The sequence below is a fragment of the Vreelandella salicampi genome (genome assembly GCF_013415105.1).
GTDB classification, from domain to species: Bacteria; Pseudomonadota; Gammaproteobacteria; order Pseudomonadales; family Halomonadaceae; genus Vreelandella; species Vreelandella salicampi.
This window is the reverse complement of record NZ_JACCDF010000005.1, coordinates 57082-114134: the sequence shown is the minus strand read 5'-3', so window position 1 is coordinate 114134 and position 57053 is coordinate 57082. Positions and strand designations below refer to the sequence as shown.

Sequence of the window (57053 nt, the reverse complement as noted above, 5' to 3'; positions counted from 1 at the left end):
AGACTCCAAGGCCGATATCGGGTGGGGCAGCCAAATTCGCTCATACGTATTGGACGACCAACGCATTAAAGATTTGCGCACCGGCGTGCAGTCAAGCAACTGCGAGAAAGTGCTCGACGGCGATTTGGAACAGTTTATCGTCGCCAGTCTTAAGCAGGGCCTGTAAACAGCGCCTGTCGTGCTAACGGTTATTTTAAGGGTTTTATCATTAATTAAGGTGCCACATGGCTAACCAAGACGCCTCTTCTGAGAACGAGAACCACCTGATCGCCGAGCGCCGTGCCAAGTTAGCGGCGCGTCGTGAGCGTGCTGCCGAGCAGGGCAAAAGTGCCTTTCCCAATGATTTTCGCCGCGACAGTCTGACCGTCGAGCTGCAAAATACCTTCGGTGATAAAGAAAAAGCCGAGCTGGAAGCGTTGGATCATCACGCCTCGGTGGCCGGTCGCGTGATGCGTAAGCGTGGCCCCTTTATTGTGATTCAGGATGTGGCCGGCCAAATTCAGCTCTACGTAGATAAAAAAGGCTTGCCCGCCGATGTGCTCGACGATGTCAAAGGCTGGGATATCGGCGATATCGTCGCCGCCCACGGCCCGGTGCATAAATCGGGTAAGGGCGATTTGTACGTGATGATGAAGGAGGCGCAGCTGTTGACCAAAAGCCTGCGCCCGCTGCCGGATAAATTCCACGGCTTGACCGACCAAGAGGCGCGCTACCGCCAACGCTATGTGGACCTGATCATGAATCCGCAATCGCGCAAGGTCTTCGAGACCCGCGCGGCGGTGATCAGCGCTATGCGACGTTTCTTTGAAGCGCGCGGTTTTATGGAAGTGGAAACGCCGATGCTGCAGCCGATTCCTGGCGGCGCGGCGGCGCGGCCGTTTATCACCCACCACAATGCGCTGGATATCGATATGTACCTGCGCATTGCGCCGGAACTTTATCTTAAGCGCCTGGTGGTGGGCGGCTTCGAAAAAGTCTTTGAGATTAACCGCAATTTCCGTAACGAAGGCCTTTCAACGCGCCACAACCCGGAATTCACCATGGTCGAGTTTTACTGGGCCTACGCGGATTACAACGACCTGCTGGATCTGACCGAAGCGATGGTGCGCACCACCGCCGAAGAGGTGCTGGGGACGACAACCATTACGTATCAGGGCGCCGATTACGACTTCGGCAAGCTGTTTGCTCGGTTGACGCTGCGTCAGGCGATTCTGGATCACGGCGATGGCATTACCGATGCGGATATCGATAGCCTCGACGCCGCACGAGCGCTGGCGAAAAAGCTCGGCATGCAGGTTAAAGAAAGCTGGGGTTTGGGCAAGCTGCAAACGGAAATCTTCGAGGAAGTGGCCGAATCGAAGCTCGACCAGCCGACCTTTATTACCGAGTACCCGGCGGAAGTCAGTCCGCTGGCGCGGCGCAACGACGCCAATCCGTTTGTGACTGACCGCTTTGAATTCTTCGTTGGCGGGCGCGAAATCGCCAATGGCTTCTCGGAGCTTAATGACGCCGAAGATCAGGCCGAGCGTTTTCGCGAGCAGGCCGAGGAAAAAGACGCCGGCGATTTGGAAGCCATGTACTTTGACGCCGACTACGTGCGTGCGTTGGAGTACGGCCTGCCGCCCACCGCGGGTGAGGGGATTGGCATTGACCGCTTGGTGATGCTGTTCACCGATAGCCCCTCGATTCGTGACGTGTTGCTGTTCCCAGCGATGCGCCCGGAAGCAAGCGAATAAGGCATCGGCAGTGCTGGCAAGTGGGCGCGTAAGCGCCCATAATAGTCGCGTTTCGACGGCGAGGAGAGACCTATGAAACTGCTAAACCGCTCCGCTCTAAGTGTTAGGCCGACCCAAGCCTTTGTGGATTGGATCAATGCGCTCGAACCCACCATGGGAGACGACGACCTAACCCTGGACGACGTTGAACGTGAAAGCACGATTTACCTAATTCCTGAGATGGACGCGCCCGAGGCGCTGCATGCCTTTGTGCATGAACGCTATGCCGAAATTCTCGAAACCGAGTTGCGCGCCTGGGAAGAAGACGAGCGTCAGTGGCCCGAGACGTTGGATTGGTCACTGTTCCAGACATTTCTGCGCTTCGAGCACAGTTATCTTGCCATCGATTTAGATGACGATACGGCGCTTGAAATCTCGGAAGTGGATGACGCGCTGCTGCTGGATAACGACGAAGCCTAGTGTCTGATCGAAGCCTTCGACCGACGACAAAAGCGTATTGATGAAACCGGCCCAGGCCGGTTTTTTTCGCAACCGATTTTGCTGGGAACGCCGCATGCGACTGTTTGAAACTCGCCCAGGAGACGACGGCCTGCCTGGCCGCGAGCGTTTGCTCGCCGTGCTGGCGCTGATCACGGGGACACTGATGGCGGTGGTCGATACCACCATGATTAATCTGGCGTTGCCCACGATTGCCGCCGATTTGGACATACCCGGCTCGCGAGCGGTGTGGATCACCAATCTTTTTCAAGTGGTGTGTGCGGCGTTTTTGCTGGTCTTCGCCGGGCTGAGCGAACTGGTCACTCGGCGGCGGCTGTATCTTGTTGGTTTAAGCACCTTTGTGCTGGCGGCTCTAGGTGCGGCCCTTTCGCGAAACCTTGAGACGTTGCTGGTGTTTCGCGCCTTGCAAGGGCTCGGTGCCGCGGCGACGCTCTCCATCGGTCCCTCGATCTACCGCGCGATTTTTCCTTCTCGGCTTCTTGGCAGCGCGCTCGGCCTTTCTGCGCTCGTGGTGGCGGGCGGCTACGCGGCGGGGCCGACGCTCAGTGGCGTGATTCTGTCTTTTGCCGATTGGCCGTGGTTGTTTGCCCTTAACGTGCCGCTCGGCGTGATCTCGCTTTGGCTGGCCAAGCGGGCGCTTCCGCGCGAAAGCCCACGCCAAGGCAGTTTCGATATCCTGGGTGCGCTGTTATCGATGCTGATGCTGGCGAGCTTTTTCTTAGCCATGGACGCCGTGGGCCACGCCGCACCGTTGTGGCAAAGCGGCGGTTGGTTGGTGACGGCCATTATGTCCTGCGCGGGCTTTATCCGTCGTCAGCGCCGCGCACCTTACCCTCTGCTTCCGCTGTCTGTGTTTGCCGAAAAGCGGTTTACGCTAGCGGTGTCGGCCTCGGGGTTGGCGTTTATCGGCCAAGGCTTAAGCTTTGTGGCGCTGTCGTTTTTCTACCAAGAGCAGATGGGCTTTTCACCGCTTGAGACCGCGTGGCTGTTCACGCCTTGGCCGCTTGCCATCATGGTGGTCGGCCCGTTGGCTGGGCGCTTGGCGGATCGCATCAACCCAAGTGTGCTTTCAAGCACGGGGCTTTTACTGCTGATGATCGGCCTGATATCGCTAGGGCTTGTGGATGAGAACACTGGTGTGGCGGGCAGTCTTTGGCGAACGGCGCTATGCGGGATTGGCTTTGGGCTGTTTCAACCGCCCAATAACCGCGAAATGATGGCGAGCTTGCCACCGGAGCGAAGCGCCAATGTCTCCGGCGTGATGAGCACCACGCGTACCGTGGGGCAATCGCTCGGGGTGGCGCTAGTGGGTGCGGCGCTGGCGCTGGGCTTGGCGGTACAGCTCACACTGTGGCTTGGCGCGCTGACCACGTTGTTGTCATTGGCGGCTAGCCTTGCGCGTGTGCCGCTGGCGCGCGAGGCGAACCGTGCCCGTCGGGCATCGTCTCAGCCAAGCTGAGCGCGTACAATAGGGCGTATTTACAGCGAGGAGTGAGGGATGACGCTGCAGACCCAAATCGAACAGAAGCTCGCAGCACTTGAACCCGAGGTGGTGCAAGTGGAAAACGAAAGCCACATGCACAACGTGCCGGCTAACTCAGAAACCCACTTTAAGGTCACGCTGGTAAGCGATGGCTTTGAGGGCTTAATGCCAGTGAAGCGCCACCAGAAAATCTATGCGCTACTGGCCGATGAGCTCTCAGGACCAGTTCACGCCTTGGCGCTGCATTTGTATACGCCGCAGGAGTGGCAAGCACGCGGCGGAGAGCGGCCCGATTCACCCAACTGCCGTGGCGGCGGGAAGTGAACACAGAGGTCGTTCGTCGGCAATACCTGGATGCCATGGGCATTACCGCCTGGGCATCCCGTTACCGGCTGCCCAATGCACTGGAAACACCCGCCTGCGAGTGGGAAGACACGGCTCCGAAGCCAGTGTCACCAAGCCAGCGGCTTCATACGCTGCTGGATGACGCTCAGCAGGCAGAGCAGGCCCGCAAGAAAGCGCCTTCACCTGCGCAGTCGTCACCCGCCTCGGTGAGAGCGTTACTTGACGATGCGCCAGCCAAAACGCCACCAGATACACCGCCTTCGCCAGCACAAGCTACCGCTGAAAGCTTGGCACCCTCCCACGAGCCGGTGACGTTCACGCTGTCGTGCTTTTGTTTATCCGGGCGCTGGCTAAGCCTGCACGCCGGGCAGCTAAGTACTCAAGAGCAAACGCTTCTAGCCAACCTTTATCGCGCAGCGGGTGTGTCGCTTTCGCACCCGTTGCAGCAAATGACGTTTACCTGGCCGCCGGTGGCAGGCGGCCCCGCCCCTGAGGAGCCGTTAGAAGAAGCGCGTGAAGGCGTTAATGCGTTTATTAGCGGTGCTGCCGGGCGCAACGGATGGGCGCTTGAGCGCGTGCTTTGGTGGAATGATGCCAATACTTCACCGTTTAGCGAGGTGCTGGATATCGCCGAAGACAGGAGCTATACGCTTGAGCTCCCCGTTTGGCAGGGGCCGACGCTTGCGTCGCTTTTAGAAAGCGCTGACGCTAAGCGCGCGTTGTTACCCTCGCTTATCGCGCTTGGCCAGCAGTGGTAGCGGCGATGAACTTGATACGATGAACGTGTCAATTAGAACACTGGGAAGTGGCGATGCCGACGCACTATTGTGGGTGGAGGCGCAAGCGCAAAGCGGGATGCCGCCCACCCAGATGAGAGAGGCGCTAGCGGATACCGAAACGGCCGTACTAGGGAGTTTTCGGGAAGAAACGCTGCTGGGTTACGCGCTGGTGGCAAAGCAGCCGTTTGATGCTGAGCTTCACGCGATTGGCGTTGTGCCCGGAGAGCGCGGTCGTGGGATGGGGCGCGCGCTAATGCTGGCGGTTCTGACTGCCGCGCGCCAATGGCAACGTGAGCGCTTACTGTTAGAAGTGCGGGCGGGCAACCAAGCGGCGATTGCGCTCTACCAGCGTATGGGCTTTAAGGAAGATGGGCGGCGTAAAGGCTACTATCCGCCTGTTCAAAAAGATCATCCACGGCTGCAAAACGGCCACCCGGCAGCGCAGGGGGCTGCCGGGCGAGAAGATGCGCTGCTGATGTCGCGAGTATTAACGTAAGGTTAAGGCGCGCTGCTGGTGTCAACGTCGTCAAACTTGCTGAGTAGGCCGTTCAAGCGGCGCTCCCACTCATCACGCTCTTCCTTCAAGTGGCTGTTCTCCTCGCGCAACTCTTCGTTTTCGAGCTTCATCATCTCTAGCGCTTCGACGGCGGCGGTTATTTTTTGCTCAAGCTGATTAAATAATTCCTGGCTCATTTATGACTCCTTAAAAGGGATGATGTAGCGGTTTCGTATGGCTCGGGCGAGCCTAACGCTACGCGGAATCAGCGGCAAGCGCTGATGTGGCGTTTTGGCGTTGGTAGAGCCGGGCGGTGCTCTCGCCCGCAGTGGTTTCGCGGTGGAGCGCCCAGTTAGCGGGTACGTTCAAAGTAAGCGCCGTTTCGGTCTCGACATAGATCATGGCGCCTGGCAATAGCCAGCCGTTTTCCTCCAGCGCCTTGCAGCAGGGCGTGGCAAGCTCATGGTGAAAGGGTGGGTCAAGAAACACGAGATCAAACGGCGCCTCGGGTTTTGCAAGAAACGCTAAGGCGTCTTGTGTGCTGACCGTGGCATTTGTCGCCTTGAGGGTTTCCAGGTTTGTGCGAATCTGCTCGGCCACCCCGCGATCTTGCTCAACAAAATGCACGCTTGCCGCCTCGCGGGAGAGCGCTTCGATGCCGAGTGCGCCGGTGCCGGCGAATAAATCCAGCACGCGCTGGCGGTAAAGCGCCTGGCCGAGCCAGTTGAATAAGGTTTCTCTTACCCGGTCTGGCGTTGGACGTAGCCCCGGGTGTTCGAGCACGGGCAACTGGCGGCGGCGAAAATCACCGCCGATAATACGCAGTTTGCCGCCGGCCAAGCGACGCGACGCGTTTTGTGTAGGCTTACGTTTTCGTTTCATGGCGGCGATTGTAGCGGCCTGTGTATCCAAAGTCTTGAGGTGCAGTGGTAGGATGGCATTAATGTTTCCCCGATTGGTTGGATGACACCCATGTTTGGTTTGTTTAAGCGTAAAACGAAGCAAGAAGCTCAGAAAGATACAACACAGCAGGAAGAAGCTCAGCCCGATGAGGGGGCCAGCAGCGACGCGGCCACGGAGGAAGGCGAGCGACAGGCCGACCACGCATCGTTTCAAGCGCAGGAGCAGGAGGCGCCCGACATTGAGACCATTGAGCCGGTCGCTGAGCCCGAACCCGAGCCGGCTCCCACACCAGAACCTGAGCCAGAATCGGCGCCTGAGCCTGAACCCGCGCCTAAGCCCGCGCTGCAGGAAAAGCCTAAAGCGACTGATAAGGGTAGTGAGAAGAAGGGCTGGTTCTCCCGCATCAAAGCCGGCCTGGGGAAAACCCGTGCCAATTTAACCGATGGTATTGCGGATCTGTTTTTGGGCAAAAAGCAGATCGACGACGAGCTGCTGGAAGATCTAGAAACACAGCTGCTCATGGCCGATGTGGGCATTGAAGCCACCAGCGATATTATCGAGCGATTGGAAGTGCGCGTTTCGCGTAAAGAACTCAAAGACCCCGAAGCGCTCTACCATGGCCTGCAAGAAGAGCTCGCGGCGATGCTAGCGCCGGTGGCTAAGCCCCTTACGCTTGAAAAAGAGGGTGATGGCCCCTTCGTGATTTTGGTCGTGGGGGTCAATGGGGTGGGTAAAACCACGACCATCGGCAAGCTTACCCAACGCTTTCAGCGTGAAGGCAAAAGCGTCATGCTCGCTGCTGGTGATACGTTCCGCGCAGCGGCCGTCGAGCAGCTCAAAGTGTGGGGCGAGCGCAATAGTGTGCCGGTGATTGCCCAGCACACCGGCGCCGATAGCGCCTCGGTCATCTACGATGCCGTTGCCGCTGCAAAATCCCGCGGCGTTGATGTGCTGATCGCCGATACTGCCGGGCGTTTGCATAATAAAGGCCACCTAATGGAAGAGCTGAAAAAGGTCCACCGGGTGATGCAGAAGCTGGATGCCACCGCTCCCCACGAAGTCATGCTGGTGCTCGATGCCGGTACCGGACAGAACGCGATTTCTCAGGCGAGTACCTTCAACGAGGCCGTGCCGGTCAGCGGCATTACGCTGACGAAACTCGACGGCACCGCGAAAGGCGGCATTATTTTTGCGCTGGCCAAGCAGCTGGAAACCCCGATCCGTTTTATCGGCGTGGGCGAGAGTCTGGATGATTTACGCCCATTCGAGGCGGATGATTTTGTCGGTGCGCTGTTTGATCGCCAGGGCCAGGGCGACGATACGCGCGCATGATCGCTTTCGAGCATGTGGGTAAACGCTACGGCGGGCGCTTTGAAGCGCTCGCCCACCTGAGTTTTCGCGTGGCGCGCGGGGAAATGGTCTTTCTTACCGGTCACTCGGGCGCGGGGAAAAGCTCACTATTACGTTTGGTGATGCGCCTAGAGCGCCCGACACGCGGGCGGATTGTGGTGGCAGGGCATGATATTGCCACGCTGCACTCGAGCCAGGTGCCGTTTTACCGCCGCCAGATTGGCGTGGTGTTTCAGGATCACCAGCTGCTGTTTGATCGCTCAATATTCCACAATATCGCTCTGCCGCTGGAAATTCAGGGGATGGAGCCACGTGAATCCGCACGCCGCGTGCGCGCGGCACTCGATAAAGTTGGGCTTTTGCACCGCGAAAAGGCGCTACCTATTGAGCTTTCCGGTGGTGAGCAGCAGCGGGTCGGCATTGCGCGCGCGGTAGTGAATAAACCCGCGCTACTCCTCGCCGATGAGCCCACTGGTAACCTCGACCCGCAGCTTTCTGCCGATATTATGGCGCTATTTGAAGACTTTAACCGCATCGGTACGACGGTGATGATCGCCAGCCACGATCTGGCGTTGATTGCCCGCCTGCGTCATCGTATTTTGCGCCTGCGTGATGGGCGCCTGGTGGGCGACGAGGGGGCACGATGAGCGCATCACGAACGCCACAGCAGCCACCCCGCGGCGCACGCTCGCAACGGGCACGTTTGGGTAGTCGTTTGCGGGCTTGGGGCCGTCATCATCGCGCGATGGCGCTGGATAGCCTGAACCGTTTGGTGCGCTACCCACTCGGGAATGTGTTGACGATGTTGGCCATCGCCATTGCCCTGGTGCTACCGGCCGCGCTCTGGTTAACACTGGATAGCGCTCGTCTGTTGGATGCGGAGCTCACCGAAAGCGCGACCCTGACCGTGTATTTGGCCAATGATGTCAATGCGGCGCAAGCGGGGCGTATCCATGAAGCCGTGTCGGCACAGCCGGCAGTGGATCAGACGCGGTTTGTTAGCGCCGAAGAAGGGATGGCGGAGTTTCAGCAGTCACTTGGCCTGGATGACACCCTCGCGGGGCTTGACGCCAATCCTTTGCCCGCGAGTATTGTTATTCAGCCCAACGACGTTGACCCGGCAGCCATGCAGACGCTAGCCGAGCGGTTAGGCGAGATGGCCGGTGTCGATGAAGTGCGACTGGATCTTGCTTGGATTGAACGGCTGCGCCATCTGGCGGATCTCGGTCGGCGTTTGGCCCTGGCGCTGGGCGTGTTGTTTGGGCTTGGGGTGCTGTTAGTGGTGGGCAATACCGTGCGTCTTTCGGTTGAGAGCCGGCGGCGAGAAATTGAAGTGGTTATGCTGATTGGGGCGACGCATGCCTTTGTACGTCGGCCCTTTTTATACAGCGGTGCCTGGTACGGTCTCGGCGGCGGTTTTTTAGCTCTTGCGCTGTTGAGCCTTGGTGGCCAGTGGTTAGCGCTGCCGGTGGCGGCGCTGGCCGAAAGTTACGGCGCGGCATTTTCGCTACCGTCACTTGACGTGACAGGCTCTACAATTTTGCTATCTTGCAGTACACTACTTGGCTGGCTGGGCGCGTGGCTTGCGGTCACGCGACATTTGGCCAGCATCAAGCCGGGGTAAGTAACAACGCGGATGTCGATGTCAAAACACGTTTTTACTGATTCGCCCGGTCAATGCAATGTGGTGTGTTTGGGAAAGGTGATAATAGCCCGCGTTGGTGAACTTTTCCCGGCAGTCAGTGTCTATTTATCGAGTCAACCACAATGGGGTTACTAAGGGAGACCACCTGCACATGAGCAACAGTCTTCTACCGGTGGGACAGCTTTCACCAGGTCATGACCTGGGAGGCTATATTCATGCGGTTAATAGCATTCCGGTGCTTAGCGCTCAAGAAGAGCGTGATCTGGCCTATCGTCTGTACGATGAAGGCGACTTAGAAGCAGCCCGTCGGCTCGTGCTTTCACACCTGCGTTTTGTGGTGCACATTGCTCGCAGCTACTCAGGCTATGGCCTGCAGCAGGCTGATTTGATTCAAGAAGGTAACGTGGGGCTAATGAAGGCCGTAAAGCGTTTTGACCCGAATCAAGGGGTTCGGCTGGTGTCGTTTGCGGTGCACTGGATCAAAGCGGAAATTCATGAGTTTGTGTTGCGCAACTGGCGAATTGTTAAAATTGCCACGACGAAAGCCCAGCGCAAACTGTTTTTTAACTTGCGCAGCGCGAAAAAGCGTCTGGCTTGGCTGAATAACGACGAAGTCAACGCCATTGCCAAGGATCTTGATGTGAAGCCCGAGGTCGTGCGCGATATGGAAGGGCGGCTATCATCGTTCGATGCGGGCTTTGATGCTTCGCCAAGTGATGATGAAGATAGCGTCTACCAAGCGCCAGTGCACTATCTTGACGATGCGGCTTCCGACCCGGCAACGCAGCTTGAAGATAGCGATTTTGAGCAGGATTCCACGCGCCGTTTGCAGTCGGCCTTGGAAAGCCTGGATGAGCGCTCACAGGATATTCTTAAGCGTCGCTGGCTTGGCGAATATAAATCAACGCTGCACGATCTGGCGGATGTTTATGGCGTAAGCGCGGAGCGTATTCGTCAGCTGGAAAAAAATGCGATGAAAAAGCTGCGTCAGAAGATTGGTGAGGATGCCTTCGCGGCATAATCGTCTTCTTGCGATGGTAGTGACAAAAAACCGGCTCATCGAGCCGGTTTTTTTACGTATCAGGCAGGCTGTGGAATGTCTCGCAGGAGAGGTTCAGAGAGAACTGCCCACTGATCTTCCCAGTGTTCGGTCGGCAGGCGCTTGAAATCGCTGCGAACGTACTGCGCAATTCGCCCTTCGGCCTGCGCGATGAGTAGATTTGCTGCGGCGGAAGCGGTAATCGTGGGGCGTCGACCTTCTTTGATTTCTGCCTCGCGCAGCACCTGTTTTAACTGCATCTCCAAACGCTCAAAAAGTTGATGCACGCGTTGTCGGAGTCGCGCGGTTTCGCCGGTGAGAACGTCGCCGTGCATTACTCGAGCAAGGCCTGGGTTTTTTTCCGCGAAGCCTAATACCAACGTCAGAATAGTGCCGCAACGGCCGATGGCATCGGGCACGTCTTCGAGAATCCGCGTGATACGGGCAAAAAGGCTCTCTTCGATAAAATCAATCAAGCCCTCAAACATGCGCGCTTTGCTCGGAAAGTGGCGATACAGCGCCGCTTCCGATACGCCCACCTGGCGTGCAAGCGCGGCGGTGGTGATGCGTTTGCCGCTATCCTCTTCCAGCATCAACGCGAGCGCTTGCAGAATTTGCTCACGACGATGCGGTTTTTTTGAATCGCTCATGGCCACCTCCCTTAGCTATTAACCCGCATCGGTGATCAGAGTGCCTACCCCGGCATTGGTGAAGATCTCTAACAACACCGCGTGAGGGACGCGTCCATCAATAATATGCGCGCTGTTGACGCCGCCTTTGACGGCATCCAAAGCGCAGTGAATCTTCGGTAGCATACCGCCATGAATCGTACCGTCGGCGATCAGGCTGTCGACTTGTGCCGTGGTGAGCCCGGTTAGCACTTCGCCTTCTGTGTTCATTAGGCCGGCCACGTTGGTCAACAGCATCAACTTTTCGGCGTTGAGGGCTTCGGCTATTTTGCCTGCCACCAGGTCGGCATTGATGTTAAAGCTGCGGCCTTGTTCATCGACGCCGATGGGGGCGATGACGGGAATAAAGTCGCGGGCGGCGAGCATCTCGATCAAATCGGTGGAAATGGACTCGACTTCGCCGACATGGCCAATATCGATAATCTCCGGTGCGGTCATTTCGGGGCTTTGGTGCTCTACTTTGAGCTGGCGTGCTCGAATTTGTCCGCCGTCTTTGCCCGTCAGGCCAATCGCCTTGCCGCCGCTTTGGTTGATCAGGTTAACAATACTTTTGTTAACCAACCCCCCCAGCACCATTTCCACGACGTCCATGGTTTCGGCGTCGGTGACGCGCATGCCGTTAACAAAACGCGACTCGATGTTGAGCTTGTTCAAAAGCTCGCCGATTTGCGGCCCACCGCCGTGCACAACTACCGGGTTAATACCGACTTCCTTCATCAGCACGATATTGCGCGCGAAGGAGTCGATTAGGGTGTTTTCGGTCATGGCGTTGCCGCCATACTTCACCACCACGGTTTTTCCGGAGAACTGCTGGATGTACGGGAGGGCTTCGGAAAGCACCTCCACAACGACCTGCGGGTCGCGACTGGCTGAACTCATTGTGTTTCCCTTGCTTGATAATGCGTCTTGGACGCTTATTTTAGAACTTATGTTTGCGGTAGCGTTAGAGCGGGGTCTACCTGGGCAAGCGCCTCGGCAAAGCGTGCCTGAATACGTGCCAGCGCCTTGGCGTCTTTGCCTTCAAAGCGCAAAACCAGCATTGGTGTTGTGTTGGATGCACGGCATAGCCCCCAGCCATCCGGGTAATCAACGCGAATACCGTCTATGGTAGTTTTGATACCTTCGCCGAAGTCGCCCTCGCGAGCAAGCTTATCGACCAGTGAGAACTTGTTGTCGTCGGTTACGCTAATGTTGATTTCCGGTGTGCCCACATCCAGCGGGAAGCTTTGGAAGTAAGCATCGGCATCGCCTTCCTGCTTGGCCAGAATCTCAACCAAGCGAGCGGCGGCGTAAATGCCGTCGTCGAAGCCGTACCAGCGCTCCTTGAAGAAAATATGTCCGCTCATCTCGCCGGCAAGCTGCGCGCCGGTCTCTATCATGCGCGCTTTGATCAGCGAGTGTCCGGTGCGCCACATTTCCGGCTCACCGCCAGCTTGTTCGATCACTGGGGTGAGGTTGCCGGTGCATTTGACATCGAAGATCACCTTGGCTCCGGGGTTGCGCGAGAGCATGTCGGTGGCAAATGCCATCAAGAGATGATCTGGGTAGATTAGCTTGCCGCTGGGGGTAATCACCCCTAGCCGGTCACCGTCGCCGTCAAACGCAAGGCCGATATCGGCGCCGCTTTCCTTTACTAAGGCGATCAGGTCTTTGAGGTTTTCCGGCTTGCCGGGGTCCGGGTGGTGATTGGGGAAGGTGCCGTCGATTTCGGCAAAAAGCGGAATCGTTTCCACCCCTAAACGCTCGATCAGCTTGGGGCCGAGCTCGCCAGCGACGCCGTTGCCGCAGTCGACTACGGCTTTTAACGGGCGGCTAACATCAATGTCGCCGGTAATACGATCAAGGTAGGCATCGCGCACGTCTTCCTCGCTCACCGTGCCTTCGCCGCTTGTGAGGTCGTTATCCTGAATGCGCTGGTAAAGTGCGGTAATCGCCTCACCAGAGAGTGTTTCGCCACCGAGCACGATTTTGAAGCCGTTGTAATCGGGCGGGTTGTGACTACCGGTGACCATCACGCCTGAGGCAGTGCCGTCGAGCACGTGGGTGGCAAAATATAGCACCGGCGTTGGCACCATGCCGACATTGATGACGTTTTGCCCAGCCGCGGTGAGCCCGCGAGTCAGCGCTGCCTGTAAGCGCTCGCCGGAGAGGCGGCCATCTCGCGCTACCACCACGGTGGTTTCCCCGCGTGCGGCGGCTTCACTGCCAATGGCACGGCCAATCTGCTCGACACCGGTTTCGGTCAAGGTGTCATCGACGATGCCGCGAATGTCGTAGGCGCGAAAAATTGAGGCCGGGAGTGTTGTCGTAACCATGTGATTCCCTATCGGTTGGTGGTGAATCGGTACGTGAATCAACGTGCGTCGCGAAAGCAGGTGTGTTGGCCGGAAATAAGCTTACGCTGCGCCGGTGCTGCCAAAACCACCGCTGCCGCGAGTGCTATCGGTAAATTGTTCAACCACGTCAAGTTCGGCCTGCACTACAGGCACCAGTACGTACTGCGCCAAGCGTTCAAACGGCTCGATGGTGAACGCACGCTGACCGCGGTTCCACGTTGAAATCAAAAGCTCTCCCTGGTAGTCGGAATCAATGAGACCGACAAGATTTCCCAGCACAATACCGTGTTTATGCCCGAGGCCCGAGCGGGGCAGAATCATCCCCGCCAGCGCCGGGTCTTGGATATGAATGGCAAGCCCGGTGCGTACCAGTTCGCAGTCACCGGGTGCGAGTGTTAATGGCGCATCGAGCAGTGCACGCAGGTCCATGCCGGCCGAGCCTTCGGTGGCGTAAGTAGGCAGGCAGTCGCGTAGACGCTCGTCGAGAATTTTGCATTGGAGCGTGGGGCGCGGACGGGCTGTCATGATGGCGTTCCTTAAACAATAGACGTTAAGACGGTAAAAGTGAAAGCGCGCGTTGGATGATGGCGGCGGCTAGTTGGGTTTTGGCTTGCCGGGGCTGATACTCACCGTCTGTACCGGCGGGTGTGCGCCACAAAAGCCACGCGGCGTTGTCGTCGCTGCCAAAGCCGAGCCCCGCGGTGGAAACGTCGTTGGCGATGATCATATCCAGCCCCTTGCGCGTCAGTTTCTCGCGTGCGTAATGCTCGATGTCCTGTGTCTCGGCGGCAAACCCCACCACGACTGGGCGCTGATCGGTGGGTAGAGTGGCGATACCGGCGATAATATCGGGGTTTTTAACCAGCGTAAGGGTGAGCGTATCGCTATCGTCGCGTTTTTTGATCTTGTGCTCGGCAGCAGATTCGGCGCGGTAATCGGCCACCGCCGCGCAGCCAATAAATAGTGCAGCAGTCGGCGCGAGGCGCTGGGCTTCAGCGTTCATCTCGGCAGCGGATTCCACGTCGAGACGCGCGACCCCTTTCGGCGTGGGTAGGCTCACCGGGCCGCTGATCAGCGTGACGTTGGCGCCGCGGGCCGCGGCCGCTGCGGCGAGCGCGTAGCCCATTTTTCCCGAGCTGTGGTTGGAAAGATAGCGCACGGGGTCGAGCGGTTCGCGCGTGGGGCCGGCGGTGATCACCACATGTAGCGCATCGTTTGCCATGGGAGGCGGGATAAAACGCGCGAATACGGCGTCAACGATGGCGTCGGGCTCGCTCATACGGCCGGGGCCGACATCGCCGCAGGCCTGATCACCCGCATCAGGGCCAATCTGCTGCCAGCCGTCTTGATCAAGCATAGCGATATTGCGTTGGGTCGCGGGGTGGCGCCACATGGCTTGGTTCATGGCCGGGGCGATGAGCTTGGGCGCCTCACAGGCCAAACACAGCGTGGTGAGCAAATCGTCCGCTAAGCCGTGCGCTATACGCGCGATGAGGTCAGCCGTTGCCGGCGCAATCAATACCAGATCGGCCCAGCGGGCGAGCTCGATATGCCCCATGCCTGCTTCGGCTTCAGGGTCCAAAAGCGAGGTGCGCACCGGCTCGCCAGACAGCGCCTGTAGCGTCATCGGGGTAATAAACGCCTGGGCGCCATCGGTCATAACGACGCGCACTTCGCACCCTGCTTGTTTGAGCAGGCGGATAATCAGCGCGCTTTTATAAGCCGCAATGCCAGCGCTAACACCAAGTAGTACGCGCTTTCCTGTCAATAACACCATGTCGGATGAACCACGCTTATCGGTTGTCGGTTAAAGACAATGACTGAAAGGGGTACCATACCACTGGCGTGCATACCTTGGCAGGCCTAAGCTAGATCAGCAGTGGTCGTCATCAAAGGATCGATACAACAGCAAGGAGAGCCAATGGGCATCAATCACTGGCCTGAGGGTGAAAGGCCGCGGGAGAAACTGCTCACGATGGGCGCGTCGACGCTATCGGATGCCGAGTTATTAGCGATTTTCTTACGCGTGGGGGTGCAGGGGCGTTCAGCGGTGGATTTGGCGCGGGACTTGCTCGCGAGTTTCGGCGGATTGCGGCCGCTGTTAGAGGCGGATCAAGACGCATTTTGCGCCGCCAAGGGCTTGGGCAGCGCCAAGTTTGCCCAACTGCAAGCCACACTTGAGCTTTCGCGTCGCCATCTTGCCAGCCAGCTAGCGCGCGGCAACGCGCTGACATCACCGGCACTGGTGCGTCACTATTTGACCTCGCAGATGCGCCATCTAGGGCACGAAGAATTTGCCGCCCTGTTTCTGGATACGCAGCATCGCATCATTCGGTATGAATCGTTGTTTCGCGGCACTTTGGATAGCGCCTCGGTTTACCCGCGTGAAGTCGCCAAACGGGCGCTGGAGCTCGGGGCAGGGGCGATGATTTTGGCACATAATCACCCCTCAGGCGTTGCCGAACCAAGCGATGCCGACCGGCGCATCACCGAGCGCTTAAAAGAGGCGCTAGGGCTTTTTGATATTCGCGTGCTGGACCACTTCGTGGTTGGCGACGGTGATGTGGTGTCCTTTGCCGAACGCGGCTGGATATAGTGACCAAGTTATGTGATCATAATGGGCTGTCAGTGGCGTCAGTGAAGCGCGACTGCTCCCGTATTTTTCAGGCCTTAGCCTCTGGATGCTGCGAAAAAAGAAGCAAATAGGCGTATTTTTGCTCTTTTGAGGCGGTTTGACTTGCCGCCTGTCAGGTCCTCTGGTATAAAGTGCCCCCTTTAACTTGGGTTGAATATCGGGCTTGGGAAACGTCAGGCGGTTCATCGCGCCAACTGCCTCCCTGCTCCGGTTTGCCCGACAGTTTTGAACAACTCGCCAAGCGGTTGGAGGCTCTCATGTCCAAAGTATGTCAGGTTACCGGCAAGCGCCCGGTATCCGGTAATAATGTATCTCACTCCCAGCGTAAGACGCGTCGTCGCTTCTTGCCGAACCTGCACACTCATCGCTTTTGGGTAGAAGAAGAAAGCCGCTTCGTCAAACTGCGTGTTTCCACTAAAGGGATGCGCATCATCGACAAGAAAGGCATCGAAACGGTTCTAGCTGACATCCGCAAACGCGGCGAAGCTATCTAATAACGCAAGGCAGTAAAACTGGGAGAGTTAAACCATGCGCGATAAGATCAAGCTGGTGTCTAGCGCCGGTACCGGCCACTTCTACACCACTGATAAAAACAAGCGTAATACGCCGGATAAGTTCGAATTTAAGAAGTTTGATCCGGTGGTTCGCAAGCACGTGATCTATAAGGAAGCTAAGATCAAATAAGCGTTTTGCGCTGATCGGCTTTCACCGCAGGCGAGTGCGCCTGTCGAAAAACCCGGCTACGGCCGGGTTTTTGCATTGCGAGCGACTGAGACGCTATAGCTGCACTACTACCTAGACGGTCCCACTATTCGTGAATTGCTATGCCCGAATTGCCGGAAGTTGAAACCACACGGCGCGGTATTGCGCCCTATGTGGAAGGTCAGGAAGTGACCGAGGTAATCGTGCGTCAGCCGAGCCTGCGGGTGCCTGTCCCCAAGGATTTGCCCGAGCGTTTGGTCGGCGCCCGCATTGGCATGCTGCGCCGGCGTGCTAAATACCTGCTCCTGCCCGTAGAAGGCGCAGATCAGCCACAAACGCTTATGTGGCACCTTGGCATGTCGGGGAGTTTGCGCATCGCTCGTGTGGGCGATCTGCCTAAAAAGCACGACCATATTGATCTTGTGCTCGCAAGCTCGCATATTTTGCGTTATCACGACCCACGCCGCTTTGGCTTTGTTGATTGGCTGCAAGATGATGAGCAGCGCGACCCACGTTTGGCGCATTTAGGCCCGGAGCCGCTTTCCGAAGCGTTTACGGGGGCGCACCTTTACCGCCTTTCACGCAGCAAGCGCATAGCGGTAAAATCGTTTTTGATGGATAACCAGGTAGTCGTGGGCGTGGGTAATATCTACGCGGCAGAGGCGCTTTTTATGGCGGGCATTGACCCGCGCCGCGCCGCCGGGCGTATTTCGCTTGCGCGCTATGAGCGTCTGGCCGCGGCGGCGCGCAATGTGCTGTCGGCGGCCATTACTCAGGGCGGCACCACGTTGCGCGATTTTGTTAGCGGCCAAGGTGAGCCGGGCTACTTTGCCCAACGTCTTAATGTTTATGGTCGCCATGGCCAGCCGTGCCGGCGCTGTGGTGGCGAGTTAAAACGCATTACGCTCGGGCAGCGAGCCAGCGTTTACTGCCCTCGGTGTCAGCGTTAGAGCGCTGACCCGACACTACCGTTTTTTGGAGAAAACCGTGACCCAACGCCTGCGACTGAATAAAAACGCCGACCGCCGTTTGAAAGCCGGTCATCTATGGATCTACTCCAACGAGGTGGATACCAAAGAGACCCCGCTGAAAACCTTCACCGGCGGTGAAACGGCCATTATCGAAGCATCTAACGGCAAGGCGCTGGGTGTGGCCTATGTTAACCCGCATTCGCTGATTTGCGCGCGGGTGATGTCTCGCGACCCATCCATGCGCTTAGACCGGTCGCTGTTTGTGCACCGCTTTAACCAGGCGTTGGCGCTGCGTGAGCGGCTGTTCGATAAGCCGTTTTATCGTTTGATTCACGGCGAGGGCGACCTGTTGCCGGGGCTTGTTATCGACCGCTTTGGCGATGTTCTCGTGGTGCAGCTCAATACCGCCGGTATGCAGGCGCTCAGTGAAGAGATCGTCGATGCACTGGAAAAAGTGCTCAAGCCGGACGTCATTGTCTTTCGCAACGACACGGGCGGACGTCGTCAAGAAGGCTTGGAAGCAAATGTGGAAGTGGCCAAAGGTACGCTGCCTGAGGAAGTGTTGATCGAAGAGAACGGCGTACGCTTTGTCGTGCCGGTACTCGACGGACAAAAGACCGGCTGGTTCTTCGACCACCGCACAAACCGCGAATGGTTGAACCGTCAGGTGGCGGGTAAGCGCGTACTCGATGTGTTCAGCTATGTGGGTGGCTGGGGCGTACAGGCAGCCGCCAGCGGCGCCTCAAGTGTGCTGTGTGTCGACAGCTCCGGCCCGGCGCTTGAGCAAGTGGCGCGTAATGCCGAGCTTAACGGCCTCCATGAGCAGGTTGCCATTGGTGAGGGGGATGCCTTTGAAGCCCTGACAGCGCTGAAAGCCGATGGTGAAGAGTTCGACGTGGTGATCCTTGATCCACCAGCGTTTATCAAAAAGCGCAAAGATATTCCCAATGGAGAGCGCGCCTATGCACGCCTTAATCGCGAAGCGATGCGCCTGCTGGGTCGTGATGGGTTGTTGCTTTCCGCATCGTGCTCAATGCATTTGGCGCCGGAACGGTTGATGGAGGTCGTGCGCAGTTCGGTGCGCCATCAAGATCGCCATGGTCAGGTAATTTTTCAAGGCCACCAAGCAGGCGATCACCCGGTGCATCCGGCGATTCCCGAAACGTCGTACCTTAAAGCGCTGGGGGTGCGCGTCTTTCGCGATTAATGCCGCACGTCGCGAGTGCGGAGGTGATTTTTTCGTGCTTGCGGCGTCTTTATACGTTTTTTCTCCTAAAAAACGCCTTCACCGGCGTTTTTTTTGTTTTATTGGTAGGGGGATGGGTTGTGCGCTTAGCTGTGCTGTAATGACGTTGAAAACGTACTTCACGCTTATTGATACACACCTATTGATACGAGGAATTTGCCCATGCGCGTCGCCGTCCCCAAAGAGATCAAAAACCACGAGTATCGCGTCGCACTCACGCCTACCGGTGCGCGGGAGCTGGCCGCTCGTGGTCATGACGTGAGTGTGCAAGCCAGCGCTGGGGAAGGCGCGGGCTTTAGCGATGCCGACTATGAAGCCGCCGGTGCGCGTATTGAAGCTGATGTGGAAGCCCTGTGGCAAGGCGCCGAGCTAGTGTTGAAAGTCAAAGAGCCGCAGCCCGGCGAGGTGGCTCGTTTGACGCCGCAGCATACGCTTTTCACTTACCTGCATCTGGCCGCCGAAGAGACGTTAACGCGCGGCTTGATGAAAAGCGGTGCGACCTGTATCGCCTATGAAACCCTCACCGATGCCCGGGGTGGTTTGCCATTGTTGGCGCCGATGAGCACCGTTGCCGGGCGCATGGCCGTTCAAGCCGGCGCGCATAGCTTGGAAAAAGCCCAAGGCGGCGCCGGTGTGCTGCTACCTGGGGTACCCGGTGTGGCGCCGGCCAACGTGACCGTGATCGGGGGTGGTGTTGTGGGTGAAAACGCCGCCCGCATGGCATTGGGATTAGGCGCTGACGTGACCATCCTGGATAAATCGCTGGAGCGGCTGGAAGTGCTCGATGACCGATATCAAGGCCGCATCAAAACGGTTTACTCCACCGCCGATGCGCTCGATAGCGCGGCGCGCGAATCCGACATGGTGATTGGCGCAGTGCTGATTCCGGGTGCCGCCGCGCCGAAGTTGATCACACGTGAGATGCTAGGTCATATGAAGCCGGGAAGCGTGTTGGTGGACGTGGCGATCGACCAGGGCGGCTGCTTTGAAACCAGTAAGCCCACGACCCACGCCGAGCCCACGTATATCGTTGATGGCATCGTGCATTACTGTGTTGCCAACATGCCGGGTGCCGTGGCGCGGACTTCCACCCAGGGGCTTACCAACGCCACCTTGCCGTTTGTATTGGCGCTGGCCGACAAAGGTTGGAAACAAGCGCTTAGCGATGACGCCCACTTTTTGCCAGGACTCAACGTTCACGCCGGGCAAGTAACCTATCAAGCGGTTGCTGACGCCTTCGGTTTGGATAGCGTCGACCCGGCGAGTGTGGTCCGCTAAGTAGATTGAGTTATTGTGATTCAATAGTGCGGCGGCACGTCGTCTTCGGGGCGGGGTGTCGCCGTGCTGTCGCTGTTAGATAGACTTTGATGCTGGTCGCGCAGACGCTCTCGCATCAAGGCGCTTATGTGTTCGAGCTTTTCCAAACGGCGCTCTTGCTGGGCAACTGCATGGTCTAACGTATCCAGCCAGTGCTCTTGGTAAGCGAGGCGAGTTTCTAACGTTTCAAGACGTTGGTATAGCTCGGCGGACGATAATGCTTGAGTCATGGTAACATTGCATCCTTGTAAGTGTGTGAACGGTATACACATGTAAAGTAGGGCCGCTGCGTATTGGCAGCGGACGGTAGGACGACGTATTGTCCTGTTTCTGTTACCCATACAACAAGAGAGCTTTTTGTATCCATGAACCCGAAAGTTGTAGTTCGTTGCATCTTAATCAGTCTTTTACTTGCCGCCCCCGCGCCGTTGCTTTTGGCGGGAATCGTTCATCTATTCAACGCACCACTAGTAGAGCTTTTAATGACGGAGCTTGCCATCAGCGGTATCGCCGGCACTTATTTTGCCGCGGCGTTTGGTGGTTTTATTCTTCTTTGTGTCGGCACATTGGCAGCGGCGGGGCTTGCGCCACCTGTGGTGGTAACGCCTGAAGTCGCACGCACGAAGCAAGCGCCGCGCCAGCCAGCGGCCTCAGCCCCAGAGGAACACGACTGGGATGAGGAAGAAGATATCATCGACCCCAACGATGGCCGCGAAGAGGGCGAAGTGAAGTGGTTTAATACCAATAAAGGCTACGGCTTTATTACCCGTGATAACGGCGAAGATGTGTTTGTACACTTCCGCGCCATCCGTGGCCGTGGGCCGCGTATGTTAACGGAAGGGCAGATCGTACGTTACTACGTGATCAAAAATGAGCGTGGTTTACAGGCGGATGATGTCAGCATTATCGTCGAGTAGACGCGCGAATAGTACAACCCGCTAGTGCATTTCACTCAACCCCGCCTATGTGGGGTTGAGTGCGTTTGGACGTTACAAAAGTGAGGATTACTGCCCTGAATCGGGCCAGTTGATAGCACGTTCTTCACCGCCGGGTAATACTTGCCAAAAGCGGTCAGGGTCGTCGCCTGGGCTCCAGCCGCCAAGTGAGCAGCGAACCTCGGTTTGCAGCGCTTCAGCGGCATGCTGGGCGGCTTCTTGGTCGGTATACCACGGCGTATGATGGCTATCCATCCATAGGCTGGCAAAGCCGTCGGCGGCTTTTTCGACCAGCAGTACCGGTACATGCTGGCCATTATAGTGGCCTTGGGTGCGCCATTTGCCTTTGCCCGCAGGCACGAGTGGCGGCGCATCGAGCACCTGTGCCAGCCAAGCGTTGAGCGCGTCATGGGGCGTATGTGCCAGGTAGATTTCAATATCCGGGTAATGCTCCATTAGCCGTGCTCCCTGGTGTTACCGGTACCGTCGACAAACAGCGCCTTGAGCGTTGCCTCGTAGATGCGGCTCAAGTCATCCAGGTCTGCCGCGCGGATGCGCTCGTTGACCTTGTGAATCGTGTCGTTAAGCGGCCCGAGTTCCACCACTTGTGCGCCGAGGGTGGCGATAAAGCGCCCGTCAGAGGTGCCGCCGGAGGTGGAAAGCGCCGGGCGCTTGCCGGTAACCGCCTCAACGCCCTGAATGGCTGCATCGACAAGTGCGCCTTCAGCGGTCAAAAACGGCTCGCCGTTCAGTGTCCAGTCTAGGTCGTACTCGAGACCGTGCGCGTCCAAAATCGCGTGGGTGCGCGCCTTCAGCTCGTCATGGGTGACCTCGGTGGAGAAGCGTAAGTTAAACACCACTTCCACCTCACCAGGAATCACATTGGTCGCCCCGGTGCCTGCGCGGAAATTGGAGACTTGGAAGCTGGTAGCGGGGAAAAATGCGTTACCGTGATCCCAGTGCTCGTTGGCGAGCGCATCGAGCGCTGGCATCGCCTGATGAATTGGGTTGCGGGCCAAGTGCGGGTAGGCCACATGCCCTTGCACGCCTTTGATATGTAGCACCCCACCTAGCGAACCACGTCGGCCGTTTTTGATCACATCCCCTAGCCGTGTTGTCGACGAGGGCTCGCCGACGATGCAGTAATCCAACCGGTCGTGGGATTCGCGCAAGTGCTCGACCACCGCACGGGTGCCATCGATGGCAGGCCCTTCTTCGTCGGAGGTGATCAAAAACGCAATACGGCCATCGTGGTCGGGGTGGGCGGCGACGAAGCGTTCTACCGCCGTCACCATGGCCGCGAGGCTGCCTTTCATATCCGAGGCGCCGCGCCCGCACAGCATGCCATGCTCATCGATACACGGCTCAAACGGCGGATACTCCCAGCGCGTGGGCGGGCCGCTGGGAACAACGTCGGTGTGGCCGGCAAAAGCGAGCACCGGGCCGTGATGACCGCGCACCGCCCAGAAGTTGTCCACGTCGCCAAACGGGAGCCGCTCGACGTGAAAATCGAGCGCTGCTAAGCGCTCGATCATGACATCTTGGCAGCCTTCGTCGTCCGGCGTCACCGATGCGCGGCTGAGCAGGTTAAAGGCAAGCTGCAGCGTCGGCGATAGTGCCTTGGCCTCAGTTATGGGCATGCAGCGCCTCGTTTAGCGCAACGGCGCTCTTATTGGTCAGGCATTCGATGCGACCGTTTTGCGAGTTGCGGCGCAGCAGTAAGTCGTCCTGGCCGGCAAGCTCGCGTGCGGCGACGGTATCGACTTCTTGATTCTTCTCGTCAAGCAGCGTGACCTTGGCGCCAGCAGTAATATATAGGCCCGCTTCGACCGTGCAGCGATCGCCCAGCGGAATGCCGATACCGGCATTGGCACCAATCAAGCAGCCGTCGCCGACTTTGATGACAATATTGCCGCCGCCGGAAAGCGTGCCCATGGTGGAGCAGCCGCCGCCTAGATCCGAGCCTTTACCTACCATGACGCCAGCGGAGATACGCCCTTCGATCATGCCCGGGCCTTCGGTGCCGGCATTGAAGTTAACGAAGCCTTCATGCATGACGGTCGTGCCTTCGCCAAGATAAGCGCCTAAGCGCACGCGGGAAGTGTCGCCGATGCGGATGCCTTGAGGCACCACGTAATCGGTCATCTTGGGGAACTTGTCCACACAATCGACCGATAGCGCACGACCGGCCAGGCGCGCTTTCAGGCGACGGGTGGGCAGCTCTTCAATATCGATGGCGCCTTCATTGGTCCAGGCGATATTGCGCAACAGGCCGAACATGCCGGTGAGGTCCAGCCCGTGTGGCTTGACCAAACGGTGCGAGAGCAAGTGTAGTTTGAGATAGACTTCCGGAGCGGTTTGCGGCGGCTGGTCGCTTTCCATAAACATCGCCACTAACGGGCGTGTGCTTGTCGCCAATGATTCGGCAAGCTCGGCCTGTGCCGCGTGGCCGGCCGCTTCTAGCGCTTTTGCTAGGCGTGTGCAGTCTTCGGGCAAGAAGCTGATAGCGGCGTTGCCGTGTGGCACGTCAAGCACCTCTTTAGCGGCGTTTACCAGGCTCTCATCGGGGTTTAAGAGTGGCGCCGGGTAATAGATCTCCAGCCAGTCGCCTTGGGTGTTTTGTGTACCGATTCCAAGCGCAAAGCTCAGCATAGTTGCGTTCCTTTGAGTCAATGTTCAATTAAGTGTTTCAGAGTTTGTCGTAATCGCCGTCTTTGTACCCGACAAGAATGGTGTCGTCGTCAAGTTCCAGCAGAGGGCGCTTTAAAAGCGTTGGGTGTTTCAACAGCAGTTGGCGGCCGGAATTAGCGTCAAAATCTTTCTCTTCATCGGAAAGCTCGCGCCAGGTTTTGCTGCGCTTATTGATCGCCTCGACCAGTGGGACGCGGTGCAGGATGTGCTCTAAAAGCGGCGCCGAAAGCCCGTCTTTTCGGAGGTCGTGAGTCTTGAAGAGCAGGCTTTTTTCATCCAGTGCCTTACGCGCTTTGCGGCAGGTATCGCAGTTATCGATCATGTAAAGCGTGAGCATATGACCTCCTTTTCTCTATTAAGACAGACCTTGATTAAGACGGTTCTTGTTTCAGACGGATCAAGGTGAAAGCGGGATTGGGTCCGGATCGACTGTGATTGGTCAGCTTAGCCGCTTTCAATTAGCCGGCGAATCCGCTGGGCGGCTTCAAGCGTCGGGGCAAGCTCCGCTACCAAGGCTAAGCGAAGCCGCCCAGCGCCGGGGTTCACGCCGTTTGCGCCGGGGCGCCCCATTAGGCTACCCGGCAAAACACTGACGTGCGCCTGCTCGAACAGGCGCTGGGTGAACGCGATATCGTCACCGCCGGGAACCGCAGGCCAGAGGTAAAAACTCGCTTCGGGTGTGGGGAAATCCATCACCGGGGCGAGCTCCTGTGTCACGGCGGCGAATTTGTCCCGGTAGGCGTCGCGGTTGACGCGCACGTGGCTTTCGTTCTGCCAGGCGGCAATAGAGGCATGCTGCAGAGGCAACGACATCGCGCAGCCGTGGTAGGTGCGGTAACGCTTGAACGGGGCGATCAGCGCCGCGTCGCCAGCGACAAAGCCAGAGCGCAGCCCCGGCAGGTTGGAGCGCTTTGAGAGCGAATGAAACACCAGGCAGCGGCGGTAGTCGTGGCGATTGAGCTCGGCGCAGGCTTGTAAAAGCCCGGGCGGCGGATTGCTTTCATCCAAGTAGAGCTCGGAGTAGCACTCGTCGGAGGCGATGATGAAGTCAAACTCATCGGCCAGGGCAATCAGCTGTTTGAAGTCTGAAAGCGGCGTCACTGCCCCGGTGGGGTTGCCCGGCGAGCAGATGAACACCATTTGGACGTCGCGCCAGGTATCCGCCGATACCGCGGAAAAGTCGGGGCGAAAGCCGTTCTCTGTGGTGCAGTCAAGGTACAGTGGTTCGCCGCCAGCGAGTAGCGCCGCGCCTTCATATATCTGATAGAAGGGGTTGGGCACGGCGACCTTCGCTGCCCGGGTACGGTCGAGTGCGGCCTGTACGAAAGCAAAAATGGCCTCACGCGTGCCATTGACCGGGAGCACCTGAGTCTCTGGGTCAAGCCCTTTCAGGGAGAAGCGCTCCGTCGCCCAATCGGCGATGGTTTGACGCAGCAAAGGCAACCCCGCAGTGGCAGGGTAGCGGGCGAACTCGGCCTGATGGGCATGCAGCGCGTCGAGCGCAGCGGCAAAAGGGGCGTGCTGCGGCTCGCCGATAGTCAGCGGGATATGGGCGAGATCCGTCGGCGCTGTGAGCGCTGCTTTTAGCGCGGCCAGCTTTTCGAACGGGTAGGGGTGCAAGGCGTCAAGGTCGGGGTTCATTAGCATCCAGAGTGCGTGTCCAGGGTGCCTGTGCGGCATCATTGTCGGCGTTTGGCTAGCCGATTATAGGCAAGCCCTGAGGCGGGCTCAAATTAGACGCTTAATTCATCCGTCAAACGATCGCGTAGCTGTTGCTGGCGATCCGGATCGGTCAGTGGCTCACCGGCTTTGGTGGTGATGAAAAAGACGTCTTCTACCCGTTCACCTAGGGTGGCGATTTTAGCCGCCGAGAGGGCGATGCCTTGCTCCATAAAAATGCGCCCGACGCGAGCCAAAAGGCCGGGCCGGTCCGGAGCGCTGAGTTCCAGCATGGTGCGATCATTGGCCGGATCCTGTTCGATCAGCACTTCGGTGGGCACCTTAAAGTGCTTAAGTTGGCGCGGCGTGTGGCGGGAGACGATATCGGGATAGTCGTCGGGGTCATCGAGCTCTTCCACCAGATGGCGGCGCATCTCTTCGATGTGTTCCGGGTCGCAAATGGCCTGACCTTGGTTGTCGAGCACGATAAAGGTGTTGAGCGTCCAATTGTTGTGAGACGTCGCGATGCGCGCATCGTGAATCGAAAGTCCTAGCTGCTCCATGGCTGCGGCGGTGGCAGCGAAGAGATCATCCACCGAGCGAGTGTGGATAAACACCTTGGTGCCGCCTTCCGTCATGCCCGCTGTGGGAACGCTGATCAACACCAACGGCTGGTGTGTGTCTTTGTGGGCCATGATGCCTTGGGTTTGCCAGGCAATTTCGCTGGGTGCGTATTGCAGGAAGTAGTCTTCGCCGAGCGAATCCCACAGTGGGTCGATGTGTTCGGCGTCAATGCCGATGGTTTGCAGAAGCGAACGGGCTTCCATGCGCGTTTCGCGCACCCAGTCATCACGATCAGGCGGATTTTTTAACCCGCGGCGTAACGCGCGCTTGGTTTCGGAGTGGAGTTGGCGCAACAGTGACGCACGCCAGCCATTCCACAGCGTGGGGTTGGTGGCGTTGATGTCGGCGACCGTGAGCACGTAAAGGTAATCCAAACGTGTTTCGCTGCGCACGGCGAGAGCGAAATCACGAATCACGTCGGGGTCGGTGATATCGCGCTTTTGTGCCGTCATCGACATCAAAAGGTGCTGCTCGACCAGCCAGCTCACCAGGTTGGTGTCGTGGGTAGACACGCGGTGGCGTTTGCAGAAATGCGTGACGTCTTCTGCCCCGATCAGGGAGTGATCGCCGCCGCGGCCTTTGCCGACATCGTGAAAGAGCCCGGCAATCCAGAGAAGGTCGAGCTTGGGTAGCTGCGGCATGATGGCGGCGGCGACCGGAAATTCTTCTTTGGCCTCCGGTTTGCGGAAGCCGTGGAGGAACTTGAGCAGCCGCAGGGTGTGGGCGTCCACGGTGTAAATATGGAACAGGTCGTGCTGCATCAGCCCCACGGCGCGGCCAAATTCGGGCAGATATTTGCCTAAAATGCCGTAGCGGTTCATCCGCCGCAGCTGGCGCGGCACGTTGCCGGCGGAGCGCAATAGCGCCATAAAAAATCGCTGGTGCAGTGGGTCTTCGCGGTAATGATCGTCGATCTGGTGGCGATGATCGCGAATCAGGCGAATGGTATCGGCGCGCACGCCTTCTATCTCAGGGTGTTGCGCCATGAGTAGGAAAAGCTCCAGCATTGCTGAGGGCTTGTCGCGGAAAAGTGTCCGTGAGCGCACCTGAATATAGCCGCCCTTGGTCTCAAAGCGGTCGTTGAGCTTCACTGTTTCCAGGGATTCTTGGCGGCGCAGGATCACTTCGTCAAAGTGCTGCAGTAGCATGTCGTTGAGCTGCGCAAGGGCGGTCACATGGCGGTAGTAGCGCTTCATGAACTGCTCGACTGCCAGCCGCTCCGGGGTATCGCGAAAGCCGAACAGCTCGGCGATAGTGCGCTGGTGGTCAAATTGCAGCCGGTCTTCGGCGCGGCCGGTGAGCATATGTAAGGCGTAGCGTACTTGCCATAGAAATGCCTGACCCTGGCTTAAAATGCGCAGCTCAGCGTCGTTCATAAAACCTTTGGCGACGATGTCAGTGTATTGCTCGGTGCCGAAGTGGCGCTTGGCGACCCAGCCAATCATCTGGATATCACGTAAGCCCCCAGGGGAGCTTTTGAGGTTCGGCTCTAAGTGATACTCGGAGTTGTTGTAGCGGTAGTGGCGGGCGATTTGCTCTTGCCACTTGGCCTCAAAAAAGCGATCCGCCGGCCACAGTCGCTCGGGGCTAAGCCGCTCACGCATGGCGCCACGCAGGCGCTCAGGCCCCACGATTAAACGCGATTCCAACAGGTTGGTGATCACCGTGACGTCGGCACCGGCCTCGCGTTCGCAGTCATTGAGCGAGCGCACGCTGTGGCCGATTTCAAGGCCAATATCCCACAAAAAGGTAATAAACGCTGTGAGCGGTTCGCGGTAGGGCGTGTCGTCGTCGTGCTCCAAGAGTAGCAGCAGGTCGATATCCGAGTGCGGGTGCAGCTCGCCACGGCCATAGCCGCCCACGGCGACGAGGGCGACGCCATCATCGGGCCACTCATGCTGCGACCACGCCATTGCCAGCAGTTGGTCAAGGTACCAAGCGCGTCCGCGCACCAGGTCGCGAATGTCTGCGCCGGCACGGAATTTCTCGTCAAGCCCCGCCTGCAAATCCCGCAGTGCCGCTTTAAACGGGACGACCGGCGAGCGAGAGCCGGCCAATTCGTCGCGAAAAACGCCGAGATCAAGGAGTGTCGTATCCGGCTCGAATCGGTAGTGGTGAAGTAGCATGGGTCGCCTGGAGGTTGTGCGTTCGGTGAATGCGTTAGGCGTTGAGAAAGCTGAAATCTTCATCGCTGCGCGCGGTGAGCACTTCTACGCCATCGTCGGTGACCAGCAAAGTATGCTCCCACTGGGCAGAGAGGCTGCGGTCCTTGGTGACCGCCGTCCAGCCGTCGCGCAGTACTTTGGTTTTGTAGCCACCGACATTGATCATGGGCTCGATGGTAAAGCACATGCCGGCTTTCAGGGTAATGTCGGCATCAGCGGCATAGCCGTCGTAGTGCAAAAACTGCGGCTCTTCGTGAAAGTCAGCGCCAATGCCGTGGCCACAGAAATCGCGCACTACCGAGTAGCCGTGAGCTTCCGCATGGCGTTGAATCTCACGCGCCAGCTCCGAAAGGCGCACGCCTGGCTTTGTGCTCGCGATGCTTTTATACAAGCACTCTTGGGTCACGCGGCTTAAGCGTTCGCCCTGAATGGTGTCACCCAGCACAAACATGACGCTGGAATCACCGTGGTAACCGTCGGCGGTTTTGACCGTGATATCCAAGTTCATGATGTCGCCGTTTTTGAGTTTTTTGCCGTCATCGGGAATACCGTGGCACACCACATGGTTGATGGAGGTGCAGGTCGCTTTGGGGAAGCCATGGTAGTTCAGCGGTGCCGGGGTCGAGCCGAGCTCTTTGACAATGTAGTCGTGGCAGCGGCGGTCGATCTCGCCGGTGGTAACGCCCGCTTCAACGTAGGGGGTGATCATCTCAATGACGCTGGCGGCTTGGCGGCCAGCTTCGCGCATTTTTTCGATTTCAGCGGGGGTCTTGATGGGAACGTTCATGAGCACTCGTTGCCTTGGAAATGGGTCAGCCGTTGCGCCAGTATAAAGGGTTGGCATCAATAACGGGAAAGTGGTGATGGCTTCATCTTGGCGGCAATCTATGGTATAAAGCCGCGCGCTTTCCTGCAATCGCCCAGCCATTTTTGCTTGAGGTTGATGGAAAGGCACAAAGGCATAGCGCAATGGTGCGCGATGCTGCTAACAGAAAGCCTTAAATCACACATGCACCGTCACATGGTCCCGGGTGCCTTTGAACGCAACGTCTGAGTTTAGGTCAAACGTCGTGTCTCTGGTCGGATCCATGGGGTGTGTGGAGGCCTAACCCGAGTTTCAGGAGTTTTACCATGGCACACGTTAATATGCGTGATCTGCTCAAAGCAGGCGCTCACTTCGGTCACCAAACCAAGTACTGGAACCCGAAGATGAGCAAGTTCATCTTTGGTGCGCGCAACAAAATCCATATCATCAACCTTGAGCACACGCTGCCGGCGCTGAATGAAGCGATCGACGTGGTTGAGAAAATGGCGGCTTCCAACAACAAGATTCTGTTTGTTGGTACCAAACGTAGCGCAAGCAAAATCATTAAAGAAGAAGCGAATCGCGTTAACCAGCACTTCGTTAACCATCGCTGGTTGGGCGGCATGCTGACCAACTTCAAAACGATTCGCCAGTCCATCAAGCGTCTGCGTGATATCGAAGCCATGCGTGAAGATGGCACGTTCGAGAAGCTGACCAAGAAAGAAGTTCTGATGGCGACCCGCGAGCAGGACAAGCTTGAGCGCTCCATCGGCGGTATCAAAAACATGGGCGGCCTGCCGGACGCACTGTTCGTTATCGACGTCGACCACGAGCGTATCGCGATCAACGAAGCCAACAAGCTGGGTATTCCGGTTATCGGTGTTGTCGATACCAACTCGAACCCAGACGGCGTTGACTACGTTATCCCGGGTAACGATGACTCTATCCGCGCGATTCAGATTTACGTGAAGGCCATCGCGGATGCCTGCGCCCGCGCTAAAGAAGGTCGTCCGGACGAGTTTGTTGAAGTCGCCGAAGACGCCGCCGATACCGAAAGCAGCGCTGCTGCCGAGTAATAGGCCGCATAAGATGGGGATGAATATACCCCATCGCGTTAGGAGGGGGCCTTATGCCCCCTTTTTTCCCGCTTTGGCGGGCCTTATCTCCAATTTCTAGACTTATTTAGATCAGAGGTGAATCCTTATGGCAGCTATCAGCGCCTCTCAGGTAAAGGAACTGCGCGAACGCACCGGTCTTGGCATGATGGAGTGCAAAAAAGCACTCACCGAAGTTGACGGTGATATCGAAGTCGCGATCGAAAACCTGCGCAAGAATTCTGGCCTTAAAGCCGCGAAAAAAGCCGGTCGTACCGCTGCAGAAGGTGCCGTGGTAACGCGCGTTTCCGAAAGCGGTGACTACGGCGTCATGGTTGAGATTAACTCCGAGACCGATTTCGTTGCTCGCGATGACAACTTCATAGCGTTCACTGACAAAATCGCGGATGCCTTCTTTGCAGCGAAAAACGAAGATGTCGCCGCGGTAATGGAAGGCGATCTGGAAACCGCTCGCGAACAGCTTGTGCAAAAAATCGGTGAAAACATCGGCGTGCGCCGTGCCGTCGTCATCGAGGCGGGTGAAGGTAACCTGGTCGGTGAGTATGTTCACGGTGGCCGTATTGGCGTTCTGACCGTACTTAAAGGCGGTACGTCTCAAGCCGCAAAAGACGTCGCCATGCACGTTGCTGCGATCAATCCGACGGTCGCCCGTCCGGATGAAATGCCGCAAGAGAAGCTGGACGAGGAAAAAGCGATCATTCTGGCTCAGCCGGACATGGCCGGTAAGCCGGAGCAGATTGCCGAGAAAATGGTTCAAGGCCGCTTGAAGAAGTACCTGGCCGAGAATAGCCTCACCGAACAGCCGTTCGTTAAAGACCCGAACCAAACCGTGGCTGAGTACGTGAAAGCCGCCGGTGGTGAAGTGCTTGGCTTTACGCGCTTTGAAGTCGGCGAAGGCATCGAGAAAGAAGAAGTCGATTTTGCTAAAGAAGTCATGGAACAGGCTGGCCGCAGCTAAGGTCATAGGTTCCAAGCAAGTGGGCGTGCGCGTAAGCGCACGCCTTTGCGTATCCGGCTCTTGTGCTTACTTAGCGTGCGCTAACGTGGTTTGCGCTAACGCTTAAAAGGTGAGCGCAGGAGCCACCCGCCAATTCGGCGTAGGTCTGCCTTGTTGTTAAAGCCTTACGTGTGGTTAAAGCTTTAGGAGAGATGCCATGTCCCGCGATGCTGATGAGCCCCTTGCCTCGGTTTCCCCTAGCAAAAAAACGGAGGGTTCGAAGTCAAAGTCGAAGTATAAACGTATTTTGCTCAAGCTTTCGGGCGAAGCCCTGATGGGCGAGCACGATTTTGGTATCGACCCGGCTGTACTGGATCGAATGGCATTAGAGATTGGCCAGCTAGTCGGCATCGGTGTTCAAGTGGGGCTAGTCATCGGCGGCGGCAACCTGTTCCGCGGTGCTGCGCTTAATGAAGCGGGCATGGACCGCGTGACCGGCGACCATATGGGGATGCTGGCGACAGTAATGAACGCGCTAGCGATGCGCGATGCGCTCGAACGCTCTAATATTCGCTCGCGAGTGATGTCGGCGATTCCCATGAGTGGCGTGGTGGAGCACTATGATCGCCGCACGGCGATTCGCTATTTGACCTCGGGTGACGTCGTGCTCTTCTCTGCCGGTACCGGCAACCCGTTTTTCACCACCGACTCCGCCGCCTGTCTACGGGGTATCGAAGTGGATGTCGATGTCGTGATCAAAGCCACTAAAGTCGACGGCGTTTATAATAAAGACCCGGTGAAGCACGCTGATGCGGTGAAGTACGAGCAACTCTCCTACGACGATGCGTTGGACCAAAAGCTCGGTGTGATGGATTTGACCGCTATCTGCCTGGTACGTGACCATGGCATGCCAGTGCGGGTATTTGACATGAATAAGCCTGGTGCCCTGCTGAACCTGGTCGTTGGGGGCAAGGAAGGCACGCTGATTGATAGAGGGGAATAACGTGATTAAAGAGATTAAGAAAGACGCGCAGGCACGCATGAAGAAAAGCGTTGACGCGCTGCATACCAACTTCAACAAAATTCGCACTGGGCGCGCGCACCCGAGCATTCTCGATGCCGTGACAGTGGACTACTACGGTGGCCAAGTGCCGCTTAGCCAAGTGGCCTCTATCAACGTAGAAGACGCTCGCACGCTGACCATCTCTCCCTGGGAGCAAGGCATGGTGCCGAAAATCGAAAAGGCAATCATGACCTCGGATCTAGGCCTCAACCCGGCAAGCGCCGGTACCGTCATTCGCGTACCGATGCCGATGCTGACTGAAGAAACGCGCAAAGGTTACATCAAGCAAGCGCGTAGTGAAGCCGAGCACGCCCGCGTGGCCGTGCGTAATGTGCGCCGTGACGCCAATGGCGATTTCAAGTCGTTGCTGAAAGACAAAGAGATCACCGAAGACGATCAACGCCAAGGTGAGGAAGAAATTCAAAAGCTTACCGATCAATACGTCGCTGAAATCGATAAAGCATTAGCGGCCAAAGAGCAGGACTTGATGCAGGTGTGATATTGACACCTTAGTCACGGGCAGCGCTGCTGCCCGTTCGGCTTCTTGCCGGTCAGATGAATGATCTTTGGTGCGATATTTTATGACGTTACCGCAGTCTCCGGATAAACAACCGGCGAATTCAAATACACGCTCATCGACTGAGCTTTCAGCGACAAAATCTGCGGAGTTAGCTCTGATCCCACCCCATGTCGCCATTATTATGGATGGCAACAACCGTTGGGCGCGCGCGCGTGGCCTTTCGGGTGTGCGAGGCCACCGGGCGGGGGTCGAGGCCGTAAGGGCGGTGATTCGCCGCGCAGTAGAGTGTGAGGTGGAGACGCTAAGCCTTTTTGCTTTTTCCAGTGAAAACTGGAAGCGCCCCGCGGCTGAAGTCAATGCGCTGATGGAACTCTTTTTGATGGCGCTCAAGCGCGAGGTGAAGAAACTTCACGAGCGCAATATTCGCCTCACCATATTAGGTGAGCGTGAAGGGTTCTCGCACGCGATTCAAAAGCATATTCAGCGCGCGGAAACGCTGACGGGGGAAAATACGGGCATGCACCTGGTAATTGCGGCTAACTATGGCGGCCAGTGGGAAATTGCTCGTGCAGCACGAAAGCTGGCCCAGCAAGTGGCTGATGGTGAGCTGACCGCCGCCGAGGTGGATGAAACGCGTTTGGATCAAACCCTCCGCGCAAGCCAAGTGCCACCGGTAGATTTGTGTATTCGCACCAGCGGTGAACAGCGATTATCCAACTTTATGCTGTGGCAGCTAGCATATGCTGAGTTGTACTTTTCGCCTTTGCTTTGGCCAGACTTTGATGCCAATGCATTCGACGCTGCGCTAGCGGACTTTAGCCAGCGTAAACGGCGTTTTGGCATGACCGATGAGCAATTATCGTCAGCGCCGTCGTCAAAATCGTCGCCAACAAAAACAGAGGCGCAGGGTGCTTAAACAGCGAATTATCACAGCAGCTTGGCTGGCACCGCTGGTGTTGGCGGGGCTGTTTGGTCTACAAGGTGGCGCTTTCGCCCTTTTTACCGCTGGCATTATGCTGCTCGGCGCCTGGGAGTGGGCCAACCTGGCCGGCGTTCAGCATGCGACTCATCGGGCGCTACTGGTTATCGGGGTTGCCATCTTGATGTTGCTGCTTTGGCAAAGCGGCACTGCTTTTGCGCGCTGGCCGTTATGGGTTGCCGCCGCTGGCTGGCTGATGAACCTTTATTGGGTGACGCGCTACCCAGAGGCGCTCGCACAGTGGCGCTCCACGCCACGGCGTTTGTTGATGGGGTTGTGGGTGCTACTGCCGTGCTGGGTCGGTTTTAATGTGCTGCGCGAAAGCGGCGGCGTTTGGCTACTGTTTGTCTTGCTGCTGGTGTGGACCGCTGACGTTGGCGCGTATTTTGTCGGTCGTGCGTTGGGTAAGCATAAACTTGCTCCTCACGTGAGTCCGGGGAAAACCTGGGAAGGCGTGGCAGGGGGGCTTGCCACCACGCTACTACTGGCGCTGATATTCAGCGCTTGGCAAGGCTTAGGGTGGCGCGGAGGCCTCGTGCTCTTGATGGTGACGCTAGTAGTTACATTGGTATCGGTGTTGGGAGACTTGCTGGAAAGCATGCTCAAGCGCTACCGCGAGATCAAAGATTCAAGCCAGTTGCTACCTGGACATGGTGGCGTTCTGGACCGTATCGATAGCCTGTCTGCCGCCATTCCGCTATTTGCCCTACTTTATACGCTGGTGCCTAACCTATGAGTCACCCTCAACGTGTAACCGTATTGGGCGCTACTGGCTCGATTGGTACGAGTACGCTGGATGTCATTGCCCGCCATCCCGAGCGTTACCAGGTGTATGCGCTGACGGCGCATACTTCCCGAGAAACGCTCTTATCACAGTGCATTGAGCATCAGCCCGCGATTGCCGTGCTGGCGCAGGAAGAGGACGCGCAGTGGTTGCGTTTGGAATTGCGACAAGCGCGCGTGGCAACCGAGGTGGCCGTTGGCGAGCAGGCGTTGGTGGATGTTGCCCAGGATAGTAGCGTGGATATCGTCATGGCGGCTATCGTTGGGGCCGCTGGGCTTTTACCGGCGCTGGCCGCCGCGAGAGCAGGAAAACGGGTGCTGCTCGCTAATAAAGAAGCGTTGGTGATGAGCGGGGCGTTGTTTATGCAAGCCGTGGAAACCGCCAAGGCGACGCTTTTACCTATCGATTCTGAACATAATGCGATCTACCAGTGTCTACCTAGCGAGCATCGCGGTGGGCTCGCGCGCCACGGGGTATCGCAACTTCTTCTTACGGCGTCTGGCGGACCGTTTCGCACATGGAGCCGCGAGGCGCTGGCAGGTGTCACGCCTGATCAGGCGTGCGCTCATCCTAACTGGTCGATGGGGCGCAAAATTTCCGTCGATAGCGCCACGCTAATGAATAAAGGCTTAGAGCTGATTGAGGCGTGCTGGCTGTTTGACGCCACGCCCGAACAGATTCAGGTCGTCGTGCACCCGCAAAGTGTGATTCACTCCATGGCGGCTTATCATGATGGCTCGGTGCTGGCACAGCTGGGTAACCCGGATATGCGCACACCTATTGCTTATGGTTTGGCTTGGCCGGAGCGCATAGATGCAGGTGTTGAAGCGCTAGATCTTTTTCAGGTCGCCCGCCTGGACTTTGAAGCGCCGGATGAGGGGCGCTTTCCCTGCCTGCGGCTGGCGCGCGAAGCCATGCAGCAAGGCGGGAGCGCACCGGCCATTCTAAACGCAGCGAATGAAGTCGCTGTCGAGGCATTTTTAGCCAAGCGGTTAGGCTTCAACGCCATTGGTGATGTCGTGGCGGCCGTCTTGAACGACCAGTCTGTCGAACCAATCGATCATCTAGAGACCGTGCTCAATGCCGACCAGCATGCACGCCGCACCGCCCAGCAATGGGTTAGCCACTTTGCACGCTAAGCGCCACTAAAAACGGCTGATCAGCAAGAACCGAGGAGACAAGCGTGGGCCTGATACAAAACATATTAGCGGTTATCGTGGTGCTAGGCCTTTTGGTGACGTTTCACGAGTTTGGTCACTTTTGGGTGGCACGCCGCTGCGGTGTAAAGGTACTACGCTTTTCTGTAGGTTTTGGCAAGCCGCTGTGGTCTCGCACTGATCGCCACGGCACTGAATATGCCGTAGCGGCGATACCGCTTGGCGGCTACGTCAAAATGCTGGATGAACGCGAAGCGCCAGTGCTAGATGAAGAACTTAAATACGCTTTCAACCGTAAAAACGTATGGCAGCGCGTGGCCATTGTGGCGGCAGGTCCATTGGCCAATTTTTTGTTAGCGATTGTCGCTTACTGGGCGCTTTTTGTGGCTGGCATGTCAACCGTAGCGCCGCTTGTTGGTGACGTGGCATCAGGCTCGCCGGCGGAACAGGCAGGTCTTGAGCATGGCGCCGAAATCGTCGCTATTGAAGACGAACCTGTGCGTGCTTGGGACGAGATTAACCTTAAATTGGTGTCTTTGATTGGTCACAATGGCGAGTTGAGCATTGAGGCACGTCCTGAAAATGCCAGTGCCTCGCAGCGCTATACGCTGCCAGTCGATGACTATCTGGTGCGTCAAGAACCACCGCAACCGCTGCAAAGCTTAGGGATTTCCCCGTGGCGGCCCGACTTCCCGGCGGTTTTAGGCCAAGTGATGGACGGTGAAGCGGCGGCCGCAGCGGGGTTGCGCTCGGGAGATCGTATCGTCGCGGTGGAGGGTGAACCGGTCGATGATTGGATGGCATTCGTCAATGTGGTGCGCGGTAATGCGGGAGAAATGCTTGATGTACGCATTGAGCGTGACGGTAGCGAACAAACTGTCTCGCTGACGCCAGGGCGGAACACGTTAGAAAGCGGCATTGAGGTCGGTTACATCGGCGCCGGGGTTGAGCCCGTTGAGTGGCCGGAAGAGCTGCGCCGTGAAATCCGTTATGGTCCTGTCGAGGCCGTGGGGCAAGCGTTTAATAAAACCGGTGAAATGGTCATGCTGACCCTCGACGCCATCCGTAAAATGCTGGTGGGGTTGATTTCACCGTCGAATTTATCGGGGCCGATTACGATTGCACAGATTTCGGGAGACTCCGCGCGCGCCGGCATGGAAGCGTTCGTTGGCTTTCTCGCCTATCTTTCTATCAGCCTGGGCGTACTGAACCTGTTGCCCATCCCTGTTCTCGATGGCGGCCATTTGCTTTACTACCTAGTGGAAATTGTTCGCGGGCGCCCGGTGTCAGAGCAGGCGCAAGCGATTGGGTTACGTATTGGCTTGGCCATGGTAGGAACGTTAATGATGATGGCGCTCTATTTTGATTTGATGCGCCTGTGGTGATCACGCGTGTAGCGAGCAGCTGGCTTGCCAGCTGCCTGCACAAATGTATAAGGTGCCTGTCGAGACACGAAGGCAGACTAACGCGAGCGAATTGACTGCATGAAAATTAAGACCCTGGGAGTGGCGGCATTCCTGCTGGCAACAGCAGGGAATGTCCAAGCAGAATCTTTTGACGTTTCCGATATTCGTGTAGAGGGGCTACAGCGGGTTTCTGCCGCCTCGGTTTTTAATGCATTCCCCGTGAGTGCAAATGATCGTGTTGATGACCAAGAGCTTGCGGAAGCGGCGCGCGAACTATTTGCCACCGGTTTATTTGATGATGTTTCATTGGCGCGTGAAGGCGATGTGCTTGTGGTTCAGGTCGTTGAACGCCCGACGATTGCGCGGCTAAATATTAGCGGCAACAAGCAGATTTCCGAGGATGATCTGCGCCAAGGGCTAGAACAGGCAGGTTTGTCCGAAGGGCAAGTATTGCAACTGTCTACTCTTGAAGAGATGCAGCGCGAGCTCGAAGGCGTCTACCAATCTCAGGGTCGTTACAGCGCACGAATTGACGTTGACGTGGAAGAGGTCGATGAAGGGCGCGTTCAGGTCAATATCGACATCAACGAGGGCGGTGTGGCGAAAATTCGTCAAATCAACATCGTTGGCAATGAAGCATTTGATGATGAGACCTTGCGTGACCTGTTTGAGCTAGAAGACTCACCGGGCCTTTTTTTCGGCTGGTTCTCAAGCGACGAATACTCGCGTGAAGCGTTAGCCGGTGATATTGAACGGTTACGCTCTTACTACCTTGATCGCGGCTATGTGAACTTTGATATCACCTCTACTCAGGTATCCATTGGACCTGAGAAAAACGATATTTATATTACCCTGAACGTTGATGAGGGTAGCCAGTTTCAGGTGGGTGATATCCGTTTCAGTGGCGATCTGCAAATCGCTGAGAGCGAAGCGCGTGAGCTTTTGGAAGTTCAAAGTGGTAACACCTTTTCTCGCAGCGAACTCAATGCTTCGACAGAAGCGTTACGTCAGCGTTTAGGTACTGAGGGGTTTGCCTTCGCCGATGTGGAGGGCATCCCGCAGGTGGCTGATGGCAGCAGCACGGTGGATTTGGTCATCGGCGTTGATCCGGGGCAGCGCACGTATGTGCGGCGCATTGAGTTTGTCGGCAATACCACGACACAGGACGAAGTGCTGCGCCGCGAGATGGTACAGCTGGAGGGCGCGCCCGCGTCTACCGAAGCGATCACTCAGTCGCGACAGCGCCTTCAACGGCTGGGTTTTTTCAGCCAAGTTGAAGTGGATACTCGCCGAGTGCCGGGTGAAACAGACCAGCTCGATGTGACCTATAACGTGGAAGAGCAACCTTCCGGTTCAATTTCCGCCAGCATTGGTTTTTCTCAAAGCGCCGGGGTTATTTACGGGGCCTCGTTGTCACAAAAGAACTTCCTCGGTACGGGTAACCGCGTCAATGTTGGCGCTCAGCGAAGCGATACGTTTACCAGTATCAACTTCGGCTTTACCGACCCTTACTGGACGCTGGACGGGATTTCTCGTGGCTATAACGTCTTCTATCGTGAAACCGACTACGAAGATTCAGATATTTCCACCTATTCAACCGATGCGTATGGCGCGGGGATTAACTTTGGTTACCCGATTAGCGAGCTTTCGCGGTTGAACTTTGGCGCGAATTTTGAAGATACGACGATCAAGACCTATTTCGACACCGCCTCAGAAATTGAGCGCTATGTCATGGACGAAGGGGAAAACGCCCAAAGCGTTAAGCTAACGGGAAGTTGGACACGCAATAACCTTAACCGCGGGATGATGCCGACCGCCGGTAGCTATCAGCGTATTTCATTAGAGACTGCCGCCCCCGGCAGCGATGTTGGCTACTATAAAGCGCGCGCCCGTGCGCAACAGCTCTTTCCCATCGATGACGACCATCTGTGGGCGCTCAAGTTTAGCGGTAATTTAGGTTATGCTGACACATTAGGCGGTAACGACCCCTATCCCTTCTATGAAAATTTCTATGCTGGCGGTTTAGGGTCAGTACGCGGCTTTACCTCCAATACGTTGGGGCAGCGTACCACGCCGCAGCGTGTGGGGGGCCGTGATCGTACCATGGGGGGTAATGTCCTGGTGGAAGGTAGTGCCGAGATGATTTTCCCGCTGCCCTTTATCGAGGACCAAAGTTCGCTGCAGTCCTCTGTGTTTTTCGATGCGGGTAATACCTTCCTGACGTCTTGTTATGACGTGCTAGAAGATGATGCGGATCGTCAGCGTTGCAACTCAGGTGTGGATCTGGGGGGCTTGCGCTATAGCGTGGGTGTCGGCCTATCTTGGCTAACGCCAGTTGGGCCGCTGACCTTCAGCGTGGCAGAGCCGGTGAATGACGAAAGCGACGATGATACTCAGTTCTTCCAGTTCTCTTTGGGGCAAACGTTTTAAGGCATAAGCCAGGGCGAACCCAGTGGTAGCCGGGTTCGCTTACTTAGCGCCCCTTGATGGCGACACATACTTTGGTTGCGATGCATACCGATAAAATTCAGGAGTGAATACCATGCGTAAACTCATAGCGGCAGTTTGTTTGATGAGCGCGATGATTCTTCCGGCACATGCGGCCGAGGTCGCGGTGCTGGATTGGCGTGCCGCGCTGATGAACACCGAGGCGGCGCAGGCATCGTTGAGTCAATTAGAAAACGAGGTGGGCGAGCAGCAGCGTGAAGCGCAAAGTTTGGGCCAAGAGTTACAGTCACTCCAGCAACGTCTAGAGAACGAGGGCGAGTTGATGTCTGATGCCGAGCGTGAGTCATTGATTCGCGAGCTGCAGCAAAAAGGTAGCCGCTTTGAGCAGCTGCGCCAACAGGTTGGCCAAGCTCAACAGCGCTCCGAGCAGCAATTTTTACAAAGTGCGGAGCCTACTCTTGAACAAGCCGTGGATCAGGTCATTCAGCGCCACGGTATTGATATTTTGGTCGAACCCCAAGGCGTGTTGCACTCATCAATGGATCTGCCCAACTTAACCGATGAAGTGACGCAAACCTTTAATTCGCTTAATTAATCGCGCCAGAAAGGTTAATGTCGTTGAGAACGTTGCGGCGGTGTTCTAATGCCGCTCGCATTTCGCGCTACGAGTTTGGGCTACCATGACGCACGCTGCTTATACCATCACCCTGGCGGACATTGCCCGCCATCTAGGCGTCGCCTTTAGCGGCGACGCAGACTTGCCCATTCGTGGTTTAGCGACGCTTAAAGACGCTAAACCAGATCAAGTAGCGTTTCTTGCCAATCGTGCTTATCTGAAAGATTTAGCCGAGACTCAGGCCGGTGCTGTATTACTCCACCCAGAGCATGGCAAAAGCTGCCCGGTACCTCGCCTGGAGACGGATAACCCCTACCTTGGCTACGCCAAGCTTTCACAGTTATTCGACCCCGTGTCGGCCCTAGACACACCCGGTGTCCACCCCTCGGCGGTGGTGGCGGAGGATGTCACGTTAGGCGCCGGTGTATCGATTCAAGCAAACGCTGTCGTCGCCTCCGGCGCGGTACTCGAAGACTATGTGGTAGTCGGGCCGGGCAGCGTCGTAGGGGCAGATACTCATCTCGGTGAAGCAACGCGCCTACATGCCAACGTGACCGTTTGCCATGGCATCGTGGTGGGTAAACGGGTGATTTTGCATAGCGGCTGCGTGATCGGCGGCGATGGCTTTGGTTTTGCTCACGATGGCGCTGGCTGGCACAAGATTGCGCAGCTGGGTGGTGTGATTCTTGGGGATGACGTAGAAGTTGGCAGCTGCTCAAGCATTGACCGAGGGGCGCTCGGGGATACCGTGATTGGCCGTGATGTCAAAATCGATAGCCAAGTGCAAATAGCGCATAACGTGCAAATTGGCGACCACTGCGCGTTAGCCGGATGTGTCGGGGTTGCAGGTTCCACCAAAGTGGGTAAGCACTGCATGCTTGGCGGCGGGGTGGGCATCTCGGGCCATTTAACCCTGTGTGATGGCGTGCAAGTCACAGGAATGAGCTTAGTCACCAACTCCATCCATGAGCCGGGCGTATACTCGTCAGGGACCGGGGCGATGAATAATCTCCAGTGGCGAAAAAATGCCGTGCGTTTTAAGCAGCTTGATGAAATAGCCAAGCGCTTGTCACGGCTAGAAAAACAGCAGAGCCGAAAGTAAAAGGCAAGACGATATTTACGTTGGGTAGGTTGAGGCTAATGCGTCGCGCGTTATAATCCACTGCCTTCACCAGCAGGAGAGCTGGACGCTCCTGAGTATGACTCAGGATATATGTTATTTAGAGGTCGCCACGATGGTCATGGATATCAACGAAATTCGCGAATTTTTACCCCACCGCTACCCATTTTTGCTGGTGGACCGGGTGATCGAACTCACCGAAGGCGAAACCATCGTTGCGTATAAAAATGTCAGCATTAATGAACCGTTTTTTAATGGCCACTTTCCTCACCATCCGATTATGCCGGGCGTGTTGGTAGTTGAAGCGCTCGCGCAGGCATGTGGGATTTTAGGGTTTAAAACCGTCAACAAGCGTCCGGCCGATGGCTACGTTTACTATTTGGTCGGTAGCGATAAAGTCCGCTTTAAGCGCCCCGTCATGCCGGGTGATCAGCTGAGGCTGGAAGCGAATGTGATTCGTGGTAAACGCGGTATCTGGAAGTTTGCCTGCCGCGCCACGGTGGAAGGCGAACTGGCCTGCGAAGCAGAAATTATTTGTGCCGAGAGGAAGGTGGCTTGATTCATCCGACTGCACTGATTGATCCATCGGCCCAGTTGGCCGATGACGTCGAAGTAGGTCCGTACAGCATCATCGGGCCTAAAGTTGTGATTGGGGCGGGCTCAGTGATTGGTCCTCACGTGGTGGTGAAAGGCCCGACCACGCTGGGTGCGCGGACGCGTATTTTTCAGTTCGCCTCGGTCGGTGAAGATTGCCAGGATAAAAAATACGCTGGAGAGCCTACGCGTTTAGTCATGGGTGATGACAATGTCATCCGTGAAGGGGTGACGATCCATCGTGGTACCGTCCAAGACCGGGGCGAAACCACAGTTGGTTCGCGTAACTTGTTAATGGCCTATGTGCACGTGGGCCATGACTGTGTCATCGGCAACGACTGTATTCTTGCCAACCAAGTGACGCTCGCGGGGCACGTCAATGTGGGCGACTGTGCCATTTTAGGCGGATTGGCCGCTGTGCATCAGTTTTGCCATTTTGGCGAGCACGCGATGGCAGGTGGCGGCTCCATCATCACCAAGGATACGCCAGCCTACACCATGATTAACGGTAATCCGGCGCAAGTGCATGGACTCAACCTGGTCGGCTTGAAACGTCGTGGTTTTAGTCGTGAAGCGATCAAAGCGTTAACGGACGCGTATAAACTGCTTTATCGCCAAGGGCTAACCGTTGAGCAAGCGCTTGTGGAGATGCGTAAGCGCTATGAGCTGCCGGAAGTTGAACGCTTTGCCGCCTCTATCGAGTGCTCGACACGCGGTATCGTGCGCTAAACGAGGTCGATCATGACGCTTAAGCGTATCTACATCGTTGCCGGCGAGTTATCGGGAGATATCCTCGGCGCCGGCCTGATGCGCGAGCTCAAAGCGCGCCACCCTGACGTTGAATTTCGTGGCGTGGGTGGGCCGCGAATGATCGAGCTTGGTATGCAAAGTCGCTTTCCATTGGAAACCCTATCGGTGATGGGGTTGGTTGAAGTGCTCAAACACTTGCCGGAACTGCTCCGCGTACGCAAAATGCTCAAAGCCGAGGCACTCGCGTGGCAGCCAGATCTGATGTTAGGGATCGACGCCCCGGATTTTAACTTAGGCTTAGAGCGCACCCTGCACGATGCAGGTATTAAAACCGCGCATTATGTCAGCCCATCGGTGTGGGCATGGCGCCAAGGGCGGGTAAAAAAGATTGCCCGTGCGGTTGATGGCATGCTGACACTGTTACCCTTCGAAGCAGATTTTTACCGTGAACACCGTGTACCGGTTGCCTTTGTTGGCCATCCTCTTGCTGACGAGTTGCCGCTTGACACCGACCGCCGTGCTGCCCGAGAAACGCTGGGTTTGGCAACCGAAGGGCCGCTCGTGGCGCTATTGCCTGGTTCACGAGCGAATGAAATCCGCTTCATGGGGCCAACGTTTTTAACCGCTGCAGCGCGGCTATGCGAGCGCTTTCCGGCGCTTCAGTTTGTCATCCCCGCTGCCACGCCCGCGCGTCACCAAGAGCTGAATGCTCTGCTAACCGAGTACCCTGAGCTCGCCACAAGGGTGACGTTACTCGAAGGCCAAGCACGTGAAGCGATGGTGGCAAGCGACATTGTGCTTTTGACCTCGGGCACGGCCGCGCTGGAGGCGATGCTTTGCCATCGGCCGATGCTCGTTGCTTATAAAATGGCGCCGGCCACTCACTGGCTCGCTAAGCGGCTTGTGAAAGCACGCTGGATCTCGCTACCCAACCTTATCGCCCAAGAAACATTGGTGCCGGAGCTGATTCAAGATGCCGCAAGTGCCCATGAGATTGCCGAGCAGCTAGCGCGATTGTTGGATCACCCGGTTGAGCGTGAAGCGCTAGAAGCGCGCTTTGCTGCGATGCATGCTGCACTTCAGCGAGGTGCCAGCCGCCGTGCAGCAGAGGCGATTGAGGCGCTAGCCGCCGGTCAGCCGTTAGTTCAAGGTGATTCATGAGCGTGAAGGTAGTCATGAGCTCAAGAACAGCCCAGTGGCCACCGCTGGAAATTGCCTACCAGGGGGATCGGCTGGCGGGGATTGATGAAGTGGGACGCGGGCCGCTGGTAGGCAGCGTGGTCGCGGCAGCGGTGATATTAAACCCATCGAAGCCCATTGACGGCCTGACCGATTCCAAAAAACTGACAGCGCGAAAGCGTGAAGCGCTGGATGGGGAAATTCGCCAGAAGGCCTTGGCCTATTGTGTTGCCGAGGCGTCAGCGGCGGAGGTCGATGCGCTGAATATTTATCATGCCACGCACTTGGCCATGCGCCGCGCGATTGACGGGCTCACACCTGCAGCGGAATACCTGCTCGTCGATGGCAACCGCCTGCCAGGACACACGCTGCCCGGTCAGGCGGTGGTGAAAGGTGATTTGCGCCATCGCGCGATTGCCGCCGCGTCGATTTTGGCTAAAGTGGCGCGCGATGCGCAGATGGTCGCGCTGGATCAGCGCCATCCTGAGTACGGTTTTGCTCGTCATAAGGGCTACCCGACGACAGCGCACCTGGCGGCCCTAGAGGCCCACGGCCCTTTGCCTGAGCATCGCCAAAGTTTTGCCCCGGTTAAACGCCAGCTCGCTTTGCTATAAACCCGTTATCCATTCATGTTATTGCCCAGCGTCGAGACTCCTATGTCGGTTCCGTTTGTCCATCTACGTATACACAGCGAATACTCCCTGGTTGATGGCTTGGTCAAACTTAAGCCACTGGTCAGCACCACCGCAAAGCAAAATATGCCGGCAGTGGCGTTGACGGATGAGGCGAACCTTTTTGGTTTAGTGAAATTCTATACGGCCGCGCAAAGTGCCGGCATCAAGCCGATTATCGGCAGCGATCTGTGGCTGCATAACCCCCACGACGAGGCGCACCCGTACCGGCTAACCCTGTTGGCCATGAACGAGACGGGCTATCGCAATCTCACCGAGTTGATTTCGAAAGGGTGGACCGACGGCCAGCGCCAAGGGCGAGCGATTCTCGATAGACACTGGGTCTTGGCGCAAAGCGAAGGGCTGATTGCGCTCTCGGGTGCGCGTGATGGCGAAATCGGCCGCCACTTGCTTGCCGAACACTACGCCGATGCTAAGGCACTGCTGCATGAGTGGCAGGAAGCTTTCCCCAATCGCTTTTATCTGGAGCTGACCCGCACCGGGCGCTCGCTCGAAGAGACCTGCGTGCACGAAAGCGTCAAGCTTGCCATCGACACCGGCACTCCCGTGGTCGCGACCAACGACGTGCGCTTTCTCGAGCGCAACGACTACTGGGCCCATGAAACCCGGGTAGCCATTGGGGAAGGCAAGGCCATAGACGACCCGCGGCGGGAGCGCAAATACGCCGAGGAGCAATACCTCAAAAGCCCCGACGAGATGGCTGAGCTTTTCGCGGATATCCCCGAGGCGCTGGAAAACAGCGTCATGATTGCCAAGCGCTGCAGTGTCGATGTGCGCCTAGGGGAAATCTTTCTACCCGAGTTCGAAATCCCCGAGGGCATGACCCAGGATGAGTTCTTTCGTAAGATTTCCCACGACGGCTTGACCGAGCGGCTGGACTTTCTCTTTCCGCCGCAACAATACCCCCGCGATGGGCAGTCGTATCAGGCGATTGATCAGCGCTATCGGGAGCGGCTCGACTTCGAGCTCAACATCATCATCCAGATGGGATTCCCCGGTTACTTTTTGATCGTGATGGACTTTATTCAGTGGGCCAAAGACAACAACGTGCCGGTGGGGCCGGGGCGTGGTTCGGGTGCCGGGTCGCTGGTGGCTTACGCGCAGAAAATCACCGATCTCGACCCGATTGGCTACGACCTGCTGTTTGAGCGTTTCTTGAACCCCGAACGTGTATCGATGCCCGACTTTGACGTCGACTTCTGCATGGAAAAGCGCGACAAAGTCATCGAATACGTTGCAGAACGCTACGGCCGCGATGCGGTGTCGCAGATTGTCACCTTTGGCACCATGGCGGCGAAGGCGGTGGTGCGCGATGTTGCTCGTGCCCAGGGCAAGCCCTATTCCTTGGGCGACAAGCTCTCCAAACTGATTCCGTTTGAAGTGGGAATGACGCTGGCTAAGGCGATCGACGCCGAGCCTGCCCTGCAAGAGTTTGTCGAAGCCGACGACGAAGCCGGCGAAATCTGGGAAATGGCGCTGAAGCTCGAAGGCATCACCCGAGGCACCGGTAAGCACGCCGGTGGCGTGGTCATTGCCCCGACGAAACTCACCGATTTCGCGCCCTTGCTGTGCGACGAAGACGGCTCGGGGCTGATGGTGCAATTCGATAAGAACGATATCGAAGAAGCGGGGCTGGTGAAGTTTGACTTTCTCGGTCTGCGCACCCTGACAATTATCGACTGGGCGCTTGAGATGGTCGATAAAGTGCGCGCCGTCGAAGGCGAAGGGCCGCTCAATATCGACGCCATCCCGCTGGATGATGTCCCGACGTTTGACATGCTCAAACGGGCCGAAACCACGGCGGTGTTTCAGCTTGAATCCCGCGGGATGAAGGAGCTGATCAAGCGGCTTTTGCCCGACTCGCTCGACGATATGATCGCACTTGTTGCGTTGTTCCGCCCAGGCCCGCTTCAGTCGGGCATGGTGGATGACTTTATCAACCGCAAGCACGGCCGCGCGGAAGTGTCTTATCCCCACCCGGATTACCAGCACAAGCTGCTGGAGCCGGTGCTCAAGCCCACCTATGGCATCATTCTCTACCAAGAGCAGGTAATGCAGATTGCCCAGGTGATGGCGGGTTATAGCCTCGGCCAGGCGGATATGCTGCGCCGGGCCATGGGTAAGAAAAAGCCCGAGGAGATGGCCAAACAGCGCGCCGGCTTTATGGACGGCTGCGCGGCCAACGGGATCGATAAAGACCTCGCAGGCAATATCTTCGATTTGGTCGAGAAATTTGCTGGCTACGGCTTTAACAAGTCGCACTCGGCCGCCTATGCGTTAGTCTCATACCAAACTGCGTGGCTCAAGGCGCACTATCCGGGGCCGTTTATGGCGGCGGTGATGTCCACCGAGATGGATAATCTGGATAAGGTCGTCCCGCTGATCGAGGAGTGCCGCCACCTCAAGCTCACCGTTACGCCGCCGGACGTCAACGTGGGCGGCTACAAGTTCACCGTGGATAGTGATGCCCGGGTGGTTTACGGCTTGGGCGCCATTCGCGGCGTGGGAGAAGGCCCCATTGGCGCGATTGTCGAGGCGCGCGACGCTGAAGGGCCGTTTACCGATCTGTTCGACTTCTGCCGTCGCATCGACCCGAAACGCATGAACAAGCGCACGCTGGAAGCGCTGATTCGCTCCGGCGCGCTGGATAACCTTGGCCCTAACCGTGCCGTGTTGTTTGCGTCCATGGAGGATGCCCTCAAGGCTGCCGCGCAAAACCATACCAACCAAAACCTCGGCATGCTGGATATGTTTGGCGATGCCTTTGAGGCCGCCGAGGATAACGACGTCTATGCCGAGTATCTGGGCGTGCGCGAATGGAGCGACCGCGAGCGCTTGGCGGGCGAAAAAGAGACCTTAGGGCTTTACCTCACCGGTCACCCGATTGACGAGTACGAGCGCGAGTTAAAACGGTTTGTCTCGACCCGGATTGCCGATTTATCGCCCTCATGGGAGCCGCAGCGCGTTGCCGGGCTTGTGGTCGGTGTGCGCACGATGAAGTCCAAGCGCGGCGATACCATGGCGTTTATTACGCTTGATGACCGCACCGGGCGGATCGAAGCCTCGCTGTTTGGCGAGCTTTTTGATCAGCTTCGCGGCCAGATCGAATCAGACCAGGTGCTGATCGTCGAAGGCGATGTCTCAAGCGATGATTACACGGGCGGGCTGAAGCTGCGCGGTAAAGACGTGACCCCGATGGTGACGGCGCGTGTGCGTTACGGCGAATCAATCGACGTCGCGCTTGAAGCCGAAAACATTAACGGCCGCCTGGTTGAGAGCTTGCGCGATAGCTTGACGCCGTATCGCGATAGCGACGGCTTACCGGTACGGTTGCAGTATCGCCACCCGGACGCCACGGCGTGGTTTGAACTTGCCGCCGAGTGGCGGGTAGCGCCAAGCGATGACTTATTACTGGCGCTTAAAGACGTGCAAGGTCAGGCCGGCGTTCAACTTCGCTATCGCTAATGAGGGACAAAATGCAGGTTGATCGGTCAACGTTTGCTGATCTTTTATTGCAAGGAGCCCCTGAAAAGGAGCGTGCTCGACTGGCAAACGAGCTTGATGGGCTTGCGGCGTGTGTTAGTAGCCGACATTTTGTTGCGGGCGAATATCTGATCAATGAAGGTGATGTCGGTGACGCTGTGTACTTGATCAGCAAAGGGGAGGTGGAAATCCTCAAGCAAGGCAAGCCGCATCCTGTCGGGACAGCTAGCGCAGGCAACCTATTGGGTGAGCTGGCGTTAGAAGGGCGCGGTCAGCGAGCGGCAAGCGTAAAAGCGGTAACGGATGTACACGCTTACCGCATTCGCGCAGAAGATTACCTGAAGGCGGTCAAAACGTGGCCGGAATTCAAGCGCTTGGTCACCCATAAACTTTATCAGCAACTGAGCGATAAACACCAAGACCTGCAAGCGAGACACCAACAACTCCTTGAGGCTCAGAAAGAGAAAGATTCGCTGGGCTTTCTTTTGGTAACGCTTTTGCTGTTATTGACCAGTTACGCGTTAGTCAATGGTTTTATGGTCAACCTCCTGGCGCTTCCTACCGATAGTTGGTTGATGTTTTCTTTTTCCAGAACCACCGAATTGATGGCGGTGGTTATTCTCTGGCAGTTAGTACGCCGATCCGGGCTGACAGCCAAAGATATGGGATTGACGACGGTTAATGTGGGGTCGTCGCTTAAAGAATCCTTGCTTCTCACCCTGGTGGCCATGTTGTTGATGTACGGGCTTGCCGTGTATTTGGCAGCCTATTGGGACAAACCCACGGGGTGGGACCTATCGCGCTTTGATTACAGCTATATAACGTATTTGATAGTCGCTCCGTTACAGGAGTGGGTGGCGCGTGGTGTTTTTCAAACCAGTCTGGAAAAGCTGTTAGGCAAGGGGAAGGGGTTGGTCGCCGTGCTACTGTCCTCTTTGGTTTTTGCTACCTTGCATCTTCATGTAAATCCTATTTTATCCGTTGTCAGCTTGATCAGCGGCCTGATCTGGGGGTCGCTGTTCTTGAGGCATCGCAATCTCATCGGGGTTTCGGTTTCGCATTTTTTGCTGGGCAATTGGGTCGCATTTCTCGGCCTTTGGGCCCTGTGGACCGGATAAGCGGGGTGGCAGTGATCAAGATGGCTTGGCTTAGCTTGCGTGACAAGGTCAAGGTGCGATAATGCGTTACAATACTGCGCGATCCGAGAAGGCTTAATTTTTACAGGCTTAGCCGATGAATCCTAATTACCTCGATTTTGAACAGCCGATTGCCGAATTACAGGCAAAAATTGAAGAACTGCGTCTGGTTAGCTCCGATAGCCAAGTCAATCTCTCTGATGAAATTGACCGCTTGGAGGAGAAAAGCCGTAGACTCACCGAGTCAATCTTCAAAGACTTGACCCCTTGGCAAGTGTCTCAGCTTTCGCGGCATCCTCAGCGCCCTTACACGCTGGACTACCTTGAGCACATTTTTACCGATTTTGACGAATTGCACGGGGATCGTCGCTTTGCCGATGATGCTGCTCTTGTCGGCGGCGTTGCCCGCCTTAACGACAAGCCCGTGATGGTGATTGGCCATCAAAAAGGCCGCGATGTGAAAGAAAAGGTGCGGCGCAATTTCGGCATGCCTCGGCCCGAAGGTTATCGTAAGGCGTGTCGCCTGATGGAGATGGCCGAGCGCTTCAACATGCCCATCTTTACCTTTATCGACACGCCCGGGGCCTACCCCGGCATTGACGCTGAAGAGCGCGGCCAATCCGAAGCAATTGCCTATAACCTTGCCGTTATGTCACGCCTCAAGACGCCGATCATCTCGACGGTCGTCGGTGAAGGCGGCTCTGGTGGCGCACTCGCTATCGGTGTATGCGACGAGCTGCACATGCTGCAGTACTCGACGTACGCCGTTATTTCGCCCGAAGGCTGTGCCTCGATTTTGTGGAAGAGTGCCGAAAAGGCTTCCGACGCCGCTCAGGCCATGGGTATCACCGCCGAGCGCTTGAAGGAGCTGGGTTTTGTCGATGCGCTGGTGAAAGAGCCACTAGGGGGCGCGCATCGCCACCCGATTGATACCGCTGCGCGGGTCAAAGAGGCGCTTAGCACCAGCTTAGAGCGTCTGCAATCGATGGATACCGACGCGCTGCTATCGCGCCGCTACGAACGGCTGATGAGCTATGGCGCCCCCGCCGCGTGATCCTCTTTTAACGCGATTATACAGCGCCCTGGTGGAAACCCCGCCGGGGCGTTGTGTTTGGGTGGCACTCTCAGGCGGGTTGGACTCAACGCTGCTGTTGTCGCTGGCCGCCATAGTATGTAAAGAGACGCAGACACCGCTAAAGGCGATTCACGTCCATCACGGCCTACAAACGGCCGCGGAGGCGTTTGAGCAGCACTGCCGCAAGCTTTGCACGAGCCTGAACGTACCGTTGTCGGTGGTCCGCGTGAGGGTGAATTCATCAGGGCAGGGGATTGAGGGCGCGGCGCGCGAGGCTCGCTACACCGCATTTGCCGAGCATGTTCCCGCAGGCGATGCTTTGTGGCTGGCGCAGCATCAAAATGATCAAGCGGAAACGTTTTTGCTTGCCGCTCTTCGCGGCAGCGGTCTGCGGGGCATAAGCGCGATGCCCAATCAACGACACTGGCGAGGGAGTAGCCTTGTTCGACCCTGGCTGGATGTTCCCCAGGAGACCCTCAAGCGTGCCGCAGAGGCGCTTGGCTTAACCTGGTGCGATGATCCTTCCAACGCCGAGACGCGTTTCGACCGCAACTTTCTACGCCACCGAGTTTTCCCGGTACTCAGCGAGCGTTGGCCACACGTACATGCTGGTTTTGCCGTTGCCGCCGATCAGGCGGGCGATGCCGATGCGCTACTCATCGAATACGCAGAAGAAGAGCTTGCCACGCTGAGCCTTGGAACAGGGCAGCTCGATGTGGCAGCACTTGGGCGGCGCTCACTAGCGCGCCAGCGGCTTTTGGTGCGTACCTTATGTCAGCAGTTGGGAGTGGCGACGCCGCCGCGCAAACGGCTAGAAAGCCTGCTTTCGCAGCTGGACGCCGGGTCTGGCGCCCAGGTGCGAGTCGCGTGGGGCAACGCTGAGGCGCGGGTTTGGCAGCAACGGCTCTATTTAATGGAAAAAAGCGAGCTGCTGCCCGAATGGTGCGCCACCTGGGACGGGCTCGCGCCGTTAGTGACGCCTCTCGGTGAGGTACCGCTTTCGGTAGTGAGTGAGTCGTCGCTTACCGTGACGTGGCGCCAGGGAGGGGAAGTCTTAGATATACCTAAACGCGGCCGACGGAATCTTAAGCGGTTACTGCAAGAAGCGAGTATTCCGCCTTGGGAACGCGAGCGTGTGGTCGTTATTTGGCGAGAAAACGCGGAACGTAAAATCCATTGTGTTGCTGCCGTATACCCGCCTGGCAGGCTTTGCTGGCAGGCGGCGGGTGAGAGGGTGACGTGGCGCGATGCGTTTTAGGCTAACGAATCGTGGGGTTAACGAATCACGAGTGAAAAACCCGCGTTCTCCATGTAGGCCTGCTCTTGCTCTAAATCCATGCCCAACAAGGTGGGCTCGTCGCTTTTGGGCAGCTCAATGCACAGTGTGTCGCCCTTCACGCTAAACTCAGGCAGCGACGGAGGGGTCTCAGGGCGCGAATGGTTCAGTAGCACGCTTAAACGCAGAAGTCTCGCCAGCCGAGCATATATGTCCTGCTGCGCTTTTGGCAGTGCTTGCCACTCTTTCAGCGGGAACTTGCGCCGGTGGGCGCGCACCAAAAAGGCCAACAGGCGCTGCTCGGGGCGTGAAAAACCGGAAAGGTCCGAGTGCTCAAGAAGGTAGGCGCCGTGGCGGTGAAACTGGCTGTGCGAAATCGCTAAACCAATTTCATGCACATCGCTTGCCCAGCATAAATAGCGTCCGTGATCATCGCTTAACTGCCATTCCTCGCGCACCGCTTGAAACAGACGGTCAGCGGTATCAGCGACGTTTTCTGCCTGACGGGTATCCACATCGTAACTGCGCCTCAGCGACGCCAGGGTTTTAAGCCGTGAGTCCTCAGCGCTATTGCGCCCGGCCATATCGAAAAGCACCCCTTCACGTAGAGCGCCATCGGAAAAGCGCATCTGCTCCAGCTCAAAGGCTTCAAACGTGGCGCTTAAAATGGCGATACCGGCGGGGAATACTTTCGCTCGGTCAGGTTTTAAGCCGTCAAGGGTGACTTTATCGACGTGTTTGCACTTGATGATGCGCTCGCGAAGTTTTTTCAGCCCAGCCTGCGTGATAAGCCCTTCTTGGGGCGTATCGGCATAGGCGTGCAATACGGTGGCGGCGGCTTTGATCGTGCCGCTAGAGCCGACCGGGTCTTCCCAACCCAGGCGCTGGTAGGGGCGCTGGATATTGGCAAGCTCAGAAAGCGCGGCGAGCTCTGCTTTGCGCATGCGCTTCTCGCTGAGTTCGCCGTCCGGGAAAAATCGACGCGAAAACGTGATACAGCCCATGCGCAAGCTCTCCAGTGCCATAGGCTCAAACTTTTCGCCGATAATAAATTCGGTCGATCCCCCACCGATATCGACAATCAGCCGCCGTCCGCTTTCCGCAAGGGCATGCGCCGCGCCAAGGTAGATCAAGCGCGCCTCTTCGCGCCCGGCGATAATCTCGATGGGGTGGCCAAGTTGCGCTTCAGCCAGGTCGATAAACGTTTGACTATTGTGGGCATCGCGCAAAGCGTTGGTGCCGACGATACGCAGCTGGGGCGCCGGAATGTCGCTAAGAAACGGGGCAAAGCGCCCCAGGCAATCGAGCGCACGCTGCATGGCGGCATCACTAAGAAAGCCATCTTCATCAAGACCGGCGGCGAGCTGGACCTTTTCCCCTAGACGCGCGACAACCTGCAGCCGCTCGTTTTGGTAGTTGGCGACGAGCAGGTGAAAACTGTTGGAACCCATGTCAATGGCGGCGAGCCGCCGGGGCTCACTGTTGTCAGTGTCACTGCGGGCGACGCCGGGCAGTGAATCGTAGGTCGGGAGCAAGATGTCCTCGGGCATGAGCTATCCTTGAAGTTGGCTATGTGAAGGTTGAGGGGCACTATCTTGATTGTCAATTGCTGAAGGCTTGCGTTTGGGTCGGAGCTTGACTACCATCACGCTATTGGTTTGATCCGAATCGACGTGCCATGCTTTTTCAGCACTGCTCAGTTTCGGTCACCTCAGGCTTTGTCAATTCAATGACAAGCCGCCCCGATGTCCAAGTCGTCAGATTGCCCGCCGATATAGCCGATTCTCTTATGGATCAGTATATCTTAGGGATCAGTAAGTGTTAGCACCCTCGCGCTGAGCGCAGCAGATCACGTTCAGCTGTTTTTATTTCGAGCGCGTGCCCCCGGGATCTGAACGCACCCTGCGACGTAGTGATATAAGGCGTCGCTTCATGCCTCCTTTCTTATTTCCGGCGCCTGGCGCCCAGCTTCCATGAGCAACGTTCTAACACACCGATGAATCTCACTGAACTTAAGCAAAAACCCGTTCCCGAGCTGCTCGATATTGCCCGCGAGATGGGAATCGACAACCTCGCCCGTTCGCGCAAGCAGGACATCATTTTCGCCATCCTTAAGAAACACGCCAAAAGTGGCGAGGATATCTACGGCGACGGTGTACTGGAAATTCTTCAGGATGGCTTTGGCTTCCTGCGCAGCGCCGACAGCTCGTATCTCGCTGGGCCAGACGATATTTACGTCTCGCCCTCACAAATCCGCCGCTTTAACCTGCGCAAAGGTGACTCGATTGCCGGGAAAATCCGCCCGCCGAAAGAAGGCGAGCGCTATTTTGCCCTGCTGAAAGTCAGCCAAATCAACTTTGATCGGCCGGAGAACGCCAAGCACAAGATTCTTTTTGAGAACTTGACGCCGCTGTTCCCCGATGAGCGTATGTTCATGGAGATCGGCAACGGCTCGACGGAAGATCTAACGTCGCGCATTATCGATCTCACCGCGCCCATCGGCAAAGGCCAGCGTGGTCTTTTGGTCTCCCCGCCCAAGGCGGGTAAGACGCTGATGCTGCAAAACATCGCCACGTCGATCACGCGCAATAATCCCGAGTGCCATTTAATCGTGCTGCTGATCGATGAGCGCCCGGAGGAAGTGACCGAAATGTCGCGTACCGTGCGTGGCGAAGTGGTCGCGTCTACCTTTGACGAACCTCCGGCGCGTCACGTGCAAGTTGCGGAAATGGTGATCGAGAAAGCCAAGCGACTGGTTGAGCATAAAAAAGACGTGGTTATCCTGCTCGATTCCATTACCCGTCTGGCGCGCGCCTACAACACCGTGGTGCCAAGCTCGGGTAAAGTGTTAACCGGCGGTGTCGACGCGCATGCACTGGAGAAGCCCAAGCGGTTCTTCGGCGCGGCGCGTAATATCGAAGAGGGCGGCAGCCTGACGATTATCGCCACGGCGCTGGTGGATACCGGCTCGAAAATGGATGAAGTGATTTTTGAAGAGTTCAAGGGCACCGGTAACATGGAAGCGCACCTTGACCGTAAACTGGCCGAAAAACGCGTTTTCCCTGCCATCAATATCCGCCGCAGTGGTACCCGTCGTGAAGATTTGATCGCCTCCGAGGATGAAATGCAGCGTATGTGGATTCTGCGCAAGCTGCTCAACCCGATGGACGACATCGCGGCGACTGAGTTCTTGATCGACCGCCTTAAAGATACCAAAACTAACTTGGAGTTCTTTGAGGCCATGAAGCGCCGCTAAGGCGCTTTCGTCGTCCTACCCTTGAGCCGGGGAGCCATCATTGAAGTACCATGACCTGCGTGATTTTATTGCAGCCCTGGAAGCTCAGGGCGAGCTTAAGCGTATTAGCGCGGAAGTTGATCCCTACCTGGAAGTGACCGAAATTTGTGACCGCACGCTGCGTGCCGGTGGTCCTGCGCTGCTGTTTGAGAATGTCAAAGGTCACGACATGCCGATGTTGGGGAACCTGTTCGGCACGCCGAAGCGCGTGGCGTTGGGGATGGGGGAAGATTCCGTCGAGGCGCTGCGCGAAGTGGGTAAACTCTTGGCGTTTTTAAAAGAGCCCGACCCACCCAAGGGCTTGAAAGACGCGTGGTCGAAGCTTCCGATCTTCAAGCAAGTGCTCAGCATGGGGCCAAAGACGGTCAAACGCGCGCCGGTGCAAGAGGTGGTGTTCGAAGACGACGAGGTCGACCTGGATCGCCTGCCCATTCAGCACTGCTGGCCAGGCGATGCCGCCCCCTTGGTGACTTGGGCGCTGGTGGTGACCCAAGGCCCGCATAAAAAACGCCAAAATCTGGGTATTTATCGCCAGCAGAAAATCGGCAAAAACCGGCTCATTATGCGTTGGCTTTCGCATCGCGGTGGGGCACTCGATTTTCAAGAGTTCCAGCAAGTCCACCCGGGCGAGCCTTTTCCCGTGGCGGTAGCACTAGGGGCTGACCCGGCGACGATTCTAGGCGCGGTCACGCCGGTGCCGGATACACTATCCGAGTACGCCTTTGCCGGGCTGTTGCGCGGTTCGCGCACGGAGTTGGTTAAATGCGGCCACGCCGAGCTTGAAGTACCGGCATCGAGCGAAATTATTCTCGAAGGCTTTATCTACCCCGATGATATGGCGCCGGAAGGCCCGTTTGGCGATCATACCGGCTATTACAATGAGGTAGATCACTTCCCCGTTTTTACCGTGACGCGCATCACTCAGCGTCGCGATGCGATTTATCACTCCACCTACACCGGCCGCCCGCCGGATGAGCCCGCGATTCTGGGCGTGGCACTAAACGAGGTGTTCGTGCCCATTCTGCGTAAGCAGTTTCCTGAGATTGTCGACTTCTATTTGCCGCCTGAAGGCTGTTCCTACCGCATGGCGGTGGTGTCGATGAAAAAGCAATACCCTGGCCACGCCAAGCGCGTGATGATGGGGGTATGGAGCTTTTTGCGTCAGTTTATGTACACCAAGTTTGTGGTGGTGCTCGATGACGATGTCGATGCGCGTAACTGGGAAGATGTGATCTGGGCGATGACCACGCGGATGGACCCGGCACGCGATACGGTAATTATCGAAAATACGCCGATTGATTATCTCGATTTTGCCTCACCGGTATCGGGGTTGGGTTCCAAAATGGGATGGGATGCGACCAATAAGTGGGCGGGTGAAACCGACCGCGAATGGGGCGTGCCCATTACCATGGATGAAGCGGTGAAAGCGCGTGTCGACCGGCGCTGGGAAGAGTTGGGTATTGGTATTCCGCTGCCATCGGCACGCCAAGGGTGTGAGTAGGCAGTTCCCCTGTTTGACATAATAAAGAGGTTTTATGAGCGCAAGGACGTTGACTTGCCAAGTCACCGAGGTTGAAGACTTAAACCCCGATGTATTCGGCGTTACCTTACAAGGGCGTGCAGAAGCGATGCAGCACGCGCCGGGCCAATATCTGGAAATGCATCTAGACGGTGATATCTGGGTGCCGTTCTCAATCGCCAGCGCCGAGCGGGGCGATGGTCAGCTTGAGCTGCATATTCAGCATTGGCCAGAGCGCGATAATTCCGCGCGGCTGCGTGAGCTTCTGCAGGTGGCGAACCAGTTGACGGTCCGCCTGCCGGGCGGTGACTGCATTGTTGACCTTGAAAGCACACGCCCGCTGCTGCTCATCGGGGCGGGTACCGGCTTTGCGCAAATGAAAGCGATCATCGAAGCGGTGCTTGCCCATCAGCCCAATCGTCAGATTGATCTGTGGTGGGCCGCGCGTGAGCACCGCGATTTGTACCTAGAGCCCTTGGCGTGTCAGTGGGCGCAGGAACACTCGATGTTTACCTTCCATGCCGTTACCGAAATGCCGCTCAACGAGCCGATGAGCCAGGGCGAGCGCATTCATCACCACTTAGGCCGCATAGATGAAGCCTTGGAAGCGGCCTCTATCTCACCGTCGGATTATAATGTTTACCTCTCCGGCTCGCCGGGGATGGTGTATGCCTGCGTGGATATTTTAGCGGAAAAAGGGCTCGAAAAACGCCAGATGTTTTCCGATGTGTTTAGCTATGCGCCACGCTAGGGTAGGCTTAACCCATTGTTAATAAAGTGGTCGTGGGCTTTTTGTGGGTTTGTGGCCTCGTCGTTGACGCAAAGATTGGGTAAAATGGCATGGTTGTTAACCCCTGACA

Annotated in this window: 56 protein-coding genes (1 of these 56 running past the window's edge); 40 read left to right on the top strand and 16 right to left on the bottom strand. The window is 57.0% G+C overall.

From position 1 onward, the window contains the following. The 7 genes from prfB to rimI form a co-directional block, all read left to right on the top strand. Positions 1–166, top strand: a protein-coding gene (gene prfB, locus HZS81_RS07770; RefSeq protein ID WP_179929989.1) for a peptide chain release factor 2 (it extends 933 nt beyond the left edge of the window). Within the gene, positions 1–166 belong to an annotated coding region that runs on past the window's edge; the region does not span the whole gene. A 58-nt stretch (positions 167–224) separates the two neighbouring features. Continuing rightward, entirely contained in the window at positions 225–1736 is a 1512-nt protein-coding gene (lysS, locus tag HZS81_RS07765; protein ID WP_179929988.1) for a lysine--tRNA ligase, read from the top strand. A 72-nt stretch (positions 1737–1808) separates the two neighbouring features. After that, entirely contained in the window at positions 1809–2195 is a 387-nt protein-coding gene (locus tag HZS81_RS07760) for a hypothetical protein (RefSeq protein WP_179929987.1), read from the top strand. Between the two features lie 94 nt (positions 2196–2289). Next, positions 2290–3693: an MFS transporter gene (locus HZS81_RS07755; RefSeq protein WP_179929986.1), complete on the top strand. Its 1404-nt coding sequence runs from the start codon at positions 2290–2292 to the stop codon at positions 3691–3693. A gap of 39 nt (positions 3694–3732) precedes the next feature. Beyond that, complete coding sequence (locus HZS81_RS07750; RefSeq protein WP_179929985.1) at positions 3733–4041, top strand: BolA family protein; 309 nt, start codon at positions 3733–3735, stop codon at positions 4039–4041. Continuing rightward, entirely contained in the window at positions 4038–4820 is a 783-nt protein-coding gene (locus HZS81_RS07745; protein ID WP_179929984.1) for a hypothetical protein, read from the top strand. The genes HZS81_RS07750 and HZS81_RS07745 overlap by 4 nt, the downstream gene beginning before the upstream one ends. A gap of 19 nt (positions 4821–4839) precedes the next feature. Further along, complete coding sequence (gene rimI / locus HZS81_RS07740; RefSeq protein ID WP_179929983.1) at positions 4840–5337, top strand: ribosomal protein S18-alanine N-acetyltransferase; 498 nt, start codon at positions 4840–4842, stop codon at positions 5335–5337. A gap of 2 nt (positions 5338–5339) precedes the next feature. Here the strand turns inward: rimI and zapB are convergent, their stop codons facing one another. Both zapB and rsmD read right to left on the bottom strand, forming a co-directional pair. Then, positions 5340–5534 carry a cell division protein ZapB gene (gene zapB, locus HZS81_RS07735; RefSeq protein WP_179929982.1) on the bottom strand — a complete coding sequence of 65 codons (195 nt, stop codon included), beginning with the start codon at positions 5532–5534 and terminating at the stop codon, positions 5340–5342. 58 nt (positions 5535–5592) lie between these two features. Continuing rightward, on the bottom strand, positions 5593–6219 hold the full coding sequence (rsmD, locus tag HZS81_RS07730; RefSeq protein WP_179929981.1) for a 16S rRNA (guanine(966)-N(2))-methyltransferase RsmD: 627 nt from the start codon (positions 6217–6219) through the stop codon (positions 5593–5595). Between the two features lie 90 nt (positions 6220–6309). Here rsmD and ftsY point away from each other — a divergent pair, with 90 nt between their 5' ends. The 4 genes from ftsY (at position 6310) to rpoH (ending at position 10256) form a co-directional block, all read left to right on the top strand. Continuing rightward, positions 6310–7572: a signal recognition particle-docking protein FtsY gene (gene ftsY, locus HZS81_RS07725; protein ID WP_179929980.1), complete on the top strand. Its 1263-nt coding sequence runs from the start codon at positions 6310–6312 to the stop codon at positions 7570–7572. Beyond that, positions 7569–8237, top strand: a complete 669-nt coding sequence (gene ftsE / locus HZS81_RS07720) for a cell division ATP-binding protein FtsE (protein WP_179929979.1) — start codon at positions 7569–7571, stop codon at positions 8235–8237. The genes ftsY and ftsE overlap by 4 nt, the downstream gene beginning before the upstream one ends. Continuing rightward, positions 8234–9214 carry a permease-like cell division protein FtsX gene (gene ftsX / locus HZS81_RS07715; protein WP_179929978.1) on the top strand — a complete coding sequence of 327 codons (981 nt, stop codon included), beginning with the start codon at positions 8234–8236 and terminating at the stop codon, positions 9212–9214. Before ftsE ends, ftsX begins: the two co-directional genes overlap by 4 nt. Before the next feature lie 172 nt (positions 9215–9386). Then, positions 9387–10256, top strand: a complete 870-nt coding sequence (rpoH, locus tag HZS81_RS07710) for an RNA polymerase sigma factor RpoH (RefSeq protein ID WP_179929977.1) — start codon at positions 9387–9389, stop codon at positions 10254–10256. A gap of 59 nt (positions 10257–10315) precedes the next feature. Here rpoH and slmA read toward each other — a convergent pair whose 3' ends face one another. The 5 genes from slmA to coaBC form a co-directional block, all read right to left on the bottom strand. Further along, the gene (gene slmA, locus HZS81_RS07705) at positions 10316–10924 is read right to left on the bottom strand and encodes a nucleoid occlusion factor SlmA (RefSeq protein ID WP_179929976.1); all 609 of its coding nucleotides are present in this window, start codon (positions 10922–10924) and stop codon (positions 10316–10318) included. A gap of 18 nt (positions 10925–10942) precedes the next feature. Continuing rightward, positions 10943–11842 (bottom strand): acetylglutamate kinase, encoded by a 900-nt coding sequence (argB, locus tag HZS81_RS07700; RefSeq protein WP_179929975.1) that lies wholly within the window; start codon positions 11840–11842, stop codon positions 10943–10945. 47 nt (positions 11843–11889) lie between these two features. Continuing rightward, a complete protein-coding gene (locus HZS81_RS07695) occupies positions 11890–13278 on the bottom strand; it encodes a phosphomannomutase/phosphoglucomutase (protein ID WP_179929974.1) in 1389 nt (462 codons plus the stop codon). Positions 13279–13359: 81 nt separating this feature from the next. Beyond that, positions 13360–13824 (bottom strand): dUTP diphosphatase, encoded by a 465-nt coding sequence (gene dut, locus HZS81_RS07690; RefSeq protein WP_179929973.1) that lies wholly within the window; start codon positions 13822–13824, stop codon positions 13360–13362. A 25-nt stretch (positions 13825–13849) separates the two neighbouring features. Next, positions 13850–15076, bottom strand: a complete 1227-nt coding sequence (gene coaBC / locus HZS81_RS07685; protein WP_179929972.1) for a bifunctional phosphopantothenoylcysteine decarboxylase/phosphopantothenate--cysteine ligase CoaBC — start codon at positions 15074–15076, stop codon at positions 13850–13852. 144 nt (positions 15077–15220) lie between these two features. Between coaBC and radC the strand changes: the two genes are divergently transcribed. The 6 genes from radC to ald all read left to right on the top strand — a co-directional run bounded on the left by radC (position 15221) and on the right by ald (position 20131). After that, the gene (radC, locus tag HZS81_RS07680; RefSeq protein WP_179929971.1) at positions 15221–15895 is read left to right on the top strand and encodes a RadC family protein; all 675 of its coding nucleotides are present in this window, start codon (positions 15221–15223) and stop codon (positions 15893–15895) included. Positions 15896–16191: 296 nt separating this feature from the next. After that, the gene (gene rpmB / locus HZS81_RS07675) at positions 16192–16428 is read left to right on the top strand and encodes a 50S ribosomal protein L28 (RefSeq protein WP_179929970.1); all 237 of its coding nucleotides are present in this window, start codon (positions 16192–16194) and stop codon (positions 16426–16428) included. Positions 16429–16462: 34 nt separating this feature from the next. Then, positions 16463–16618: a 50S ribosomal protein L33 gene (rpmG, locus tag HZS81_RS07670; RefSeq protein WP_007111734.1), complete on the top strand. Its 156-nt coding sequence runs from the start codon at positions 16463–16465 to the stop codon at positions 16616–16618. A 140-nt stretch (positions 16619–16758) separates the two neighbouring features. Next, positions 16759–17586 (top strand): bifunctional DNA-formamidopyrimidine glycosylase/DNA-(apurinic or apyrimidinic site) lyase, encoded by an 828-nt coding sequence (mutM, locus tag HZS81_RS07665; RefSeq protein ID WP_179929969.1) that lies wholly within the window; start codon positions 16759–16761, stop codon positions 17584–17586. Between the two features lie 37 nt (positions 17587–17623). Then, entirely contained in the window at positions 17624–18814 is a 1191-nt protein-coding gene (locus HZS81_RS07660) for a class I SAM-dependent methyltransferase (RefSeq protein ID WP_179929968.1), read from the top strand. A gap of 201 nt (positions 18815–19015) precedes the next feature. Further along, positions 19016–20131 (top strand): alanine dehydrogenase, encoded by a 1116-nt coding sequence (gene ald, locus HZS81_RS07655; protein ID WP_179929967.1) that lies wholly within the window; start codon positions 19016–19018, stop codon positions 20129–20131. 20 nt (positions 20132–20151) lie between these two features. Here the strand turns inward: ald and HZS81_RS07650 are convergent, their stop codons facing one another. Beyond that, on the bottom strand, positions 20152–20400 hold the full coding sequence (locus HZS81_RS07650) for a SlyX family protein (protein ID WP_179929966.1): 249 nt from the start codon (positions 20398–20400) through the stop codon (positions 20152–20154). 135 nt (positions 20401–20535) lie between these two features. Between HZS81_RS07650 and HZS81_RS18025 the strand changes: the two genes are divergently transcribed. Beyond that, the gene (locus HZS81_RS18025; RefSeq protein ID WP_241697419.1) at positions 20536–21087 is read left to right on the top strand and encodes a cold-shock protein; all 552 of its coding nucleotides are present in this window, start codon (positions 20536–20538) and stop codon (positions 21085–21087) included. 87 nt (positions 21088–21174) lie between these two features. On the opposite strand, the gene HZS81_RS07640 is transcribed toward HZS81_RS18025, so the two are convergent. The 7 genes from HZS81_RS07640 to map form a co-directional block, all read right to left on the bottom strand. Then, entirely contained in the window at positions 21175–21561 is a 387-nt protein-coding gene (locus HZS81_RS07640; protein ID WP_179929965.1) for a hypothetical protein, read from the bottom strand. Further along, positions 21561–22745, bottom strand: a complete 1185-nt coding sequence (gene dapE, locus HZS81_RS07635; RefSeq protein ID WP_179929964.1) for a succinyl-diaminopimelate desuccinylase — start codon at positions 22743–22745, stop codon at positions 21561–21563. The genes HZS81_RS07640 and dapE overlap by 1 nt, the downstream gene beginning before the upstream one ends. Continuing rightward, complete coding sequence (dapD, locus tag HZS81_RS07630) at positions 22732–23757, bottom strand: 2,3,4,5-tetrahydropyridine-2,6-dicarboxylate N-succinyltransferase (RefSeq protein ID WP_179929963.1); 1026 nt, start codon at positions 23755–23757, stop codon at positions 22732–22734. The genes dapE and dapD overlap by 14 nt, the downstream gene beginning before the upstream one ends. A gap of 37 nt (positions 23758–23794) precedes the next feature. Next, positions 23795–24133, bottom strand: a complete 339-nt coding sequence (locus HZS81_RS07625) for a Spx/MgsR family RNA polymerase-binding regulatory protein (protein ID WP_179929962.1) — start codon at positions 24131–24133, stop codon at positions 23795–23797. A 107-nt stretch (positions 24134–24240) separates the two neighbouring features. Next, on the bottom strand, positions 24241–25437 hold the full coding sequence (dapC, locus tag HZS81_RS07620; RefSeq protein WP_179929961.1) for a succinyldiaminopimelate transaminase: 1197 nt from the start codon (positions 25435–25437) through the stop codon (positions 24241–24243). 92 nt (positions 25438–25529) lie between these two features. Continuing rightward, on the bottom strand, positions 25530–28205 hold the full coding sequence (locus HZS81_RS07615) for a [protein-PII] uridylyltransferase (protein ID WP_179929960.1): 2676 nt from the start codon (positions 28203–28205) through the stop codon (positions 25530–25532). 34 nt (positions 28206–28239) lie between these two features. Beyond that, positions 28240–29031 carry a type I methionyl aminopeptidase gene (gene map / locus HZS81_RS07610; RefSeq protein WP_179929959.1) on the bottom strand — a complete coding sequence of 264 codons (792 nt, stop codon included), beginning with the start codon at positions 29029–29031 and terminating at the stop codon, positions 28240–28242. A 344-nt stretch (positions 29032–29375) separates the two neighbouring features. Here map and rpsB point away from each other — a divergent pair, with 344 nt between their 5' ends. The 19 genes from rpsB (at position 29376) to tilS (ending at position 51361) form a co-directional block, all read left to right on the top strand. Then, a complete protein-coding gene (gene rpsB, locus HZS81_RS07605; RefSeq protein WP_179929958.1) occupies positions 29376–30125 on the top strand; it encodes a 30S ribosomal protein S2 in 750 nt (249 codons plus the stop codon). Between the two features lie 127 nt (positions 30126–30252). Further along, the gene (gene tsf, locus HZS81_RS07600) at positions 30253–31122 is read left to right on the top strand and encodes a translation elongation factor Ts (RefSeq protein WP_179929957.1); all 870 of its coding nucleotides are present in this window, start codon (positions 30253–30255) and stop codon (positions 31120–31122) included. A 196-nt stretch (positions 31123–31318) separates the two neighbouring features. Then, entirely contained in the window at positions 31319–32104 is a 786-nt protein-coding gene (gene pyrH, locus HZS81_RS07595; RefSeq protein WP_179929956.1) for a UMP kinase, read from the top strand. 1 nt (position 32105) lies between these two features. Next, positions 32106–32663 (top strand): ribosome recycling factor, encoded by a 558-nt coding sequence (gene frr / locus HZS81_RS07590; RefSeq protein ID WP_179929955.1) that lies wholly within the window; start codon positions 32106–32108, stop codon positions 32661–32663. A gap of 82 nt (positions 32664–32745) precedes the next feature. Continuing rightward, positions 32746–33600, top strand: a complete 855-nt coding sequence (gene uppS / locus HZS81_RS07585; RefSeq protein WP_179929954.1) for a polyprenyl diphosphate synthase — start codon at positions 32746–32748, stop codon at positions 33598–33600. Then, positions 33593–34399, top strand: coding sequence for a phosphatidate cytidylyltransferase (locus tag HZS81_RS07580; RefSeq protein ID WP_179929953.1), 807 nt, complete (start codon positions 33593–33595; stop codon positions 34397–34399). The genes uppS and HZS81_RS07580 overlap by 8 nt, the downstream gene beginning before the upstream one ends. Then, the gene (ispC, locus tag HZS81_RS07575) at positions 34396–35586 is read left to right on the top strand and encodes a 1-deoxy-D-xylulose-5-phosphate reductoisomerase (protein ID WP_179929952.1); all 1191 of its coding nucleotides are present in this window, start codon (positions 34396–34398) and stop codon (positions 35584–35586) included. The genes HZS81_RS07580 and ispC overlap by 4 nt, the downstream gene beginning before the upstream one ends. A 44-nt stretch (positions 35587–35630) precedes the next feature. After that, entirely contained in the window at positions 35631–36989 is a 1359-nt protein-coding gene (gene rseP / locus HZS81_RS07570) for an RIP metalloprotease RseP (RefSeq protein WP_179929951.1), read from the top strand. Between the two features lie 99 nt (positions 36990–37088). After that, positions 37089–39440, top strand: a complete 2352-nt coding sequence (gene bamA / locus HZS81_RS07565; RefSeq protein WP_194249313.1) for an outer membrane protein assembly factor BamA — start codon at positions 37089–37091, stop codon at positions 39438–39440. A gap of 112 nt (positions 39441–39552) precedes the next feature. Then, the gene (locus tag HZS81_RS07560; protein WP_179929950.1) at positions 39553–40053 is read left to right on the top strand and encodes an OmpH/Skp family outer membrane protein; all 501 of its coding nucleotides are present in this window, start codon (positions 39553–39555) and stop codon (positions 40051–40053) included. 85 nt (positions 40054–40138) lie between these two features. Beyond that, positions 40139–41176, top strand: coding sequence for a UDP-3-O-(3-hydroxymyristoyl)glucosamine N-acyltransferase (gene lpxD / locus HZS81_RS07555; RefSeq protein WP_179929949.1), 1038 nt, complete (start codon positions 40139–40141; stop codon positions 41174–41176). 133 nt (positions 41177–41309) lie between these two features. Further along, on the top strand, positions 41310–41753 hold the full coding sequence (gene fabZ / locus HZS81_RS07550; RefSeq protein WP_179930052.1) for a 3-hydroxyacyl-ACP dehydratase FabZ: 444 nt from the start codon (positions 41310–41312) through the stop codon (positions 41751–41753). Continuing rightward, positions 41750–42517: an acyl-ACP--UDP-N-acetylglucosamine O-acyltransferase gene (lpxA, locus tag HZS81_RS07545; RefSeq protein ID WP_179929948.1), complete on the top strand. Its 768-nt coding sequence runs from the start codon at positions 41750–41752 to the stop codon at positions 42515–42517. Before fabZ ends, lpxA begins: the two co-directional genes overlap by 4 nt. Positions 42518–42529: 12 nt before the next feature. After that, positions 42530–43699: a lipid-A-disaccharide synthase gene (lpxB, locus tag HZS81_RS07540; protein ID WP_179929947.1), complete on the top strand. Its 1170-nt coding sequence runs from the start codon at positions 42530–42532 to the stop codon at positions 43697–43699. Then, the gene (gene rnhB, locus HZS81_RS07535; RefSeq protein WP_422141578.1) at positions 43696–44331 is read left to right on the top strand and encodes a ribonuclease HII; all 636 of its coding nucleotides are present in this window, start codon (positions 43696–43698) and stop codon (positions 44329–44331) included. The genes lpxB and rnhB overlap by 4 nt, the downstream gene beginning before the upstream one ends. Positions 44332–44373: 42 nt before the next feature. Next, a complete protein-coding gene (dnaE, locus tag HZS81_RS07530) occupies positions 44374–47874 on the top strand; it encodes a DNA polymerase III subunit alpha (RefSeq protein WP_179929946.1) in 3501 nt (1166 codons plus the stop codon). Positions 47875–47885: 11 nt separating this feature from the next. Next, entirely contained in the window at positions 47886–49010 is a 1125-nt protein-coding gene (locus HZS81_RS07525; protein WP_179929945.1) for a cyclic nucleotide-binding domain-containing protein, read from the top strand. A gap of 115 nt (positions 49011–49125) precedes the next feature. Next, a complete protein-coding gene (gene accA / locus HZS81_RS07520) occupies positions 49126–50082 on the top strand; it encodes an acetyl-CoA carboxylase carboxyl transferase subunit alpha (protein WP_179929944.1) in 957 nt (318 codons plus the stop codon). Continuing rightward, positions 50063–51361 (top strand): tRNA lysidine(34) synthetase TilS, encoded by a 1299-nt coding sequence (tilS, locus tag HZS81_RS07515; protein WP_179929943.1) that lies wholly within the window; start codon positions 50063–50065, stop codon positions 51359–51361. Before accA ends, tilS begins: the two co-directional genes overlap by 20 nt. A gap of 17 nt (positions 51362–51378) precedes the next feature. Here the strand turns inward: tilS and ppx are convergent, their stop codons facing one another. Next, positions 51379–52929, bottom strand: a complete 1551-nt coding sequence (ppx, locus tag HZS81_RS07510) for an exopolyphosphatase (RefSeq protein WP_179929942.1) — start codon at positions 52927–52929, stop codon at positions 51379–51381. Between the two features lie 446 nt (positions 52930–53375). Between ppx and rho the strand changes: the two genes are divergently transcribed. From rho to HZS81_RS07495, 3 genes are read left to right on the top strand one after another with little or no spacing between them, the layout of a single operon-like run. Continuing rightward, positions 53376–54635 carry a transcription termination factor Rho gene (gene rho / locus HZS81_RS07505; RefSeq protein WP_179929941.1) on the top strand — a complete coding sequence of 420 codons (1260 nt, stop codon included), beginning with the start codon at positions 53376–53378 and terminating at the stop codon, positions 54633–54635. A 40-nt stretch (positions 54636–54675) separates the two neighbouring features. Beyond that, positions 54676–56175 carry a 4-hydroxy-3-polyprenylbenzoate decarboxylase gene (ubiD, locus tag HZS81_RS07500; protein ID WP_179929940.1) on the top strand — a complete coding sequence of 500 codons (1500 nt, stop codon included), beginning with the start codon at positions 54676–54678 and terminating at the stop codon, positions 56173–56175. 34 nt (positions 56176–56209) lie between these two features. Next, complete coding sequence (locus tag HZS81_RS07495; RefSeq protein WP_179929939.1) at positions 56210–56944, top strand: NAD(P)H-flavin reductase; 735 nt, start codon at positions 56210–56212, stop codon at positions 56942–56944. The last annotated feature ends 109 nt before the right edge of the window (positions 56945–57053 follow it).

Coding starts and splice junctions, on each gene's coding strand:
- lysS (WP_179929988.1), top strand. CDS start 225: ATGGCTAACCAAGACGCCTCTTCTGAGAACGAGAACCACCTGATCGCC.
- HZS81_RS07760 (WP_179929987.1), top strand. CDS start 1,809: ATGAAACTGCTAAACCGCTCCGCTCTAAGTGTTAGGCCGACCCAAGCC.
- HZS81_RS07755 (WP_179929986.1), top strand. CDS start 2,290: ATGCGACTGTTTGAAACTCGCCCAGGAGACGACGGCCTGCCTGGCCGC.
- HZS81_RS07750 (WP_179929985.1), top strand. CDS start 3,733: ATGACGCTGCAGACCCAAATCGAACAGAAGCTCGCAGCACTTGAACCC.
- rimI (WP_179929983.1), top strand. CDS start 4,840: ATGAACGTGTCAATTAGAACACTGGGAAGTGGCGATGCCGACGCACTA.
- zapB (WP_179929982.1), bottom strand. CDS start 5,534: ATGAGCCAGGAATTATTTAATCAGCTTGAGCAAAAAATAACCGCCGCC.
- rsmD (WP_179929981.1), bottom strand. CDS start 6,219: ATGAAACGAAAACGTAAGCCTACACAAAACGCGTCGCGTCGCTTGGCC.
- ftsY (WP_179929980.1), top strand. CDS start 6,310: ATGTTTGGTTTGTTTAAGCGTAAAACGAAGCAAGAAGCTCAGAAAGAT.
- ftsE (WP_179929979.1), top strand. CDS start 7,569: ATGATCGCTTTCGAGCATGTGGGTAAACGCTACGGCGGGCGCTTTGAA.
- ftsX (WP_179929978.1), top strand. CDS start 8,234: ATGAGCGCATCACGAACGCCACAGCAGCCACCCCGCGGCGCACGCTCG.
- rpoH (WP_179929977.1), top strand. CDS start 9,387: ATGAGCAACAGTCTTCTACCGGTGGGACAGCTTTCACCAGGTCATGAC.
- slmA (WP_179929976.1), bottom strand. CDS start 10,924: ATGAGCGATTCAAAAAAACCGCATCGTCGTGAGCAAATTCTGCAAGCG.
- argB (WP_179929975.1), bottom strand. CDS start 11,842: ATGAGTTCAGCCAGTCGCGACCCGCAGGTCGTTGTGGAGGTGCTTTCC.
- HZS81_RS07695 (WP_179929974.1), bottom strand. CDS start 13,278: ATGGTTACGACAACACTCCCGGCCTCAATTTTTCGCGCCTACGACATT.
- dut (WP_179929973.1), bottom strand. CDS start 13,824: ATGACAGCCCGTCCGCGCCCCACGCTCCAATGCAAAATTCTCGACGAG.
- coaBC (WP_179929972.1), bottom strand. CDS start 15,076: ATGGTGTTATTGACAGGAAAGCGCGTACTACTTGGTGTTAGCGCTGGC.
- radC (WP_179929971.1), top strand. CDS start 15,221: ATGGGCATCAATCACTGGCCTGAGGGTGAAAGGCCGCGGGAGAAACTG.
- rpmB (WP_179929970.1), top strand. CDS start 16,192: ATGTCCAAAGTATGTCAGGTTACCGGCAAGCGCCCGGTATCCGGTAAT.
- rpmG (WP_007111734.1), top strand. CDS start 16,463: ATGCGCGATAAGATCAAGCTGGTGTCTAGCGCCGGTACCGGCCACTTC.
- mutM (WP_179929969.1), top strand. CDS start 16,759: ATGCCCGAATTGCCGGAAGTTGAAACCACACGGCGCGGTATTGCGCCC.
- ald (WP_179929967.1), top strand. CDS start 19,016: ATGCGCGTCGCCGTCCCCAAAGAGATCAAAAACCACGAGTATCGCGTC.
- HZS81_RS07650 (WP_179929966.1), bottom strand. CDS start 20,400: ATGACTCAAGCATTATCGTCCGCCGAGCTATACCAACGTCTTGAAACG.
- HZS81_RS18025 (WP_241697419.1), top strand. CDS start 20,536: ATGAACCCGAAAGTTGTAGTTCGTTGCATCTTAATCAGTCTTTTACTT.
- HZS81_RS07640 (WP_179929965.1), bottom strand. CDS start 21,561: ATGGAGCATTACCCGGATATTGAAATCTACCTGGCACATACGCCCCAT.
- dapE (WP_179929964.1), bottom strand. CDS start 22,745: ATGCCCATAACTGAGGCCAAGGCACTATCGCCGACGCTGCAGCTTGCC.
- dapD (WP_179929963.1), bottom strand. CDS start 23,757: ATGCTGAGCTTTGCGCTTGGAATCGGTACACAAAACACCCAAGGCGAC.
- HZS81_RS07625 (WP_179929962.1), bottom strand. CDS start 24,133: ATGCTCACGCTTTACATGATCGATAACTGCGATACCTGCCGCAAAGCG.
- dapC (WP_179929961.1), bottom strand. CDS start 25,437: ATGAACCCCGACCTTGACGCCTTGCACCCCTACCCGTTCGAAAAGCTG.
- HZS81_RS07615 (WP_179929960.1), bottom strand. CDS start 28,205: ATGCTACTTCACCACTACCGATTCGAGCCGGATACGACACTCCTTGAT.
- map (WP_179929959.1), bottom strand. CDS start 29,031: ATGAACGTTCCCATCAAGACCCCCGCTGAAATCGAAAAAATGCGCGAA.
- rpsB (WP_179929958.1), top strand. CDS start 29,376: ATGGCACACGTTAATATGCGTGATCTGCTCAAAGCAGGCGCTCACTTC.
- tsf (WP_179929957.1), top strand. CDS start 30,253: ATGGCAGCTATCAGCGCCTCTCAGGTAAAGGAACTGCGCGAACGCACC.
- pyrH (WP_179929956.1), top strand. CDS start 31,319: ATGTCCCGCGATGCTGATGAGCCCCTTGCCTCGGTTTCCCCTAGCAAA.
- uppS (WP_179929954.1), top strand. CDS start 32,746: ATGACGTTACCGCAGTCTCCGGATAAACAACCGGCGAATTCAAATACA.
- ispC (WP_179929952.1), top strand. CDS start 34,396: ATGAGTCACCCTCAACGTGTAACCGTATTGGGCGCTACTGGCTCGATT.
- bamA (WP_194249313.1), top strand. CDS start 37,089: ATGAAAATTAAGACCCTGGGAGTGGCGGCATTCCTGCTGGCAACAGCA.
- HZS81_RS07560 (WP_179929950.1), top strand. CDS start 39,553: ATGCGTAAACTCATAGCGGCAGTTTGTTTGATGAGCGCGATGATTCTT.
- lpxD (WP_179929949.1), top strand. CDS start 40,139: ATGACGCACGCTGCTTATACCATCACCCTGGCGGACATTGCCCGCCAT.
- fabZ (WP_179930052.1), top strand. CDS start 41,310: ATGGTCATGGATATCAACGAAATTCGCGAATTTTTACCCCACCGCTAC.
- lpxB (WP_179929947.1), top strand. CDS start 42,530: ATGACGCTTAAGCGTATCTACATCGTTGCCGGCGAGTTATCGGGAGAT.
- rnhB (WP_422141578.1), top strand. CDS start 43,696: ATGAGCGTGAAGGTAGTCATGAGCTCAAGAACAGCCCAGTGGCCACCG.
- dnaE (WP_179929946.1), top strand. CDS start 44,374: ATGTCGGTTCCGTTTGTCCATCTACGTATACACAGCGAATACTCCCTG.
- HZS81_RS07525 (WP_179929945.1), top strand. CDS start 47,886: ATGCAGGTTGATCGGTCAACGTTTGCTGATCTTTTATTGCAAGGAGCC.
- accA (WP_179929944.1), top strand. CDS start 49,126: ATGAATCCTAATTACCTCGATTTTGAACAGCCGATTGCCGAATTACAG.
- tilS (WP_179929943.1), top strand. CDS start 50,063: ATGGCGCCCCCGCCGCGTGATCCTCTTTTAACGCGATTATACAGCGCC.
- ppx (WP_179929942.1), bottom strand. CDS start 52,929: ATGCCCGAGGACATCTTGCTCCCGACCTACGATTCACTGCCCGGCGTC.
- rho (WP_179929941.1), top strand. CDS start 53,376: ATGAATCTCACTGAACTTAAGCAAAAACCCGTTCCCGAGCTGCTCGAT.
- HZS81_RS07495 (WP_179929939.1), top strand. CDS start 56,210: ATGAGCGCAAGGACGTTGACTTGCCAAGTCACCGAGGTTGAAGACTTA.